Raw genomic sequence first — 56,119 nt, 5'->3', positions numbered from 1 at the left:
GGTGTACGAGGAGATGAACCGGGCGTTCGGGCCCGAGACCCGGTACGTCACCACGATCGGCCTCTCCCAGATCGCCGGCGCCCAGATGCTGCACGTCTACCGGCCGCGCCACTGGATCAACTGCGGCCAGGCCGGACCGCTCGGCTGGACCGTCCCGGCCGCGCTCGGCGTCGCCACGGCCGACCCGGAGGGCTCCGTCGTCGCGCTCTCCGGCGACTACGACTTCCAGTTCATGCTGGAGGAGCTGGCCGTCGGCGCGCAGCACCGCATCCCGTACGTCCACGTCCTGGTGAACAACTCCTACCTGGGGCTGATCCGCCAGGCGCAGCGCAACTTCGACATCGACTTCCAGGTCAACCTGGAGTTCGAGAACCTCAACTCGCCGGAGCTCGGCGTGTACGGCGTCGACCACGTCAAGGTCGTCGAGGGGCTGGGCTGCAAGGCGATCCGCGTCACCGAGCCGGACCGGCTGCTGCCCGCCTTCGAGGAGGCGAAGAAGCTGGCCGCCGAGTTCCGGGTCCCGGTGGTGGTCGAGGCGATCCTGGAACGCGTGACGAACATCGCGATGAGCGGCACGGACATCGCGTCCGTCAACGAGTTCGAGGACCTCGCGACGGAGCCGTCCCACGCGCCGACCGCGATCCGCCCGCTCGCGGTGTCCTGAGCACCCTCCGGCCGGCCGCGGCCCCCGCCCCCGGATCCCGGGCGGGGGCCGCGGCGTCCCCGGCAGGGGTCAGAGCACCTGCGCGAGGGGCTCCACGGTCTCCCAGTGCTTGAGGTACTCCACCGCCGCGTGGGGATCGCTGTTGGCGTTCTTCACCAGACGGGTGCGCTCCAGCACGTCGTCGGTGTCGGGGAACAGCGTCCTCAGCCGCAGGGTGGAGACGATGTAGTCGTCGCGGTCGGCGACGTTCACCCAGCGCTCGATGTGGTCCGGGGTGCGCAGCGGCCGGGGGCGCAGCCGTTCCCGGATGATCGAGCGCAGGCCCAGTGGCGAGCCGAAGGTGACGAGCAGGGGCAGCGGCCGGTCGAGCCTGTGCAGGGCCTCGTAGGCGACCACCGTGCCCAGCGAGTGCGCGACCACCGCCCTGGTGTCCGCCGTCACCCGGGACAGCACCGACTCGATCGCCCGTTCGCGTATCGACTCGTCGTCGAGATAGGCGGCCACCTGGCCCAGGTGGAAGACTCCGGTGCTGCTGAGCGCGGCGAATCCGGAGCGGGCGACCGGACCGAGCCGCCCCAGCATGGCGACGACCAGCCGGACCGGAGCGTACGGTCCCTGCTCGGGGCCGACCTCCGCGCGCAGCCCGGTCAGCTCACGGGCGGCCTCGGCGCTGTCCGCCGGGTCGGAGGCGTGCCGGTGGATGTTGTCCATGATGTTCTCGCCGACGGTCTCGCTGGTGAGCGCCATCTGTTCGGGGAACGGCACGTCCCAGTCGTCCTGCGGCACATAGGGGGCGAAGAGACCGCGGTAATGGGCCATGGCGACCGTCGTCGAGCCGTCCTCGATCCTGTCGGCCCGCTCCCGGTGGCCGTTGTCGCGCAGGGTGCGCGCCAGGGCACGCACCCAGTCCGCCCTCAGCTGCTCCTCGGTCTCGTCCTCGGGACCGATCCCGTGCACCATGACCAGCTCAGCCATGCCTCTCCCGCCGATTCCGCGCCCGGGTCGCCCGCGTGCGCACCGTCACTCCCTCGCCAGGACGAACGACGAACGACGATTCCCGCGAGTTCCTCAACTCGACGGCACGGGCATCTGGTTGATGATCGGACAGCTGTCGATAATGGGCGGGTGGCAGCTGAACGCAAGGCGTTGGTGATCGCTTCGCACTGGGAAGCGCGCGAGGAGAAACCCGGGAGCGGACTGGATCTGCTGGAGCCCTGCGCGACCGAGCTGGGGGACCTGTTGCTGGACCCCCTCCGCGGCGGATGCGCCCCGGCCTGGGGGAACGGCCTGCTGACCGACCCCGCGACGGTCGACGAGGTGACCGCCGCGCTCACCGAGGCGTTCGCCGGGGCCTCGGCCTGCGGGGGCTGTCTGGTGATCGGCTTCGTCGGGCACGGACACGCGGGCAGGGAGGGCGAGTTCCTCTTCCCGGTGCGCTCCACCCCCGCCACCCCCGGCCCGGAGACGGCCTTCCCACTGCCCCAGGAATTACGCAGACTGGCGCAACGCCACGGCGGCGTCCGGGAACTCCTCGTCATCGTCGACGCGTGCATGTCGGGCCACGCGGTGCTCACCGGGGCGAACGCCTGGTTCCCGGCCGCCATGCGCACGGGCCGGCGGGTCGAGATCCTCTCGTCGGCGGACGGCCGCCCGGCGTACGGCCTGCAGTTCTCGGTCGCCCTCAACAGGCTGATCGGACAGGGCGACATCCGGCTGGGCGGAAAGCTGCACACCGGCCCGGTGCGCCGGCTGGTGGGCCCGCAACTGGTGCGCCAGGACCCGCAGTCGGCCTCGTACGACGGCGGTGGAAGCACCTCCGCAGATCCGTACGGTGTCTGGATCGCCCACAACGTCGCGCACAACGCGGCCCTGAGCGTGCTGGCCGGCACGCGCCCCGCCAGGGAACTCGTCCCCGCGCTCCAGTACTTCCAGGCCCCCGACGAGCTGGCGCGGTTCACCGAATCGGTCCGCAGACACCGCGTCGTGGCCGTGCTCGGTGCCATGGGCACGGGCAAATCGACACTCGCCGCCGCGCTGTGCCGCGCCGAACTGCTCCCGGACCGGGAGGCCCCGGAGGTCTGCGCGCTCGTCCGCCTCTCGGACCCCGCCTGGACCTCCGGCCTCTCGATGACGCAGCTCTCCGGGCAGCTGCGCCGGTACCTGCCGGGATTCCCGGAGGCCGAGAAGACGTACCGGGCGCGGACGTCCGCGGACGACCAGGGCTCCCTGCGGACTGCCGAGTTCGGCGTCGCCGGGCCGCTCGGGCTGATGGAGCCGCGCGAACCCGTCCGCGTGATCGTGGACGGGCTCGACCAGGTCCATCCCACGAACCGGGCCGGTGTCCTGCGCGAACTGGCCGCGCTGAGCGAATCGGCACCGCCGTGGTTCGGCCTGGTGGTCACGAGCCGCGACGGTGTGCGGCTGCCGGACCACTGGCACCGCGAGCCGCTCCTGCCGACGGCGGGGGAACGGCAGCTCAGCGCGTACCTGGAGGCCCACAGCCACTCCGGGGAGACCCGGCGGGAGATCCTCCGCCAGGCGGCCGGGAACTGGGAGATCACTCGCCTGCTCGCGGACTTCGGCCCCCTGGCGCACGCCGGAAGCGTGTCGTACCAGGAGCTCTACGCGGGGGTGCTCCTCCCGGCCCGGGACGCGGCGCCGGAGGGACGGGAGGAATGGGTCGACGCCGTTCTCGCCGTCCTCGCGGCCTGCGGGCTCGGCGCCGAACTGCCCCGCGCCCTGCTGCTCCGGGCGGTCGGGGAGCTGGGCGGACCGGCCGACGAGGACGCGCTGCACCAGGTCCTGGACCTGCTGCCGGGCCTGATCGTACGGGCGCACCACCCCGAGGGGAGCGAACTCCTCGGCGTGCACCACCAGACCCTGGTCGAGTACCTGTGCGAGACGCTCGACGTGGTGCGCGGGCACCGTGCGCTGTGCCGGGCATTGGAGATCATGGCCCCCATGAACCAACACGCGCCCGACGATCCGCTGCACGCCTACGCGGAACAGGCCGAGCCGGAACACCTGTGGCAGGCCGCGATCCGCGAACCGGAACTGTACGAGCGGCTGCTCGCCGTCCTGGAACGGCGTGCCGCCGCCGAACCCACGGTCAACCGCGACCGCTGGGCCGCCTGGGCCCAGCGGCTGGCGGAGCGCCTCGGGGCCGGCACCCCCCTCGTGCTCCGCGCCCGGGGACGGGCCGCCTACTGGACGGGGAAGGCCGGTTCCTACCGGCGCTCCCGGGAGCTGTACCAGGAGCTGCTGGAGGACCAGTCGCGGGTCCTCGCGAAGGACGACCCGGACGTGCTGGAGACCCGGCACCGGATCGCGTACGCGACGGGCGAGACCGGTGACTTCACCGCGGCGGTGGAACTGCACCGGGCGGTGCTGGCCGACCAGACGCGCGTCCTGGGGCCGGACGACCGGCGCACCCTGGCCACCCGGCACCACATCGCGTACTGGACGGGCCGGGGCGGGGACATGGCGACGGGGCTGCGGCTGCACGAGGAGCTGCTGGAGGACCAGCGCCGGGCCTTCGGCGAACGGGACCAGGACGTCCTGGAGAGCCGCCACTACGTCGCGTACTGGCACGGTGCGCTCGGACGGCCGCTGCGGGCGCTCGCCCTCCACGACGCGTTGCTGCGGGACCGGCTGGAGGTGTTCGGCGAGGGCCACCCGCAGGTCGTCTTCAGCCGCATGAACATCTGCAAGTTCCTGGGAGAGGCGGGGCGACGGCAGGAGGCCCTCGACGCGTACCGGGACCTCCTGCCGGACGTGGAGCGCGTGCGCGGCGAGGACCACCCCAACACGCTGCTCGTACGGCTGAACATCGCCCGCTACACCTGGGAGCTGGGCGACCCGGAGACCTCGTGGACCCTGCACGAGGCCCTGATCGAGGACCAGCGGCGGGTCAACGGCGCGAACCATCCGACGGTGATGATCTCCCGCTACAACATGGCCATGCTGAAGGCCGAACTGGGCGACCCGGCCACCGCCCTGGCCGAGCTGGAGACCCTCCACGTGGACCGGCTCGCCCGCTACCGGAACCCCCGCCACGCCGAGGTGATCACGACGTCGTACGGCCGGGCCCTGGTCACCGCGCAGCTCGGGGACGTGCCGGCCGCCGTCGAGATGATGCGTGCGGTGCGGGCCGACCGCGGGAGCGTCCTGGGCGAGGAGCACCCGAGCACCCTCGCCGCACAGGAGGCGCTGGACGATCTGCTGAGCAGATGAGGGAAACGGCCCCGGACGGGGCACCCGGAACGCGGCCGGGGCGTGGAGCACGGGAACCGTCCCCGTGCTCCACGCCCCGGTCCGGGGAGTGACAGGGGCCGCGGCGGCGGCGAGCGGGCCGTGGACCCCCGCCCCCTTCAGGTCGGGGGACGAGGAGACGCCACGGCCTCCGCCACCGCACTGACGTCGCACGCCACCGCAGCCTCGTTCCTGCCCGTGCGGTGTGCCACCCCTCATCCGGGTACACGGCACGGGCAGGGTTCTCGGGGGAGGGGCCGGTGCCCCTCCCGGTACTACTCCTCGCGCAGGGCGCGGACGGCCTCCTCCACGCGCCTGCCGTAGTCGGCGTCGGCGGCGCGGAAGTGGGCGAGGTTCTTCTCGATCACGTCGTCGCGGGTCACCCGGGAGAGTCCGCCCGCGATGTTGGCGACCAGACGGCCCTTCTCGTCCTCGGACATGAGCCGGTACAGCTCGCCCGCCTGGAAGAAGTCGTCGTCCTTGGTGTGGGCGGGCGCCGCGTGGGTGCCGGTCCAGCCGTGGACCGCGAGCGGGGCGGAGAGCGCCGCGTCGGTCTGGGCGGGGCCCGCGTACGAGTTGGGCTCGTAGTTCTTGTCGTGGCGCGAACCGTTGCGGGTGGCGTGCAGCCCGTCGCGGCCGTAGTTGTCGACGACCGGGGTGCGCGGCGCGTTCACCGGGAGCTGGGTGTGGTTGACGCCGAGCCGGTAGCGGTGCGCGTCCGCGTAGGCGAACAGCCGGCCCTGGAGCATCTTGTCCGGGGAGGGGCCGATGCCGGGCACGAAGTTGTTGGGCGAGAACGCGGCCTGCTCGACCTCGGCGAAGACGTTGTCCGGGTTGCGGTCCAGCACCAGCCGGCCCACCCGCTGCAGCGGGTGGTCGGAGTGCGGCCACACCTTGGTCAGGTCGAACGGGTTGAAGCGGTAGTCCGCGGCCTCGGCGGCCGGCATGACCTGCACGTACAGCGTCCAGGACGGGTGCACCCCGCGCTCGATGGCCTGCAGCAGGTCGGTCTGGTGCGAGTTGGCGTCCCTGCCCGCGAGCTCGGCGGCCTGCTCGCTGGAGAGGGAGCGCACACCCTGGTTCGTCTTGAAGTGGTACTTGACGAAGAACGCCTCGCCCTCGGCGTTCGTCCACTGGTACGTGTGCGAGCCGTAGCCGTTCATGTGACGGTACGAGGCGGGGATGCCGCGGTCGCCCATCAGCCAGGTGACCTGGTGCGTCGCCTCGGGGGCGTGGGCCCAGAAGTCCCAGACGTTGTCCGGCTCCTGACGGCCCGTGAACGGGTCGCGCTTCTGCGAGTGGATGAAGTCGGGGAACTTGATCGGGTCCTTGATGAAGAACACCGGCGTGTTGTTGCCGACCAGGTCGTAATTGCCCTCGTCCGTGTAGAACTTGAGGGCGAAGCCGCGCGGGTCGCGCACGGCGTCCGCGCCGCCCAGCGAGTCGGCGACGGTCGAGAAGCGGATGAACGTCTCGGTGCGCCTGCCGACCTCGGAGAGGAAGTCGGCCCGGGTGAAGGCGGTGACGTCGTCGGTCACCTCGAAGTAGCCGTACGCGCCGGAACCGCGGGCGTGGACCACGCGCTCCGGGATGCGCTCCCGGTTGAAGCGGGCCAGCTTCTCCAGCAGGTGCTGGTCCTGGAGGAGGATCGGGCCACCGACACCGGCGGTGGCGGAGTTCTGGTTGTCGGCGACCGGGGCGCCTGACTCGGTCGTAAGCACACGCTGCGTCATGGTGTCGGGGCGACCTTCCGTACGGGAGCTGCTGAGTTGCTGAACTGCTGAACTGCGACGGCTCAGGGCTCCAGGAGCGTAAGTACGCTCCGAACCCGGCGTCAACAGTTTGTTGAACCTGGGTGCGAGGTGTTCCGGACGGCGCCGGCGCCTGGGCGCGACAGGACAGGTGTCGGCGCCGACGCCGTCCGGAAGTCAGGGGTGCCGGGGCGTTCCGCGCGGGCCGCGGGCCCCGCCGGTCAGACCTGGACGGGCTGCCCCGACAGGCGCTCGACCGCGCGCAGCAGCGCCGAGTGGTCCAGGCCGCCGTCGCCCTGCGCGCGCAGCGAGGCCACGAGCTGGGCGACCACGGCACCGACGGGCAGCGCGGCGCCGACGTTGCGGGCGGCGTCCGTGACGATGCCCATGTCCTTGTGGTGCAGGTCGATCCGGAAGCCCGGGGCGAAGTCCCGCTTCAGGAAGTTGTCCTTCTTGCGGGTCAGTACCGTCGAACCGGCCAGCCCGCCGTTGAGCACGTCCAGCGCGGCGGCGAGGTCGACGCCGGACTTCTCCAGGAAGACGACGGCCTCGGCGCACGCCTGGATGTTGACCGCGACGATCAGCTGGTTGGCGGCCTTCACCGTCTGGCCCGAGCCGTGCGGGCCGCACAGCACGATGGTCCTGCCGAGCGCCCGGAGGATCGGTCCGGCCTCGTCGAAGTCGGTCTGCTCGCCGCCGACCATGATCGACAGCACCGCCTCGATCGCGCCGGCCTCGCCGCCGGAGACCGGGGCGTCGAGCACCCGGATGCCCTTGTCCTTCGCGTTCCTCGCGAGGTCCACGGAGGTCTGCGGCGTGATCGACGACATGTCGATCAGCAGGGTGCCGGGCCGCGCGTTCTCCAGGATGCCGTCGGGGCCGTAGGCGATCGCCTCGACCTGCGGGGAGGCGGGCACCATCGTGATGACGACATCGGCGTCCCGGACCGCTTCGGCGACCGAGCCCGCCCCGGTGCCGCCGGCCGCGACCAGCCGGTCGACCTTCGCCTGCTCCAGGGTGTATCCGGTGACGTCGTACCCGGCCCCGATCAGGTTCTCGGACATGGGGGAGCCCATGATGCCGAGCCCGATCCACGCGACCTTGGGGAGATTGCTGCTCATGAGGGTGCCTTCCGATAAGCGTGTGTACGAGGGGGCGGCCGCCTTCAGCGGGCGGCCCGCGCGGTGGCCGGGAGCCACTCGAAGGCCTCGGCGCTCGGCCGGTCGCCCGGCTTGTACTCCAGGCCGACCCAGCCGTCGTAACCGGCCTTCGTCAGCTCGTCGAGGAGCTGTTCCAGCGGCAGCGATCCGGTGCCGGGCGCGCCGCGCCCCGGGTTGTCGGCGATCTGGACGTGACCGGTCTTCCCGGCGTACCGCGCGATGACCCGGCCGAGGTCCTCGCCGTTCATCGACAGGTGGTACAGGTCGAGGAGAAACTTCGCGTTCCCGAGGCCGGTCGCCGCGTTGACCCGGTCGACGACCTCGATTCCGGCCGGTGCGCTCACCAGGGGGTAGCGCGGGGACTCCGGGGCGTTGAGGGTCTCGATCAGGAGCACCGCCCCGATCCGGTCGGCCGCACGGGCGGCGGCGACCAGGTTCTCCAGGGCGAGTTCGTCCTGCGCGGCCGGGTCCACACCGTCGACCCGGTTGCCGTAGAGCGCGTTGAGCGCCCTGCAGCCGACCGAGGCGGCGAAGTCGGCCGCCACCTCGACGTTGGCGCGGAAGCGCTCCGACTCGGCGCCCGGTACGGAGAGTGCGCCCCGGTCGGGGCCGGGCAGCCGGCCGGCGTAGAAGTTCAGCCCCACCAGCTGGGTGCCGGCGTCGTCGAGCGCCTTCTTGAGGGCGTCGAGCTCGGCCTGCGGCGGAGTGGGGGTCTCGATCCAGGGCCACCACAGCTCGACCGCCGTGAAGCCGGCCGCGGCGGCGGCCGCGGGACGCTCCAGGAGCGGGAGCTCGGTGAAGAGGATCGAAAGGTTCACATCGAAGCGCTGGTCCGGGTAGCCCATGAGGGTTCGGCGCTCCTTCCGTATTGCGGAAGTTAGTTTCTACAAAACGGAAGATTGCCCGGCGGTGTGGAGGCTGTCAAGAGGGGGCCCGGAATTCGGGCCGGGCGCCTTCGTGAGGGTTGCGCGAGGCGGGACCGGAATCGCGCAGGTTGCCGGAGGGACCCGGGGCGGGACAGGGTGGCTGGTGCGTCCGACGCAGCCGACCCCGTGCGAGGTGTCCCGCATGAACCACGCCACCAGCCGACGCGCCGTCCTGGGAGCGCTGATCGGCGGCGCCGCCCTCTCGGTGGCCCCCGCCCCGCCCGGCCCGCCCCGGCGTCCGGGAGCCGCGCCGGATCCGGGGCGCGCCGCCGCCGCGCGCCCGCGCACCGCCCCGCGTCTGCTGCTCGGCACGTACACCTCCGCCGAGGGCGGCGGCACGGGCATCGGGACCGCGACCTGCGACCCCCGCACCGGGGCGATCTCCGCCGGCCCCGTGATCACGGGCGTGGTCGACCCCTCGTACCTGGCCCTGCACCCCTCGGGCGCCACCGTCTACGCGGTCGCCGAACAGGATCGGGGCCGGGTGGCGGCCGTGGCCCTCTCGCCCGACGGAGCCCACCGGGTGCTGGGGGCGCGCGACACGGGCGGGGCGGGGCCCGTCCACCTCTCCGTCCACCCCACCGGCAGATGGCTGCTCACCGCGAACTACACCTCGGGCAGCGTCGCGGTGCACCCCGTCCGGGCCGACGGCTCGCTGGGGGAGCGCACGGACCTGGTCGCCCACGACGCGCCACCGCCCGGCCCCGGCCGGGACGGGCCGCACGCCCACCAGATCGTCACCACCCCCGACGGCGGCCACGTCCTCGCCGTGGACCTCGGCAACGACACCGTGTACACCTACCGGCTGGACGAGAGGCACGGCACGCTCGCCCGGATCTCCCGTGCGACGCTGCGCCCCGGCGCCGGGCCCCGGCACCTCACGTTCCACCCCGGAGGCCGCTTCGCCTACCTGGCCTGCGAACTCGACAACACCGCCGTCGTCTGCGGCTACGACCCGGCCACCGGCACCCTGTCCCCGGGCGCCCCGCAGTCCACCGGTACCGGCGCCGGCACGAGCTTCCCCGCACAGTTCCTGGTCACCGCCGACGGCCGGTTCGCCTACCTCGCCAACCGGGGGCACAACAGCCTGACGCGCTACGCGATCGAGGACGGCGGAGCCGTGCTGCGGCTGCTCGACACCGTGCCGGTCGGCGGCGACTTTCCCCGGCACACCGCCCTCTCGCCCGACGGGAAACTGCTCTTCGCGGCCAACCAGAGGTCGAGCACCGTCACGGTCTTCCGGGTCGACGCCCGCACCGGTGGTCTGACCCGCGCCGGCGACGCCTTCGCGGCCCCGGTCGCCGTGTGCGTCCTGCCGTACGAAGGCAGGGCTCCGGGCCGGGGCTGAGCCGGCCGGACCACCGTCGCCCGGCCCCGGCGCGGGTCCGTTAGGGTCGGGCCCGAGTCGCGGGTTCCGCAGCGAAGCGGAGCACGCATGAGGGAGGCACAGTGCGCTTGAGAGTGGAGTTCACCACCGAGCCCTTCGATCTCGACGAGGCGCCCGCCCACGCGGTCGTGGCCCGCGAGGTCATCCAGACGGCCGACCTGGACGCGGTGGACGTCGGCCCCTTCGGCAACACGGCGGAGGGCGGCGCGGACGAGGTGCTCACCGCGGTGGACACGCTGCTGCGCAGAGCCCTGGCATCGGGTGCCACCCGGGTGTCGCTCCAGGTCAACGTGATCGGGGAGGACGCGAAGTGACCGAACCGGCGGACCACCCGCTCGTCACCGCGGTCAAGCCGCTCGTCGACGCCATGGGCGCGGAGCTGCTCGTACCGGAACAGGCCAGGGCCGACGACGTCGTGCTGGCCTGGGAGGGCGAGGACGTCATAGCCGTCCGGCTGCCCCAGCTCTCGGAATCGCTCGGCCACATCCTGGCCGCCATGGAGCGCCGGCACGGCAGACCGCTGGCCGAACTGGACCGCAGGACCAAACAGGAAGTGGTGCGGAACCTGGAGGCACGAGGTGCCTTCTCGGTGCGGCACGGGGTGGAGACCGTGGCGGGCGCGCTGGGGGTCAGCCGCTTCACCATTTACAACTACCTCAACAGGGAAAATGCCGCCAAAGCCGAGTAGTTGAGGCCGTAGCCGCTCGAAGGCGGTGCAAGGCCGTGCGGGGCCGTCGTCCGGATCTTCGGACGACGGCCTCTTGCGTTCGCATAATTTCAACAAAGTGTTGACGTGGTGTTGTGGAGGGCGTTAGCTATCCGCAGCCCGACCGACGCGGCGCGAAGAAACGCACAGCGAAAACAGCCACGGAGGCTCCCGTGACTTCGAGCTCCACGCCGGGCCTCGCCCGGTTCAACACCCTGGCGGACGACGAGGCCACCACCACGTTGCACGAGGTGTGCGCCAGCGCGGCATGGGGAAGAGCGATCCTCTCCCGACGCCCGTACACCACCCCGCAGGACCTGCTCTCCGCCAGTGACGCCGCCACGGCCGAGCTGACCCCGAAGGACCTGGCCGAAGCGATGGCCGGACACCCCCCGATAGGCCGCCCGAAGCCCGGGGACCCGACCTCCTCCCGCGAACAGCGGGGGATGGCCGGAGCCTCCGAGGAACTCAAGGCCGAGATGCTCGAACTGAACCTGGCCTACCAGGAGCGGTTCGGACACGTCTTCCTGATCTGCGCCACCGGGGCCACCGGGGAGCAGATGCGCGACGCGGTGAAGTCCCGGATCGGGAACTCGCCCGAGCAGGAGCGCGAGCAGGTGCGCACCGAACTGGGCAAGATCAATCGCATCCGCCTCACCCGTCTCGTCACGGAAGACACGTAACCCGGGACGCGTACCGGAAGAACGCCGGACACGTACCGCAGAACGCGCATCAGAAGGAGAGTGAAGGTCTTGAGCACCTCCGCCACCGCATCGGTGTCCACCCACATCCTGGACACCAGCATCGGCCGCCCCGCCGCAGCCGTCGCCGTCACGCTCGCCGCCCGCAGCGGCGCCGACGCACCGTGGGCGGCACTCGGCGGCTCCGCGACCGACGCGGACGGACGCTGCAAGGACCTGCCGGCACTGCCGGAGGGCACCACCCACGTACGGCTCGGCTTCGACACCGAGACGTACTTCGCCAGCAAGAAGCAAGCCGAGGCGCAGCAGGACGCCCCCCGCGTAAGGGACAGCGGTGTGTTCTTCCCGGAGGTGGCGATCACCTTCGCCGTCACTCCGGGCGAGCACTATCACGTACCGCTGCTGCTCAACCCGTTCGGCTACTCCGTTTACCGAGGGAGCTAGCACCGACATGACAGCCAATTCCCACCAGCCCCGCCCTGTGGTCCTCGGACAGAACCAGTACGGCAAGGCCGAGAACCGCGTCGTCAGGATCACGCGGGACGGCGACACCCACCACATCAAGGACCTGAACGTCTCCGTCGCCCTCTCCGGCGACATGGAGGACGTCCACTACTCCGGTTCCAACGCCCACGTCCTGCCGACCGACACCACCAAGAACACGGTGTACGCGTTCGCCAAGGAACACGGCATCGAATCGGCCGAGCAGTTCGGCATCCACCTCGCCCGCCACTTCGTGACCTCGCAGGAGCCGATCAGGACGGCCCGGATCCGGATCGAGGAGTACGCCTGGGAGCGCATCGCCACCTCCGACGCCAACTCGCAGTTCATCGGCGCCGACGAGGTCAAGCACTCCTTCGTCCGCAGGGGCCAGGAGACGCGCACCGCCCAGATCACCTTCGACGGCGAGAAGTGGCAGGTCGTCTCGGGGCTCAAGGACCTCGTGGTGATGAACTCCACGCACTCCGAGTTCTGGGGCTACGTCAAGGACGAGTACACGACGCTCAAGGAGGCGTACGACCGCATCCTCGCGACCGAGGTGTCCGCCAAGTGGCGGTACAACTGGACCAGCGACGACGCGCGGATGCCGAACTGGGAGAAGTCCTACGAGCAGACGCGCAAGCACATGCTCCAGGCCTTCGCCGAGACGTACTCCCTCTCCCTCCAGCAGACCCTGTACCAGATGGGTTCGCGCATCATCAACAGCCGCAGCGAGGTCGACGAGATCCGCTTCTCGCTGCCGAACAAGCACCACTTCCTGGTGGACCTGGAGCCGTTCGGGCTCAAGAACGACAACGAGGTCTACTTCGCGGCGGACCGCCCGTACGGCCTGATCGAGGCCACCGTGCTGCGGGACGGCATCGAGCCGCAGATCCCGGTCGACATGACCAACCTCTGACGCGGCGCCGAGCCGGTCCCCGTCCCGAGCGCACCGCCGGACGGGGACCGGCCGGACCGGAGGGAACCCCCATGGCACAGCCCCCACACGGGCCGGCAGAAGCAGACGGCCCCTGCCCCACCCCACCGGCGGCCCAGGTCCACCCGGTGGACGAAAAGCTCCGCCCCTCGCGGCTCGTCCCCGCCGCGCTCCAGCACATCGCCGCCATGTACGCGGGCGTCGTCACCCCTCCGCTCATCATCGGCCAGGCCGTCGGCCTCGACCAGGCGGGCATGACCCGGCTGATCGCGGCGAGCCTCCTGATCGCCGGATGCGCCACCGTCCTGCAGACCCTCGGCATCGGCGGCCTCGCCGGGAACCGGCTGCCGTTCGTCAACGCGGCCTCCTCCGCGGGCATCGCCCCGATGCTCGCCATCGCCGAGACCACCGCACCCGGCCACCAACTCCCCGCGATCTACGGGGCGGTCATGCTCGCCGGTGTCTTCTGCCTGGCCGTCGGACCCTTCTTCGGCCGGCTGCTCCGCTTCTTCCCGCCCCTGGTCACCGGCGTCGTCATCACCCTGATCGGCGTCACCCTGATGCCCGTCCCGGTCTCCTGGGCCCGGGGCGGCGACAAGGAGGCCGCCGACTTCGGCGACATGAAGCACCTCGCGCTGGCCGCCTTCACCCTCCTCGTCATCCTGCTCGTCCAGCGGTTCGGACGCGGCTTCCTCAAGCAGATCGCCCTGCTGGCGGGGCTGTTGACCGGCACCCTGGCCGCGGTCCCGTTCGGCCTCGCCGACTTCTCCGCGCTGAGCTCCGCACCGGTCGCCGCACTGCCCACCCCGTTCGCCTTCGGCACCCCCGAGTTCCACCCCGCCGCGATCCTCTCGCTCTGCATCGTCATGCTCGTCCTGATGACCGAGTCCAGCGCCGGAATGCTGGCCCTCGGCGAGATCTGCGACCGGCCCGCCGACGGCCGGACCATCACCCGCGGACTGCGCACCGACGGCATCGCCACCGTGCTGGGCCCGGTCTTCGGCGGCTTCCCGACGAGCGCCTTCGCCCAGAACGTCGGCGTGGTCTCCCTGACGAAGGTGCGCAGCCGCTACGTCGTCGCGGCCGCGGGCGGCGCACTGCTGGTCCTGGGCGCCTTCCCGGTGCTCGGCGCGGTCGTCTCCCTCGTGCCGATGCCCGTGCTCGGCGGCGCCGGCATCGTCCTGTTCGGCTCGATCGCGGTGAGCGGCATCCGCACCCTCGCCGAGGCCGGACTCGACGACAGCTCCAACATCGTCCTGGTCGCCGTGGCCCTCGGCGCGGGCATCATCCCGCTCGCCGCGCCCGGCTTCTACGCGGGATTCCCCGCCTGGGCACAGACCGTCCTGGGCTCCGGGATCAGCGCCGGAGCACTCGTCGCGGTCCTGCTCAACCTGTTCTTCCACCATCTCGGCACCCACGGCCGCCCGGCCGTGGCACTCAAATCCTCCTAGGGTCCTGCCGTGCCCGCACCCACGGAAAGAGAAGGAAGCAGCGCCATGGCAGCATCGCCGACCCCCGAGCACGTGGAACGCCTCGTCATCGAGAACTGCTCGATCGCGACCGTCGACGCCGACGACACCGAGTACGCCTCGGGCCACGTCGTCGTCGCCGGCAACCGCATCGAATCCGTCGGCGCGGGACGGGCCCCCCGGGGCCTGGAGAACGTCGTACGCCGCGTCGACGGCACCGGACACCTGGCCACCCCCGGCCTGGTCAACACGCACCACCACTTCTACCAGTGGATCACCCGCGGCCTGGCCACCGACCACAACCTGTTCGACTGGCTGGTCGCGCTGTACCCGACGTGGGCGCGCATCGACGAACCGATGGTCCGCGCCGCCGCGCAGGGCTCGCTCGCCATGATGGCCCGCGGCGGCGTCACCACCGCCATGGACCACCACTACGTCTACCCGCGCGGGTCCGGCGACCTGTCCGGCGCCATCATCAGGGCCGCCCGCGACATGGGCGTACGGTTCACCCTCGCCCGGGGCTCCATGGACCGCGGCGCGAAGGACGGCGGACTGCCGCCGGACTTCGCCGTCGAGACGCTCGACGGCGCGCTCGCCGCCACCGAGGCCACCATCGACGCGCACCACGACCCCTCCTTCGACGCGATGACCCAGGTCGCCGCCGCGCCCTGCTCCCCGTTCTCCATCTCCACCGAACTGCTGCGCCAGGGCGCCGAACTGGCCCGGCGCAAGGGGGTGCGGATGCACACCCACGGCTCGGAGACCGTGGAGGAGGAGAAGTTCTGCCACGAACTGTTCGGGATGGGGCCGACCGACTACTTCGAGTCCACCGGCTGGCTCGGCGACGACGTGTGGATGGCGCACTGCGTCCACATGAACGACTCCGACATCGCCGCGTTCGCCCGCACCGGAACCGGCGTCGCGCACTGCCCCTCGTCCAACGCCCGGCTCGCCGCGGGCATCGCCCGGGTCCCCGACATGCTCGCCGCCGGTGTCCCGGTCGGCCTCGGCGTCGACGGAACCGCCTCCAACGAGTCCGGCGAACTCCACACCGAACTCCGCAACGCCCTCCTCATCAACCGCCTCGGCGCCCACCGGGAGAAGGCCCTGAACGCCCGGCAGGCCCTGCGCCTGGGAACGTACGGCGGCGCCCAGGTGCTCGGCCGTGCCGACCAGATCGGCTCCCTGGAACCGGGCAAGCTCGCCGACCTGGTGCTCTGGAAGCTGGACACCCTCGCCCACGCCTCCATCGCCGACCCGGTGACCGCGCTCGTCCTCGGCGCCGCGGCCCCCGTCACCCTCTCCCTCGTCGACGGCAGGCCCGTCGTCGAGGACAACCACCTGATCACCGCGGACGAGGAAGCCATCGCCCGCGCCACCCGCGACGAGGCCCGCCGCCTCGCGCAGGTCGCCGCCGGGGCCTGACGCCCCGGACCCCCTGTACCGGCCGGTCGAGGGGGACGGCCCTCGACCGGCCGCCGCGGAGCCCGAAAGGGTTCCCGGCAACCGGTGCGGTGGAGCGTGCCCGCACGCGCCGCCGCACCGGGGACCCAAGCTGCCCGCACCAGCTGCACGTCACGTTCCACCTGCATCAACGCCCCACTTGCACCACCTCCCTGACACCCACGCCGCCCCAGGCGTGTAACCGACCGGAGGAACCGCCGTGGCAGCTAAGCCCAGGTTTCACAACGACGCAGTCGCAGCACCCGACATCGATCCCGACCCCAAGTCGTCCCCGGCGCACCGGAAACATCCGGTCGACGAGACGCTCCCCCCGCTGAAGATGTTCACCAGCGGCCTCCAGCACGTGGCCGCGATGTACGCGGGCGTGGTGGCCCCGCCGATGATCGTGGGGCCCGCCGTCGGCCTCACGGCCGAGGAGACCGCCTTCCTGATGGGGGCGAGCCTGTTCACCGCGGGCATCGCCACCCTGCTCCAGACCCTCGGCTTCTGGCGCATCGGCGCCCGGCTGCCGTTCGTCAACGGCGTCTCGTTCGCCGGGGTCACCCCGATGGTGGCGATCGGGAAGGACCGGGGGCACGACGGCATCGCCGTCATCTTCGGCGCGATCATCGTCGCCAGCTTGCTCGGCTTCCTGCTGGCCCCGTACTTCTGCAAGCTGGTCCGCTTCTTCCCGCCCGTCGTCACCGGCACCGTGATCACCCTGATCGGCGTGTCGTTGCTGCCGGTCGCCTTCAACTGGTCCCAGGGCGGCAACGCCAAGGCCGCGGACTACGGCTCCACGACCAACATCACCATGGCCGCCGTCACCCTGGTGATCGTGCTGGCCCTGCGGAAACTGCTGCGCGGCTTCCTCCAGCAGATCTCCATCCTGCTCGGCCTGGTCATCGGCACGCTGATCGCGATCCCGGTCGGCATCACCGACTTCGGCGCCCTGGGGAACGCCGACCCGATCGGCTTCCCCACCCCGTTCCACTTCGGGACGCCGCAGTTCGAGATCGCCGCGATCGTCTCCATGAGCATCGTGATGCTGGTCTGCATGACCGAGTCCACCGCCGACATGCTCGCGCTCGGCAGGATAGTCGACCGGCCGGCGGACGAACGGACCATCGAGGGCGGCCTGCGCGCCGACACGCTCGGCAGCGCCATCAGCCCGCTCTTCAACGGCTTCATGTGCAGTGCCTTCGCCCAGAACATCGGCCTCGTCGCGATGACCAAGGTGCGCAGCCGCTTCGTGGTGGCCGCCGGTGGCGGCATCCTGATCCTCCTCGGGCTGGTCCCGGCCGCCGCTTCGGTCATCGCGCTCGTCCCGCTGCCGGTCCTCGGCGGTGCGGGCATCGTGCTGTTCGGCTCGGTCGCCGCGAGCGGGATCCAGACCCTGGCGGCCGCCGCGCTGGAGAAGGGCGAGAACGCGCTGATCGTGGCCGCGGCCGTGGGCGTCGGCCTCATCCCGATCGCCGCGCCGGAGTTCTACCACGCGTTCCCCGAGGACCTGCTCGTCGTGCTCGACTCCGGGATCTCGACCGGCTGCGTGGTGGCGATCGTGCTCAACCTGGCCTTCAACCACCTCGGCGGGAAGCCGGAGCCGGAAGCGCCGGAGCAGGGCCGGGACCGGTCGGCGGCCCCGGTGGGCGCGCACTGACCGACCAGGCACGGCCCGGTACGGCGCTGTGGCGCGTACGGCGACCCCCGCGGGAGCTGCCGTACGCGCCACAGTCATGAGGTCCGGACGCGTCAGCCGATGTGGAAGCTGTCGCCGTACACCTTCCAGTCGAGCGGCGGGTCGAGGTTCAGGTTGCGCTTCTTCAGGAAGACCCGCTGGGCGGTGTCCACCCGGCTGGTGTCCTCGTGGGCCTCCTCCTGCTTCATCGCCCAGACCCGGGCGTCCAGGAAGGCGTTGAGGTACGTGACCTCGTCGCCGCCCCGGGACGGCGGCTTCGCCTTCGACAGGGCACGCTTGCGGATGGAGCCGAAACCGGTGCTGTCGCCGCCGTCGCCGTGCATGACGATGGCGTCGTAGTACGCGAACTGGCCGAGCGTGCCGATGCCGTCGGCCTTGCCCTGCTTGACGGCCGGGTTGAAGTACACCCGGTCCCGCTCGTCGTCCTGCGCCTTCCGGAACGCCGAGTCGGACGCGGCCTTCACCCAGTCCTTGGTGAAGTTGGGGTCCAGCCCCTGGTGCGAGGGGGTGCCGTTGACCTTCCGCAGCGCGGGGAGGTACTTGGCGAGGACGTTGTCGGGTTTGCGCTCGGTGTACAGCTCGACGAGGTCGAGCATGTCCCCGGTGCCGGAGCAGAAGCCGATGATGCCCGCGGTGTAGCCGCGGTCGTCGTCGATGTCCTCGATGTACTTGTACTGGGACTTCCAGTCCAGGGAGGAGTTCTCGGCGCTGGAGACCAACTGCATGGCGATCTCCTTCTTCGCCGGGTCGTCCAGACCGGTCGCGGCGGCCACGGTGGCGGCCGGCCGGGCCACCGCCGAGGGCTGCTGCGCCGCCTGATGCGTGGGGGCACCGGCGTGGGCCGCGACGGGGATCGCCATGAGGGAGAGCCCGAGCGCGACGACCGCGATGCGCACGGGACGGGCATTGCGACGTGCGGCGCGCTGATGGGGAGCGTGCACCAGTCCTCCAAAGGGAGTTCTTCGTTCCGTCGGTCTGTTAGGAAGCTTTCCTATCAGGGCGGAGTGAGGGTAGTACACCCCCTGGGCACGGGGAAGTTGAGAACTTCCCGAAACGTGGAACGGCCCCGCACCGCGCGGAGCGCGCGGTGCGGGGCCGGGGGCGCCCCCCGGGATCCGGGCCGAGGTACGCGGCTGGGGCACGGACCGGAGGGCGCCGGTCTCAGCAGTCGAGGTAGCCCGCGTAGATCCAGACGCCGGTGGGGCCGCCCCACAGGTCACCCATGACCCAGCTGCCGTCCTGACCGCGGGCGTTGAGCTTCTGACCTCGGTTCACCTGGCCCAGGACCGGGTAGCTGTTGCCGGGTCCGCCGCGGAAGTTCACCCCGTTGTCGTTGACGGTGCAGACCACTGCGGCCGCCTTCGCGGACTGGGCCGCGACGGGGCTCTGCACGGCCTGGGCGGCGGGGCTCAGGGCGAACCCGAGACCGGCCGCCAGGACCGTCGCGGCCAGCATCATCTTCTTCATCATGCGGTTCCCTCCTCCGTGTTCCGACCCGCGTCGGCACGAGCCGTTCGTCAGCCCCAACGCGGTCCAGGATCGTCCGGTCACGGGTCGAAGCCGCCGTTCGGGCAGCAGTGAAAGTGCAGGTCATGCGCCAGGCGCACCGGCGTGCGCAGGTGGCGGGCGGACGCTTCTGGCGCCTGCCCGCCGGGGGTTTGGGAGCGGGGAACCGGTGATCGCCGCCGCGCCGCGGTCGTTGCGAGGGGCAGGGGCAGGGGCAGGGGCAGGGGCAGGGGCAGGGGCAGGGGCAGGGGCAGGGGGACGGGGGCGGGGCGTTGTCAGTGTCGGGTGCCATGATCCGGTCCATGGATCTCGAACTGTTCTTCGCCGACGTCGACGCGCAGCCCTGGGCGGAGTTGCAGCACGCCTACGGGGCCGCCGCCGACATTCCCGGGCACCTGCGGGCGCTCGCGGGCGACGACAAGGACGCCGCGACCGAGGCGGTCTCCGAGCTGTACGGCGCCATCCTGCACCAGGGTTCGGTCTACGGGGCGACGGCCCGTGCCGTTCCGTACCTCGCGCGGCTCGCCGGGGCCGGACACCTCACGGAGGACCTCCTGACGCTGCTCGGCGGGATAGCGGAGGGCGGCGCGGACGACGGGGACACGGACGAGGCCGCCTGCCGGGCGGCCGTCGTGGACCAGTTGCCGCTGATCCTGGCGTCGGTCGACGCCGAGGAGCCGGGGCTCCGGTGCGTCGCGGTGTGGGCCGCCGCGATGACCAATGCGGCCGATCGGGTGCTGCCGGTGCTCCGGCGGCGCCGGGAGACGGAGACCCATCCGCGGGTGCGGGCCGAGCTGATCGGGGCCATGGCGCATCTGGACCCGGCGGGTACCGCCGCCGGGGTGACCGCGCTCATCGGTGCCCAGGAGCCGGGCGAGGTGCGCATCGCGGCCCTGCTGGCCTGCGTGGACGGCGGCCTGCCCTGGGGTCCCGAGCACCACGGGGCGATGCTGTCCCTCCTCCCCGCGGACAGGCTGGTCGTGGACCGCCTCGACCTGGAGCGGAACGAACCCCTGCGGTACGTCGTCGAGACGCTGCTGCTCCGCGACACCGACGCGGACCGGGACGCGGTGTACGCGCTGCTCGACGCCGCCCTGCGCAGCGAGGTCCCCGAGGCGCGCGCGGAGGCGGTGTGGGCGGCCGAGCAGGCGTGTCTGCTGTCGCGCAGCGCCCCGGAGCGGCTGGCCGGTGCGGTGCCGGCGCTGGCCGCCGATCCGGACGGTCTGCCCGCGGCGTATTCGCTGCTCCGGAAGCTGGGCCCGCACGCCGCTGCGGCCGCCCCGGAGCTGGCCCGTGCCGCAGGGGGCGAGGGCGATCCGGCGGACCGTGCCCTGGAGGCGCTCGTCCTCGTGGCCCCCGACCTGGCGGCGCCGCTCCTCGCCCGTGAGCTGGGACGACGCCCGCGGGCGCTGGGCGCGGCGGGTGGCTCCCCGTTCGGGGCGGTGGTCGGTGTCCGGCCCCTTCCGTGCGACGCCGCGCTGCTGGACGCGATCCGGACCCGGCTGGTCGCCGAGGACCTCGAAGGCAACGAGCCCTTCCACCTCCTGTCCCTGCTCGGCTCTTGGGGGAGCGGGGCGGCGGCCGCCCTGCCCGAGCTGCGGTCCGCGCTGCCGCGTTTCCCGGCCGCCGTGCCGAGGGCGCTGGTCGCGGTCTGCCCGCCGGAACACCGTGCGCGGACGGCGCGGCTGCTGACCGACGCCGCCGCTTCCGGGCCGGAGAACGGCCGGCTCGCCGCGGCGAAGGCGGTACGCGAACTGACGGGGGAGACCGGGCCGCTGAAGGAGGCAGTCACCGCCCAGCTCGTCGGCGACGGCGGTGACGTGCAGGCGGCTGCGGAACTCGCCGCCGAGCTGGGCCCGGAGGCGTCGGACCTGGCGCCGGCCCTGCGGTCCGCGCTCAGCGACCTCGAGAGCGGTCGCATCACCCCGCAGATGGACTGCGACATCGCGATCGTGTCGGCCCTGTGGCGGATCACGGGTGACGCCGCGCAGGCGGTGCCGGTGCTGGCCGGTGTGCTGGCGGAGACCGGGAGGATGTGGATGCGCTGGACGTTCCGCCGGGCCGCGCTGGCGGCCGTGTCCCTGGGCGGGGCGGCCCGGCCGCTGGTACCCGCGCTGGAAGGACTGCTGGGCGAACGGACGCACGTCCCGGCGGCGGTGCTCGCCCTGCACGCGATCGCCCCCGAATCCCTCGACGGACCACGCACGGCCGGTCTGCTCCTGGACTCGGCGGAGGCGGATGCCGACGCGGAACTCGCCCTGGAGGCCCTGGTCCTCCTCGGGCCCGCCGCCCTCACCGAGGACCATCGGCGCCGTCTGACGGCCCTGGCCGAACGGGACCTCCGGGTGCGGGCCTCGGGCGTGGAATCGGCGATCTGCCCGGCCGACGAGAAGCTGCGGGAGCAGGCCCGCGAGGCGGCGCGCAGCCTGGGCTGACCGCCCGGCGCACCGGGGCCGTCAGATGCTTCGGCCCACCGTGAGCCGCGACCCGGCCCGCACCGGGCCCCGTGGCGCGGTGCGGGCCGGTGCGGCGGGGGTCAGGTGCCCGGTTGCCAGTCCGGGCGACGGCCGCTCATGGCGACGGTCTGGTCGAGCAGGGGCGCGTCGGCCGGGACCGGGACCGGAGGGCCGAAGATGTCCGCCGGGCGGGGATCGTCGTCAGGGGTCAGCATGGCCAGCGAGACACGCAGACTCGCCTCGTCCGGCTCGTACTCCTGACCGGTCGCACGGGCCAGGTCCCAGCCGTGGATCACCAGTTCGTCCAGTGCGACCACCACCGCCACCTCGGCCGGCAGATCCACACCGCCCGCCCTGGTCGTCCCCTGCCGGGCATCGGGGGCGCGCCAGGCCGCCACCAGCTCGTCCAGCAACGCAGGCAGCGTTTCGCGCCAGCCCTCGGCGAGGACCGGCGGCGCGGCGGTCGGGGCGGTGTCGGTCGTCGGCCCGAGGTCCTTGCGCGCCGCGTCGCGGAAGGCCGTGCTCAGCCCGACCACATGGGCGAGCAGCTCGCGCACCGTGTAGTCGGGGCAGGGCGTCGGACCGGCCAGCTGCCGGTCGTCGATGCCGTCGAGCAGGGAGGCGATCTGTCGCGCGGCGGGCTCCAGATCGATCGTGGGGATCGTCTCGGTGTGCGTGTCCATACAGGGCAGACCTCTCCCGCGCCCCGAACCCGTCGCTCATCGCACGACGCGTCCACGGAGCACGATCCGGCTCGGACGGTTCAGCACGGCAGGGTCCTCGGTCGGGTCGGTGGCGTATGCGACGAGGTCGGCGGGCGCGCCGTCCACGAGGCCCGGCAGTCCGAGCCAGGACCGTGCCGTCCAGGACGCGGCACCGAGTGCCGCGTGGGCCGGCAGACCGGCCCGTACGAGCCATTCCAACTCGCCCGCGACCGTTCCGCAAGGGAAGGAGTCCGTCCCGGCCAGCACCGTCACACCGGCCTCGTGGGCCGCGCGCACATTGTCGAGCATGCCGTCCCAGCCGGCCAGCCAAAGATCGCGGCGCACGCTCGGCTCCCGGGCCCGCATCGGGCCCACTCCGGCGGCGAAGACGCTCAGCGTCGGCACGAGCGCCGTGCCCTGCGCGGCCATCCGGTCCAGCAGCGCCGGATCGAGATGCATGCCGTGCTCCAGGCTGTCGGCGCCCGCCAGTACGGCATTGCGGGTGCCCTCGGCGGTCTGGCAGTGCACCGCCACCTTGCCACCGGCCGCGTGGACCGCCGCCACCACCGAGGCCAACAACGGCAGCGGCACTGCGGGTTCGTCGGCGGCCCAGTCACCGACGACCTTGCACCACCCGGACGAGGCGGCCGCCTCCTCCACGGCGGCCCGCACCAACTCCGCCTCGCTCACGTCGCGTCCGAAGCCCGGGATGAACCGGCCGGGCGTGGCCAGCCACCGCCCCGCCGACGTCACACGCGGCAGCTCCGGGTCCTCGGCCACCCAGCGGGGCATCCGCCGCGCCGTGCCCGGGGTGCGCACCGCGAGCACCCCGGCGTCCCGGTGCTCCACCAACTGCCGCCGCAGCAACCCCTCGTCGAAGGGCACGCGAGGGTCCGTCGTGCCGGGGTGCGTGTGCACGTCGACGAGGCCGGGCAGCAGCCAGCCGCCGTCCACGACCACTTCCACGTCCCGGCCCGAGAGGCCGCCCGGCGGGTCGCCCGCGCGGAGCACCTCGCCGTCGATCCGGAAGGTGCGTTCCTCGCGCTCCGGCAGCACGATCCCTCGTATGCACAGCATCGGACGACCGTACGACACGACGCCGCCCCACCGGCGACGCACCATCGCCCGCCCCCGTGGGCCGCGCGGGCACACCGGCACATTGCGGAACGTTCCGATCCGTCCTCTTGTCGACGAGCCCCGCGCCATGCGATACAGGTCTGGACCATTGCTCCCGGATGGAAGGCGCAACCGTGCAACACCCCCGTGCAACCGCCGCGTTGGCCTGCTCCGCCGCCCTGCTCCTCGCCGCGCTCACCGCCTGCGACTCCGCCCCCGAGTCCGACACCGGCAAGCCGACGGTGCCGGGCCGGGTGACGGCACAGGCGAGCAGTGCCACCTCCGTGCACGTCATGTGGGAGCGGTCCTCGGACGACAGGGCGGTCACCGGCTACGAGGTCTACCGGGAGGGGAAGCGGGTGAAGTCGGTCCCGGCGGCCAAGCTGATGATCGACGTCGACGGGCTGACCGCGTCGACCGCCCACTCCTTCACCGTCCGGGCCCGCGACGCCGCCGGGAACCTCTCCGCGCCCAGCGCCGCCGTGCGCGTCACCACACCTGCTGCCGCCCCTGCCGACCGGGAGGCGCCGACCCGCCCGGTGAAGCTGCGCGGCACGGTGGACGGCAGCCGGTCGGTGAACCTCTCCTGGGGCGGCTCGACGGACGACGTCGGCGTCACTTCGTACGACATCTACCAGGAGGACTCCCGGATCCACAGCGTGCCCGGCGACCGAACCACCGCCCATCTGACCGGACTGCGCCCCGGCACCGTCTACACCTTCACCGTCCGGGCCCGCGACGCCGCCGACACCTCCTCGCCGGACAGCAACGCCGTCGACCTCACGACCGAGTCCGCCCCGGGCGCCCCGGCCGGTACCGCCCCCACCGACCTGCGGATCGGCAACCGGGTCGAGGGCAAGGGGTACGCCATCGAGCTGAACTGGAAACAGCCGGAGACCGGCGGCGAGATCCCCGCGTACCAGCTGTTCATGAACGGCCGGGCGACCACCACGATCGTGTGGGGCGGAGCCCCGCCCGAGGGCCGGGCGAGCTACCGGCTCACCGTGAGCGACCCGCGCGGCACCCGTTACTCGTTGAAGATCCGCGCGAAGCTGCCCGACGGGAAGTGGGGGGACTTCTCCGCCCAGCGCACGGTCGTCCTCGGCGAGTGAGGCGAGTGAGGCGAGTGAGGCGAGTGAGGTGAGTGGGGCGAGGGGGAGCGGGGCGAGTGGGGCGAGGGGTGCGGGCGGCCGACTTTACCCGCGATTGGTCTGTACCTATTGGCGAGTTGGTCCAGACCTCTTAGTTTCCCCCCCCGTGCTCCATGGCACCAAGGGATCCGGCTCCCTCTCAGGACCGCCTCACCGGTCCCTGCCCCAAGGGAGAACACCATGTTCGAGCACATGACCTCCAGACGGAGAACGGCGACCGCGCTCGCCGCCGTTCTCGGGCTGCTCCTCGCGCTGCTCTCGCTCCAGGCCGCCCCCGCGCACGCGGCGGGCAAGCCGACGGCGACCTTCACCTCGGCCGACAACGGCTCCTGGTGGAAGGGAACTTACGTCCTGCACAGCGACACCGAAACCGCCGTGACCGGGTGGGAGATCGAATTCGACCTGCCCGCCGGGGTCACGATCGACACCTCCTGCAACGGCACCGTCACCACCCGGGGCAGCCATGTCACCGCGGTCAACGCCCACTACAACGGCACGGTCGCCGCACACGGCACCAGCGAGCCGTACAGCTTCTGGTTCGTCGCCAAGGGGCCCGTCGCCGCGCCCACCGGCTGCCGGGTCAACGGCGACAAGTGCGACGGCTCCGCCGACGTGCCGCCGGGCGCGCCCGGCGGACTGAAGCAGACCGACGTCACCGCCCGCACCGCGTCGCTGTCCTGGACGGCGGCCGCGCCGGGCGACTTCCCCGTGGCGTCGTACGACGTCCTGGCCGGCGGGAAGGTGGTGGGGTCCGCCACCGCGGCCACCTCCACCACGGTCACCGGCCCGACCCCGGCCACCGCCTACGCGTTCGCCGTCCGGGCCAAGGACACCCGCGGCAACACCTCGGCCGAGAGCGCGCCGCTGGCCGTCACCACCGTCGGCCCGGCCACCGACACCTCCCCGCCCACCGCGCCCGGTTCGCTGCGCTCCACGGCCACCGACTCCTCGTCCGTCACCCTGGCCTGGACCGCGGCGACGGACGACCAGCGGGTCGCCGCGTACGACATCTACCGGGGCGGCCTGCTCGCCACCACGGTCTCCGGCGCGACGACCACCGCCACCATCGGCGGACTCTCGCCCTCGACCCCGTACACCTTCACCGTCAAGGCGCGGGACGCGGCGGACAACGCCTCCCCGGCCAGTGGGGCGCTCACGGTGAAGACCGACGACATCGTCGGCAAGGGCAACTACGCCAAGGTCGGCTACTTCGTCCAGTGGGGCATCTACGGCCGCTTCAGCGCCGACACCGCCATCAGGGCGTACACCGACGCGGGCGTCGAACCCCGCAAACTGACCCTGGGCGTGCCGTTCCACGGCCGGGGCCGGCAGAACGTCGCCGACGGCGGGGCCGCGGGCGAATGGCAGGGCGCGGGCGGCGCCGCTCCCGGCCAGTTCGCCGAGGAGGCCGGCAACCGCGGCTACGCCGACCTCATCGGTGCGTACCCGACGATGACGGTCCATCACGACGAACAGTCGATCTCCACGTACGGCTACACCGGCAACCAGTGGTGGTCCTTCGACGACACCTGGTCCCTCGGAAAGAAGACCGACTACGTGAAGTCCAAGGGGCTGCTCGGGGTGATGATCTGGGAGATGTCGGGCGACACGTCGCAGGGCACCCTGATGAACGCACTGGACACCGGTCTGAAGCGGGGCCTGTCCCGGCCGGAGCGGTAGCGGCGCCAGCGACAGCCGGTACCCGCCGGTTCGCGGAGTCCTGCCGGGTTCCGCGAACCGCGGTTGTGGGGCAAGGCGGGATCAGAGGCCCCCCGGCGCGCCCTCCGCCGAGGCCGGGCAGCGCTCCGTCAATGCCGCGGGTCCCTCCGGCCCCGTCGCCGGCCGCCCAGGTCTCCACCGCGGCCCGCACCGCGACCCCGACGGCCCCGGCCGTCAGCCGGATCTCCGGCGAGCCCGCCGCGTCCGGGAGTCCGGCGCGCGCCGCGAGCACCCCGGCCAGGGTGGTGTCCGCGTCGTTCCACCCCGACTGGAGGGCCGGGCTGTCCGTCGCCATCCTCGGCAGCGACCGCACCCACTCCAGGGACTCCGGGCCCTCCACGCCCGTGGGCACGCGCGGCCCCGGTGTCCCTGCGCCCCGGTGCCGGCCGCGCGCCGGCCGGGCGTACCGCTCCGCCCCCGGCGCTGTGCGGTGCCGGGGGCGGAGCGGTACGGGGCGGGCGGCGGGTCAGCCCAGCTGTTCGTACGCGGGCAGGGTCAGGAAGTCCGCGTAGTCCTGGTCCAGGGAGACCGTCAGCAGCAGGTCGTGGGCCTGCTGCCACTTGCCGGCGGCGAAGGCCTCGTCGCCGATCTCGGCGCGGATCGCGGCGAGTTCCTCGGCCGCGATCCTGCGCGCCAGGTCCGCCGTGGCGTGCTCGCCGTTCTCGAAGACCACGTCCGCGTTGATCCACTGCCAGATCTGCGAGCGGGAGATCTCCGCGGTGGCGGCGTCCTCCATCAGGTTGAAGATGGCGACCGCGCCCAGGCCGCGCAGCCAGGCCTCGATGTAGCGGATGCCGACCGCGACGGCGTTGCGCAGACCCTCGTAGGTGGGCCTGGCGTCCAGGCTGTCGACGGCGATCAGGTCCCCGGCGGCCACCGAGACGTCCTCGCGCAGGCGTTCCTTCTGGTTCGGCTTCTCGCCGAGGACCGCGTCGAAGGAGGCCATGGCGATCGGCACCAGGTCCGGGTGGGCGACCCAGGAGCCGTCGAAGCCGTCGTGGGCCTCGCGGTCCTTGTCGGCCTTGACCTTCTCGAAGGCGACCTTGTTGACCTCGGCGTCGCGGCGGGACGGGATGAAGGCCGCCATGCCGCCGATGGCGTGCGCGCCGCGCTTGTGGCAGGTACGGACGAGGAGTTCGGTGTACGCGCGCATGAACGGAGCGGTCATCGTCACCGCGTTGCGGTCCGGGAGGACGAACTTGGCGCCGCCGTCACGGAAGTTCTTGACGATGGAGAAGAGGTAGTCCCAACGGCCCGCGTTCAGCCCGGAGGCGTGGTCGCGCAGTTCGTAGAGGATCTCTTCCATCTCGTACGCGGCGGTGATCGTCTCGATGAGGACGGTCGCGCGGACCGTGCCCTGCGGGATGCCGACGTAGTCCTGGGCGAAGACGAAGATGTCGTTCCAGAGGCGGGCCTCCAGGTGGGACTCCGTCTTCGGGAGGTAGAAGTAGGGGCCCTTGCCGAGGTCGATGAGGCGCTGGGCGTTGTGGAAGAAGTAGAGGCCGAAGTCGACCAGCGCGCCCGGCACCGGGACGCCGTCCAGCTGGAGGTGGCGCTCGTTCAGGTGCCAGCCGCGCGGCCGGGTGACGACCGTGGCGAGCTCCTCGGCGGGCTTCAGGGCGTACGACTTGCCGGATCCCGGGTCCGTGAAGTCGATGTTGCGGGTGTAGGCGTCGATCAGATTGAGCTGGCCGAGGACGACGTTCTCCCACGTGGGGGCGGAGGCGTCCTCGAAGTCGGCGAGCCAGACCCTGGCGCCCGAGTTGAGGGCGTTGATGGTCATCTTGCGGTCGGTCGGACCGGTGATCTCCACCCGGCGGTCGTTCAGCGCGGCCGGGGCCGGCGCGACGCGCCAGGAGTCGTCCGCACGGATCGCCGCCGTCTCGGGCAGGAAGTCCAGCGTGGAGGTGCGGGCGATCTCGGCGCGGCGTTCGCCCCGGCGGGCGAGCAGTTCGTCACGACGGGGTGTGAACCGCCGGTGCAGCTCGGCCACGAACGCGAGGGCCGCTTCGGTCAGGACCTCGTCCTGCCTGGGCAGGGGCTCGGCATCGACGATGGCCAGCGGGGACGGCGCTGGTGCGGACATGAGCGGTCACTCCTTCAGCGGGCGGTGCGGGCGGCGCCCCACGGCCGCCGGGTCGCCGGGGACGGCACGGCGTGCCGGGACTCCGGGATACGGGTGGGGGCGCCGTCTGAGGTGCAGAGGGCTTCTGATCAGTGGATAGTAGTTTCCTCATGGTGGAAGTTCAATGGTTTGTTGATGTCGAGATTCTCCGGATCGACAGAAGCGGGGCGGTGCCGGCGCGGGATGCCGTCGCGTTCACTCCAGGTGCCCGAGGTCCTCCGCCGTGTCGATGTCGTACGCCTGAGCCACATCGGAACACTCGACGAGCGTGATCGCATCGCGGTGCGCCCGCAGATAGGGGCGCGCCCCCTGATCGCCCACCGCGCCCGCGGCGATCTCCGCCCACAGACCGGCCCCGAACAGCACCGGATGGCCGCGCTCCCCGTCGTACGAGGCCGCCGCCACGCCCGTCCGGGAGCGGTACGCCGAACGCACCCGGGCCACCGCCTGCGCGCCGATGCCCGGCTGGTCCACCAGGAGGACGAGGGCCGCGTCGGCCCCCGTGCCGGCGAGCGCCCCGAGCCCCGCCCGCAGCGAGGAACCCATGCCCTGCGCCCATTCGGGGTTGACGGTCACGACGCAGCCGGAGAGGTCGGCGCGGGCCCGCACCTCGTCGGCGGCGGCGCCCAGCACCACGTGGACGGGGCCGCAGCCGCCGTCCCGCAGTACCCGCACCGCGTGCTCGACCAGGAGGCGCCCGCGGTGCTGGAGCAGCGCCTTGGGCCGTCCGCCGAGCCGCCGTCCGCCGCCCGCGGCGAGCAGCAGTCCGGCGACCACGGGGGTCCGTTCGGTGGCCTGTGTGGTCCGAGTCATGCGGACTGAATACCCCATCGCTTCCCGGCCGCGCACCCTTCGCTGAAGCAAGCGGCAGGGGGTGCGGGCGGGAACGCCGTCCACCGGGCGACACGCACATCACCCTTACGGGACCCCCTGAATTCTGTCCGCGGAGTGGCGCTCGACACCTTTCATGGCGTTAACTTGCGCGCACGCCCGGTTACTTGGTCGCGGTGCGCGAACCGGTCGGAACACTGGCACAAGGTTGTGCGAGGGGGAGTGCTTTGTTGCGAAGCGTGGGACAGACGCGGGTGACCAGCAGCGGCGAGGACCCGAGGGTGACGGAGTTGCGCACGGCGGTCTCGCGGCTCCGCCGCGAACTGGCCGGGCACCCCTCGGAATTCCCGGACCGGGGCATTGCCGAGGACGAACTGGCCGCGCTCGACGCGATGGCACTCGGCGGGGTGCCGGAGATCCCGCGCCTGCGCCGCTCGCTGCTGCTGATCGCGGGGGCGATCGGCTCGATGAGCGCCCTGGCCTCCGCGCTCAGGGACGTACGGGTCGCCGTCGACCTCTTCGGGGAACCGCCGCGCGGCTGACCGGTACGAACGGCGCCGACCGGCAGGGGGAGCGGGTCAGCGGCGGATCAGCCGACGTGCCGTCGCCGCCGCGACCGCCGAGGTGCGGGAGTCCACGCCCAGTTTGGCGTAGATGTGCACCAGGTGGGACTTCACCGTCGCCTGGCTGAGGAACAGCCTCTTGCTGATCTGGAGGTTCGACAGCCCCTCGCCGACCAGCTGGAGGACCTCCAGCTCGCGTTTGGTCAGCGCCTGGGCGGGGGTCCGCATGCGGTCCATCAAGCGGTGGGCGACGGAGGGCGCGAGCGCCGACCTGCCGGCCGCCGCCGTGCGCACCGCCGCCGCCAGCTCCTCCGGCGGGGCGTCCTTCAGCAGATAGCCCGCCGCCCCCGCCTCGACCGCGGCCAGGATGTCGGCGTCCGAGTCGTACGTGGTGAGGATCAGGACACGGGGGGCGTCCGGCTCCGCCGTGATGGCCGCGGTGGCCTGCGAGCCGTGCATGCCCGCCCCGAACTGCAGGTCCATGAGGACGACGTCGATCCCGCCGGCCGCCGCGAGTGCGACGGCCCGCTCGGCGGTGGCCGCCTCGGCGACCACCCGGAACCCGGGTTCGGAGTCGAGCACGGCCCGCAGCCCCGCCCGTACCACCGGGTGGTCGTCGGCGAGCAGCAGCCGGACGGGATCGGGCGTGGGCGAGGTCATGCGGCGTCCTGTCCTGGTCGGCCGTCGGGAAGCGGAAGGGGAAGGGTGAGGGCGACGGCGGTGCCCTGACCGGGCGCCGACTCGACGCTGAGCGTGCCGCCCAGCGAACGGGCCCGCGCGCGCATCGCGGGCAGCCCGAAGCCGCCGGTGCCGGCGTCCGCGGCGGCCGGCCCGTCGCCGGGGGTGAAGCCGCGGCCGTCGTCGACGACGTCCAGCGACACCGAGGTGTCCATGAAGCTGAGGGTGATCTCCGCCCGCCGGGCCGCGGCGTGCCGCACCGTGTTGGCGAGCGCCGACTGCGCGGTGCGCAGCAGCGCCACCTCGTACGGGGTCGGCAGCTCCACCGGGGTGCCGCTCACCGCGAACTGCACCGTGAGACCGGGCGCCGTCGTGCGGGCCGAGAGCCGTTCCAGGGCCGCCGCCAGCGAGCCGTTCTCCAGGTCGGGCGGGGAGAGGGCGCGTACGAAGCGGCGGGCCTCGGCGAGATTGTCCTGGGCGGCCTCGCGGGCCCGGCGCACGTGCGCGGCGGCGGGGGCGTCGTCGGGCAGGGTGCGTTCGGCGGCCCGCAGCAGCAGCTGGATGCTGGACAGACCCTGCGCCAGGGTGTCGTGGATCTCGCGCGCCAGCCGTTCGCGTTCGGCGAGGACGCCCGCGGTGTGTTCCGCCTCGGCCAGTTCCGCCCGGGTGGACACCAGCTCCTCGATGAGTTCCCGGCGCCGTTCGCTCTCCCGGAACAGCGCCTCGTACCCGAGGACCGTCGCGACCGCGACCGCCGCGCCGAGCAGCGGACCGATGAAGGCACCCGGTGTGACGGGCCCGCCGTGCAGTGTGAAACCGGCGACGGCCGCGAGCGCGGTGACGGCGACGACCGGCAGGGACCAGCGCGTCGGCAGCAGGTGCAGTTGCAGGAAGTACAGCGGGAAGGCCACCCACAGCGCGTCGGGCGACAGGCCGAGCAGCACCAGCCACCCGGCGCCCAGCACCGCCAGCCACAGGGCGGCCGCCCGGGTGTGCGGCTGCACGGCGGGGGCGAGCGCGCCCGCCGCGTACACCGCGGTCATCAGCACGCAGACCACGATGGCAGCGGCGGCGTGCGGCATGCCGTCGCCGACGGCCCGTACCGCCGCCAGGGCGAGCAGCCCGACCAGCAGCGCGTGCAGACAGAGCCGCAGCGCGGTGGCGACCGGGGGATGGGTGCGGGAATCCATGATTCGTCCAGCGTAGACAAGGAGTGCCCGACGCCGGTCAATCGAAAGTTTGATGTCGGGCCCCACCGGTGGGCGATGTGCCCGAGGGCTCCGGAGGCCGAGGCTGGGAGCATGTTCGTCGCATGGAGAGATCTCCGGTTCGCCAAGGGCCGGTTCGCGCTCATGGGCACGGTCGTGGTGCTGATCACGCTGCTCGTGGGCCTGTTGTCCGGTCTCACGGCCGGTCTTGCCCGGGAGAACACCTCGGCCGTCACGGGACTGGACGCCGACCACCTGGCGTTCGCCGCCCCGCCCGACGGCCGGTCGGTGTCCTTCACCGATTCCGTCGTCGCGGAGAGCGCCTGGCGGAGCTGGGCGGCGCGGCCCGGGGTGCGCGACGCGCAGCCGCTCGGCATCCGCACCCTGAACGCCGTCGCCGACGCCGAGGACGGGGGGCGCACGGCCGCGGTGTCGGCGTTCGGCGTGGAACCCGACGGGGGCCTCGCGCCCACCGGCGGCGCGCGGGTCGACAGGGGCGAGGTGGTGCTGTCCGAGGGGGCCGCCGCCGACCTGGACGCCGCGCCCGGCGACCGGCTGAAGCTCGGTGGCACCGAGGTCACCGTCGCATCGGTCGCGGGGGACGCCTCGTACAGTCACACACCGGTCGTGTGGACCTCGCTCGACGACTGGCAGCGCTTCGGGGGCGACGGCGCGGGCGGGCAGCGGCACGCCACGGTGATCGCGCTGACCACCGACGACGGCGCCGACCTCGCGGCGGGCGACGAGGCCGCCCGCACCAGCACCCTCGCTCTGGCGGACTCCCTCACCGCGATCGGCTCCTACCAGGCGGAGAACGGCTCGCTCCAGCTCATGCGCGGCTTCCTCTTCGCCATCTCCGCCCTCGTCATCGGCGCCTTCTTCACCGTCTGGACGATCCAGCGCAGCGGCGACGTCGCCGTGCTCAAGGCGCTCGGCGCCTCCACCCCGTACCTGCTGCGCGACGCGCTCGGGCAGGCGGTCGTGATGCTCGCCGCCGGTACGGGCGTGGGCACCGCGCTCGCCTCCGGCATCGGCGCGCTGATCGGCGGCGGGACGGTGCCGTTCGTCCTCGACGCGACGACCGTGCTGGTCCCGGCCGCCGTCATGATCGTCCTCGGCGCGCTCGGGGCGGCCCTGTCCATCCGGCGGATCACCGCCGTCGACCCGCTCACCGCACTCGGGAGTGCCCGATGACCCTCACCCTCGCCGACGTCACCCTCACCTACCCCGACGGCGACGACCGGCTCACCGCCCTCGACCGGGTCTCGCTGGAGGTGCCCGCGGGCACGCTCACCGCGGTCGTCGGACCGTCCGGCTCCGGCAAGTCCAGCCTGCTCGCCGTGGCCGCGACCCTGGTCACGCCGGACACCGGCCGGGTCGTCGTCGACGGGACGGAGACCGGGGAGCTGAGCCGGGCGGAGAAGGCGGAGCTGCGCCGCGAGCGCATCGGCATCGTCTTCCAGCAGCCCAATCTGCTGCCCTCCCTCACCGCGGTCGAACAGCTCCAGGTCATGACCCATCTGTCGGGCGGAGCGGCCCGCGGGGCCCGCGGCCGGGCACTGGAGCTGCTGGACGCGGTCGGCCTCGCGGACCGGGCGGGCCGCAGGCCGCACCAGCTGTCGGGCGGTCAGCGCCAGCGGATCAACATCGCGCGGGCCCTGATGAACGAGCCGGCGGTGCTGCTCGTGGACGAGCCGACCAGCGCGCTCGACCACGAGCGGGGCGCGGCGGTGCTGGACCTGCTGGTCACCCTGACCCGGGAGCGGTCGACGGCGACGGTGATGGTCACGCACGACCGGGCCCATCTGCACCGGACGGACCACACGGTCACGATGGACGACGGCCGCCTGACGGTGCCCGAACGGGTCTGAGGAACTCCGGGGAACGAAGGACGGGCGGGCGCCCGTGCCGTACGAACGAGCGGTGCCGCCCGTCCCGTACGGGACGGCCCCGCCCGTTCCGTGTCAGCCGGTGGAGCCGCTGCTCGCCAGTGCGTCGGAGAGTTCCTTCGCGGCCTGCTGGAGGATCGGCACGATCCGCTCCGTCGCCGCCTCCGTCACCCGGCCCGCCGGACCGGAGATCGAGATGGCGGCCGAGGTGGGGGAGTCGGGGACGGAGACCGCCAGGCAGCGGACCCCGATCTCCTGCTCGTTGTCGTCCACCGCGTAGCCGAGCCTGCGGACCTGCTCCAGCGCTTCGAGGAAGCCGTCCGGGGTGGTGATCGTCTTCTCGGTGGCGGCGGGCATCCCGGTACGGGCGAGCAGGGCCCGCACCTCCTCCGGCGGCGTGTTCGCCAGCAGTGCCTTGCCGACCCCGGTGGAGTGGGGCAGGACGCGACGGCCCACCTCGGTGAACATGCGCATCGAGTGCTTGGACGGAACCTGCGCCACGTACACGATCTCGTCGCCGTCGAGCAGCGCCATGTTCGCGGTCTCGCCGGTCTCCTCGACCAGCCGCGCGAGGTACGGACGGGCCCAGGTGCCGAGCAGCCGGGACGCGGACTCGCCGAGCCGGATCAGGCGCGGGCCGAGCGCGTAGCGCCGGTTGGGCTGCTGGCGCACGTATCCGCAGAGCACCAGCGTCCGCATCAGACGGTGGATGGTCGGCAGCGGAAGGCCGCTGCTCGCGGAGAGCTCGCTCAGACCGACCTCGCCCCCGGCGTCGGCCATCCGCTCCAGCAGATCGAAGGCACGCTCAAGGGACTGCACACCACCGCCGGAAGCGGCGGGCTTGGAGTCGGGTGTGCTGGCGTGGGACGGCGGCACGTCAACGGTCCTTTCGAGGCGGAAGAGCGGGTGCCCCGCCCGGCGAGGCACCCAGCAGCCTACCGGGCGGTTCCCGATCGGCCCACTGCCCCGGGCGGGGCGTCCTGGCCGGTCAGAGCCCGTTTGTCCCGGTGTCGGCGGCAGGCGGAGCAGTTCTGCGGAGTCACGCTGGTCCCATGGTACGTTCCACTCTTCGAAATTATCCTTCTACTTTGTGGAAATATCCAAGTCCGGGTGCGGGCGGCCCGCCGGGGGGCCGGGCGAGGGGGCCGGGGTCTTGACGGGGCATGGTCCCGAGTGAAGACTCCTTCAACAGTTCGTTGAATCTGCCGGTGGCGGAGGCCGCGGCGGAGAGTCGAAGTGAGGAGCACGGGTGTCCGGTGCGGACGTGAATCTGGTACTGCGCTCGACGCGGGTCGTCACCCCGGACGGGACGCGGGCCGCGACGGTCACCGTCGCCGACGGGCGGATCGACGCCGTCCTGCCGTACGACGCCGAGGTGCCGGCCGGCGCCCGGCTGGAGGACTTCGGCGAGGACGTCCTGCTGCCCGGCCTCGTCGACACGCACGTCCATGTGAACGACCCCGGCCGCACCGAGTGGGAGGGCTTCCACACCGCCACCCGCGCGGCGGCGGCGGGCGGCATCACCACCCTGCTCGACATGCCGCTCAACTCCCTCCCGCCGACCACCACCGTCGAGCACCTGCGCACCAAGCAGCGGGTGGCCGCCCCCAAGGCGCACGTCGACACCGGCTTCTGGGGCGGCGCGGTCCCGTCCAACATCAAGGACCTGCGCCCGCTGCACGAGGCCGGGGTGTTCGGCTTCAAGTGCTTCCTCTCGCCCTCCGGCGTCGACGAGTTCCCGGAGCTCGACCAGGAGCAGCTGGCCCGTTCCATGGCCGAGATCGCCGGCTTCGGCGGGCTGCTGATCGTGCACGCCGAGGACCCCCACCATCTGGCCTCCGCCCCGCAGCGCAGCGGCCCCGCGTACGCCGACTTCCTCGCCTCCCGGCCGCGCGACGCCGAGAACACCGCGATCGAGGGCCTGATCGCGCACGCCAGGCGGCTGAACGCCCGCGTCCACGTCCTGCACCTCTCCTCCGGCGACGCACTGCCGATGATCGCCGCCGCCAGGCGCGAAGGCGTACGGATCACGGTGGAGTCCTGCCCGCACTTCCTCACCCTCACCGCCGAGGAGGTCCCCGACGGCGCGACGGAGTTCAAGTGCTGCCCGCCGATCCGGGAGGCCGCCAACCAGGACGTGCTGTGGGAGGGGCTCGCCGACGGGACGATCGACTGCATCGTCTCCGACCACTCGCCGTGCACCACCGACCTGAAGACGCCGGACTTCGCCTCCGCCTGGGGCGGGATCTCCTCCCTCCAGCTGGGACTGCCCGCCATCTGGACCGAGGCCCGCAGGCGCGGCCACTCGCTCGACGACGTCGCCCGCTGGATGTCAGCCGCCCCCGCCGGGCTCGCCGGACTGACCCGCAAGGGCGCCATCGAGGCGGGCCGCGACGCCGACTTCGCGGTGCTCGCCCCCGACGACACGTTCACCGTCGACCCCGCCGAACTCTTCCATCGCAACCAGGTCACCGCGTACGCGGGCCGGACCCTGTACGGCGTCGTGCGGTCCACCTGGCTGCGCGGGACGCGGATCGCGGCCGACGGCACCGTCGCCGGGCCCACCGGCCACCTCCTCGAAAGGAACCACTGACCATGACGGCGACAGCCCGCTTCACCGGTGACGCGAACCCGTACGGCGGCGGCGATCCGTACGCCGACTACCGCACCGACGACTTCCCCTTCACCGGCCTCGTCGACCTCGCCGACCGGCGGCTCGGCGCCGGGGTGATCGCGGCCAACGACGAGTTCTTCGCCGAGCGGGAGAACCTGCTGAAGCCGGAGCCCGCCGAGTTCGACCCCGAGCGCTTCGGCCACAAGGGCAAGGTCATGGACGGCTGGGAGACCCGCCGCCGGCGCGGCGTGAGCGCCGACCGGCCGCACCCGGCGGACGAGGACCACGACTGGGCGCTGGTACGGCTCGGCACGCCCGGAGTCGTGCGCGGCATCGTCGTCGACACCGCCCACTTCCGCGGCAACTACCCGCAGGCGGTCTCCGTCGAGGCGGCCTGTGTCCCCGGCTCCCCGTCACCGGAGGAACTCCTCGCGCCCGGCGTCGAATGGACCACGATCGTGCCCCGCACGGCCGTCGGCGGGCACGCGGCCAACGGCTTCGTCGTCGACGACGGGCGACGCGTCACCCACCTGCGGGTCAACCAGCACCCCGACGGCGGGATAGCCCGCCTGCGGGTGTACGGCGAGGTCGTCCCCGACCCGGCGTGGCTGGCCGCCCTCGGCACCTTCGACCTGGTCGCCCTGGAGAACGGCGGCACGGTGGAGGACGCCTCCGACCGCTTCTACTCCCCGGCGACCAACACCGTCCAGCCGGGCAGGTCCCGCAAGATGGACGACGGCTGGGAGACCCGCCGCCGACGCGACCGGGGCCACGACTGGATCCGCTACCGGCTCGTCGAACAGGCCCTGATCGGTGCCGTCGAGATCGACACCGCGTATCTGAAGGGCAACTCGGCGGGATGGGCGAGCCTCTTCGCCCGCGACGGCGAGAGCGGCGAATGGACCGAGATGCTGCCCCGGACCCGGCTGCAGCCCGACACCAACCACCGCTTCGTCCTGCCGGAGGCGGTCTGCGCCACGCACGTACGCATCGACATCTTCCCGGACGGCGGAATCTCCCGGCTGCGGCTGTTCGGCACGCCGACCGAGGAGGGCGCCGCACGGCTGGCCGCCCGTCACCGCGAACTGGGCGGCTGAGAGTCCGCACGGTGGCCGCCCGCCCGGCGGCCACCGTGCGGACTCCGAGGACCGGCCGGGGGACGCGGCGGGGCGGACGGGCGGCGGGTGCGGCCCGGGGCCGCCGGGCGGTGACCCCGGCCGCTCCTCGAACGACCCCGGCCGCTTCCCGGACGACCCCGATCACTTCCCCGACGACCCCGGCCGCTCCTTGAACGGCCCGGTCACTCCTTGAGCCGGTCGGCCGCCACCATCACCGCGAACCCCGCCACGACCATCACGATGTGGACGAAGGTCGTGTACGGGCCGATGAAGTCCAGCCGCCGCACCACTGCCCAGAAGCGGAACCAGCCGATCCATTCGTTCAGGAGTCCGGCGACGCCCAGGGCACAGACGACGAAGCCGACCGTCTCGCAGAGTTTCTTCATGGGAAGAGCCTCGTGGGGGCGGCCCCGCCCCCGCGTCGGCCACCGGGCTGCGGCGGGTGGCCGAAGGTCTCGTCTTTCGCGACTTTGGTCGCCCGCCGTGCCCGGTCGGCCGGAACACCCGCCCGACCTGGGTAGTTTTGCCGTATGACGCGTACGGAGTACCGCTGGCTGCTGCCCTCCGCGATGGCCGATCCCGAACTGCCGGGGGACCGGGGCGGCCGTTCACGCCGCACCGTGCGGGACTGGTGCGTCGACCTGACCGCCTTCCTCTGTGCGGCCCTGGTCGGCATGCTCGCGGCGGCGACGATCGACGCCGACCGCACCACCCCCGACCTCGTCGTCTTCGTCGACTGCCTGATCGGGGCCGCCGCCTGCTGCGCCCTGTGGGTGCGGCGGAGGTGGCCGATCGGCGTCGCGGTGGCCCTGGTCCTGGTCTCCGCCGTCGAGCCGGTCGCCACTGGGGCCCTGCTCGTCGCCATGTTCAGCGTGGCGGTGCACCGTCCGTTCCGGCCCGTGGCGGCCATCGGGGCGCTCTCCGTGGCCGTCGCCCCCGTGCAGCCGTATCTGCGCCCGGACCCGCAGACCTCGTTCGTCGAGGCCGTGGTCATCGGCACGCTGCTGTCACTGCTGCTGCTCAGCCTGGGCATGGTCGTACGGTCCAGACGCCAGCTCGTCCTCAGCCTGCGCGAACGGGCCCACCGGGCCGAGACGGAGGCGGAGCTCCGCGCCGAACAGGCGCAACGGCTGGCCCGTGAGGCCATCGCCCGGGAGATGCACGACGTCCTCGCCCACCGGCTGACCCTCCTCAGCGTCCACGCCGGCGCCCTCGAATTCCGCCCCGACGCCCCGAAGGCCGAGGTGGCGCGGGCCGCCGGGGTCATCCGGGACAGCGCGCACGAGGCGCTCCAGGACCTCCGCGAGATCATCGGGGTGCTGCGCAGCCCCGGCGAGAGCGACGGCGACCGGCCGCAGCCCACCCTCGCCACCCTGGACTCGCTGATCGCCGAGTCCCGGCTGGCCGGCATGAAGGTCACCCTCGACAACCGCCTCGCCGATCCCGCCGCGGCCCCCGCCGCCACCGGCCGCACCGTCTACCGCATCGCCCAGGAGGCCCTGACCAACGCCCGCAAGCACGCACCCGGCGCCGAGGTCACCGTCACGGTCACCGGCGGTCCGGGCGAAGGACTCACCGTCGAGGTGCGCAACCCGGCACCCACCGAACCCTTCGCCCGGGTGCCCGGCTCCGGACAGGGGCTCATCGGCCTCACGGAACGCGCCACGCTGGCCGGGGGCCGCCTGGACCACGGCCCCGAACCGGACGGCGGCTTCGGCCTCCGGGCCTCGCTGCCGTGGCCTTCGTGAGCGCGCGGCGGACCGCCCCCGCCGCCGTCGTGGGCGTGGAACGGATCGCCGTCGCCCTCGTGGGCGCGGTGCCGGGCACAACGGCCCCCGGCACGGCCGGTGTCCGGGCCCGGTTACGGTGGTTGTCATGACCACCCAGCCCCTCAAGGGCCACCCGGCATGCCCCGTCCGGCTCCTCGTCGTCGACGACGACCCGCTCGTACGGGCCGGGCTCGCCCTCATGCTCGGCGGCGCGGACGACATCGACATCGTGGGGGAGGCGGCCGACGGCGCCGAGGTCGCGGGCCTGGTCGAACGGCTCCGCCCCGACGTGGTGCTGATGGACATCCGGATGCCGGTCGTGGACGGGCTGACCGCGACCGAGGCCCTGCGCGCCCGCCCCGACGCACCGGAGGTCATCGTCCTGACGACCTTCCACGCCGACGAACAGGTGCTGCGCGCCATTCGCGCCGGAGCCGCCGGATTCGTCCTGAAGGACACCCCTCCGGCGCAGATCGTCGACTCGGTGCGGCGGGTGGCGGCCGGCGACCCGGTGCTGTCACCCGCGGTGACGCGTCAGCTGATGGCCCGCGCCGCCGGGACGGGGCCCCGCGGCGGCCGGGACGACCGGGCGGCCCGTACCGACCGGGCCCGCCGGCGGATCGCCGACCTCGGCGAACGGGAGCGCGAGGTCGCGATCGCCGTCGCACGCGGCCGTTCCAACGCCGAGATCGCCGCGGCGCTCCATCTCAGCGTGGCGACCGTGAAGACACAGGTGTCCCGGATCCTGACCAGGTTCGACTTCAACAACCGTGTCCAGATCGCGCTGTTGGTGCACGACTCGGGCCTGCTGGACGACGAGGCCGCGGAAACCGGCGACGTAGGCTGAACCGGTCGATCCGAAGCGATCGGGGCGGTCGGTCCGGACGTCGGACCGGACGGCCGGGCCGATCAGACCGGGAGGGACGGTCCCATGTCCGAAGCCAGTGGCCCCACCGCCGACGCCGATGCCGGTGTCGATGTCGATCTGCGCGGAGTGAAGGACTTCACGGCGAACCCGTATCCGTACTACGAGAAGCTGCGCGCCGCAGGCCCCGTGCACACCGTCCGCACCGACGAGTTCGAGCGGATCTGGCTCGTGGTGGGGTACGACGAGGCCCGCGCGGTCCTGGCCGACCAGCGGTTCGCCAAGGACTGGCGGGGGCTGCCGGGCGCACCCACCGAGACCGACCCGATCTTCCTCAACATGCTGGAGCTGGACGCACCCCACCACACCCGGCTGCGCAAGCTCGTCGCCCGGGAGTTCACCGCCCGCCGGGTCGAGGCACTGCGCCCCCGGGTCCAGCAGATCACCGACGAACTCCTCGACGCGATGGTGCCAGCCGGGCGCGCCGACCTCGTCGACGCACTGGCCTTCCCGCTGCCGATGACCGTCATCTGCGAGCTGATCGGCGTCCCCGACCTGGACCGCAACGCCTTCCGCCGGCTGTCGAACGGCGTCGTCACCCCGGCCACGCCGGAGCAGGAGCAGGAAGCGGTGCGCGCCATGAACGCGTACCTCGGCGAACTCATCGGGAACAAGCGGCGCTCACCCGGCGACGACCTGATGAGCGCGCTGGTCGGGGCGCGCGACGAGGAGGGGGACGGGCTGTCGCCCGACGAACTCGTGGGGATGGCCTTCCTGTTGCTCGTCGCCGGTCACGAGACCACGGTCAACCTGATCGCCAACGGGGTACGGGCCCTGCTCGACCACCCCGACCAGCTCGCGGCCCTGCGCGCCGATCCGGGCCTGATCGACGGGGCGGTCGAGGAGATGCTGCGCTACGACGGACCGGTGGAGACCGCCACGTTCCGCTGTCCCCGCGAGCCGGTCGAGATCGGGCGGCGGGTCGTTCCGGCGGGCGCGACGGTGCTGGTGTCCCTGGCGGGCGCCGACCGCGACCCCGCCCGCTACCCGGCACCGGACACCTTCGACATCCGCCGCGACACCCGGGGGCACCTGGCCTTCGGGCACGGGGTGCACTTCTGCCTGGGAGCGCCGCTGGCCAGGATGGAGGGCCGGATCGCGATCCGTACCCTGCTGGAGCGCTGCCCCTCCCTCGAACGGGACACGGCGGCAGGGGAGTTCGACTGGCTTCCCGGCCTGCTGATCCGCGGGCGGCGGGGACTTCCGGTCCGCTGGTGAGGCGAGAAACCGGCTGGGCGAGAAACCTGATGAGACGAGAAACCTGGTGAGGTAGGAAAGGTTGTCATGACCGGACTCGATCTGCCCATGGCCCAGAAGGTTCTCGACAGCCAGCCGTTCAGCGGCCTCGTCGGGGCACGGATCACCGCCTTCGGGGGCGGTGCGGCCACCCTCGAAGTGGACATCCGCCAAGAACTCCAGCAGCAGAACGGTTTTCTGCACGGCGGGGTCCTGGCCTACGCCGCCGACAACTCGATCACCTTCGCCGCCGGTACGACGCTCGGCCCGGCCGTGCTGACGGGCGGCTTCTCCATCCAGTACGTCCGGCCCGCCACCGGACGCACGCTCGTCGCCAGGGCCGAGGTCGTGCACACCGGCCGCCGTCAGGCCGTGGTCCGCTGCGAACTGTCCGCCGTGAGGGAGGACGGGACGGAGGCGCTCTGCGCGGTCGCGCAGGGAACCGTGCTGTCGGCCGGCGCCCAGCCCTCCTGAGACCGGGCGCGGGGCACCGGCCGGGACCGGGCGGTCCCGTCACGGCCCGACTCCGCTCCGGCCGGCCGCGGCGGGTCCGGGCCGGGGCCTACGCGAGGGGCGGTGTCCCGCCCGCCGGACCACCGGACGACCCGTCGGCGGCCTTCGCGACCTCCGCGACCGCCACGGGGCGCCGCTCCCGGCGGGACACCTCGCACGCCTCCGCGACCAGCAGCGCGTACCACGCCTCCCGGCCGTCGCACGGATTGGGCAGCTCGCCCCGCACCACCCGTACGAACGCGTCCAACTCGGCCTCGTACGCCGGGGCGAACCGCTCCAGGAAGCCGGGCCAGGGACGGGCGGGCGCGGCGGGGCCCCGCGGCTCGGCGGAGGTGACCGGCGTGCGGTCGTCCAGGCCGACCGTGATCTGGTCCAGCTCGCCCGCCAGTTCCATCCGTACGTCGTAACCGGCGCCGTTGCAGCGGGTGGCCGTCGCCGTGGCCAGGGTGCCGTCGTCGAGGGTCAGCAGCGCCGCCGCCGTGTCGACGTCACCCGCCGCCCGGAACATGCCGGGCCCGGCGTCCGACCCGGTGGCGTACACCTCGGTCACCTCGCGGCCCGTCACCCACCGCAGCATGTCGAAGTCGTGGACCAGGCAGTCCCGGAACAGCCCCCCGGAGAGCGGCAGATACGCGGCGGGCGGCGGTGCCGGGTCCATCGTCGTCGCCCGCACGGTGTGCAGCCTGCCGAGCGTCCCGGCCCGCACGGCGGCGCGGGCCGCCACGTAACCGGCGTCGAACCTGCGCATGAAGCCCAGCTGGAGCACACTGCCGGCGTCGTCGACCTCCCGCAGCGCGCCCAGCGTCCCCGGCAGGTCCAGCGCGATCGGCTTCTCGCAGAACGCCGGGAGCCCCGCACGCGCGGCCCGGCCGATCAGCTCCGCGTGGGCCGCGGTGGCCGACGCGATCACCACGGCGTCCACCCCGGCGCCGAACACCTCGGCCGCGCTCCCGACGGCCGACGCGCCGACGTGCCGGGCGACCCCGGCCGCCCGGCCCCCGTCGGTGTCCGTCACCACCAGGGCGTCCACCTCGGGGTGGCGGGCCAGCACACCCGCGTGGAAGGAACCGATCCGGCCGGTGCCGATGAGTCCGATACGCATGGACCCAACGTGCCGCCCACCGGCAGCCCTGTCAACCATATGTCCTTACAATGGGTGAATTGTTCGGCCGTCATGCCGTCCGGGCAGCTCAACGCCCTTACTGCCGGGCGCCGTTGACGTCCCGTGCGACCGCCGCTAGAAATCGTCCAGCCGCACTCCGGCGGCCGTGGAGCGAAGGCGGACCCCACCATGCGCACCTCCCGCAAGACAGCAGCCCTGATCACCGTCACGGCCCTCGGCATCGGCCTCGCCGTCTCCGGATGCAGCGGCTCCGGCGGCAAGGACGCCGAGGAGGGACCCGCGGCGGCAAGCGGCGGCGGAAAGGCGGCCGGCACCCCCCGGACGAAGATCGCGATGGTCACGCACTCGGGGGAGGGCGACACCTTCTGGGACATCGTGCAGAGCGGCGCGAAGCAGGCGGCGGCCAAGGACAACGTCGAGTTCCTCTACTCGGCGAACAAGGAGGGCAGGGAACAGGCCCAGCTCGTCCAGGCCGCCATCGACCAGAAGGTCGACGGCATCGTCGTCACCCTCGCCAAACCGGAAGCGCTCAGGACGGTCGTCACCAAGGCGGTGAAGGCCGGCATACCCGTGGTGACCATCAACGCGGGCGCACGGTTCTCCGAGGAGTTCGGCGCCCTCGGGCACATCGGCCAGGACGAGGCCGTCGCCGGCGAGGCGGTCGGCGAGGAGCTCGCCGCGCGCGGGCACGAGCGGGCCCTCTGCGTCATCCACGAGCAGGGCAACGTATCGCTGGAGGAACGCTGCGCCGGGGTGCGGAAGACCTTCGGGGGCCACGTCGAGAACCTGAACGTCGAGGGCACCAACATGCCGGCCGCCACCTCGTCGATCGAGGCGAAGCTCCAGGCCGACAAGGACATCGACGCGGTCGTCACCCTCGGCGCCCCCTTCGCCGCCGCCTCCGTCAAGGCCAAGGACGGCTCCGGCAGCAGGGCCGAGATCGACACCTTCGACCTGAACGCCGAGGTCGTCGGACGGCTGAAGGCCGGAGAGGTCGGCTTCGCCGTCGACCAGCAGCCCTACCTCCAGGGCTACCTCGCCATCGACGAACTGTGGCTGAACCGGACCAACGGCAACGTCGTCGGCGGCGGAAAACCGGTGCTCACCGGCCCGGCGATCGTCACCGCCGACGACGTGCCGCAGCTGGAGAAGTACACCGCGCGCGGTACCCGGTGAACCCTCCGCGTCCCGCCGCACCCGCCCCGTCCCGACACCCGCGCCCCGCCCCTGCCGGGCCGCGCCGCGGACGGCTCGGGGATACTTGGCCAGCCGGTCGGGGCGCGAATCACGCCCGGCCACTCCAGGCGGTACAGCGAGCAGCACAAGAAGGGCACGGCGTCGTGGCAAGGGTTCGGACAGGGGTACGTGCGATGGGCGCCGTGCTTGCGGCGGTGCTCGGGGCCTCCCTCGTGGGATGCAGCAGCACCGGCGGCAAGCGGGCGGAGGAACGCGCGGCCCGCGCCGCCGCCGAGGGCCGGGCCGCGGTGGACACCCCCCGCTGGACCTTCGCCATGGTCACCCACTCGGGCGACGGAGACACCTTCTGGGACATCGTCCAGCGCGGCGCCGAGCAGGCGGCCGTCAAGGACAACATCAAGTTCCTGTACTCGCACAACGACGAGGCGCAGCAGCAGGCCCAGCTCGTGCAGGCCGCCATCGACCAGAAGGTCGACGGGCTGATCGTCACCCTCGCCAAGCCCGACGCGATGAAGGCCGTCGTCACCAAGGCGGTGAAGGCCGGAATCCCGGTGATCACGGTGAACTCGGGCTCCGTCGAGTCCAAGCGGTTCGGGGCGCTCACCCACATCGGCCAGGACGAGACCGTCGCGGGCGAGGCCGTCGGCGAAGAGCTCAACGCGCGCGGCCGCAAGAAGGCCCTGTGCATCCTGCACGAGCAGGGCAACGTCGGCCACGAGCAGCGCTGCGCCGGAGCGAAGAAGACCTTCGACGGACAGCTGCAGAACCTGTACGTGGAGGGCACCAACATGCCCGACGTCCAGGCGTCCATCGAGGCCAAGCTCCAGGCCGACAAGAGCATCGACGCGGTCGTCACCCTCGGCGCGCCCTTCGCGGACGCCGCAGTCAAGGCCAAGAAGACCGCGGGCAGCAGGGCCGAGATCGACACCTTCGACCTGAACGCCAAGGTCGCCACGGCCCTCCAGGACAAGAGCCTCGGCTTCGCCGTCGACCAGCAGCCCTACCTCCAGGGGTACGAGGCGGTCGACCTGCTCTGGCTCAACCGCTACAACGGCAACGTGCTCGGCGGCGGACGCCCGGTCCTCACCGGACCGCAGATCATCACCGCGAAGGACGCCGCCGAACTGGCCCAGTACACGAAGCGGGGGACCCGATGAGCGTGATCGCCGGACCGTCCGCCCCGGCGGGGAAGGACGAGCGGCTGCTGCACACCTCGCCGCTGCGCAGGCTCCTCGGCCGCCCCGAGCTCGGCTCGGTGGTCGGCGCCGCGGCCGTCTTCGTCTTCTTCTCGATCGTCGCCGACAGCTTCCTGCGCGCCTCCAGCCTCGGCACGGTGCTGTACGCGGCCTCGACGATCGGGATCATGGCCGCACCGGTGGCGCTGCTGATGATCGGCGGCGAGTTCGACCTCTCCGCCGGGGTGCTGGTCACCAGCTCCGCACTGATCTCGTCGATGTTCAGCTACCAAATGACGGCCAACGTCTGGGTCGGCGTCCTGGTGTCGCTGCTGGTCACCCTGGCCTTCGGCGCGTTCAACGGCTTCATGCTGACCCGTACGAAACTGCCGAGCTTCATCATCACGCTCGGCACGTTCCTGATGCTGACCGGCCTCAACCTGGGGTTCACCAAGCTGATCAGCGGCACCGTCTCGACGAAGGCCATCGGCGACATGGAGGGCTTCGACTCGGCCCGCCGGGTGTTCGCCTCGCAGTGGACCGTCGGCGGCGTCGAGCTCAAGGTCACCATCCTGTGGTGGGCCGTCCTCGTCGCGATCGCCACCTGGATCCTGCTCCGCACCCGCTTCGGCAACTGGATCTTCGCGGTCGGCGGCGAGGCCGACGCGGCCCGCGCGGTCGGCGTCCCGGTGATCCGCACCAAGATCGGGCTCTACCTCGGCGTCGCCTTCGCCGCCTGGGTCTCCGGCCAGCACCTGCTGTTCTCGTACGACGTCGTCCAGTCCGGCGAGGGCGTCGGCAACGAACTGATCTACATCATCGCGGCCGTCATCGGCGGCTGTCTGATCACCGGCGGCTACGGCTCCGCGATCGGCTCCGCGGTCGGTGCCTTCATCTTCGGCATGACCAGCAAGGGCATCGTGTACGCGGAGTGGAACCCGGACTGGTTCAAGTTCTTCCTCGGAGCCATGCTGCTCCTGGCCACCCTGCTCAACGCATGGGTACGCAAGCGCGCGGAGGCGACGAAATGACGGCCCCCCAGGCACCGGCCGGCCGGGAGACGCCCCACCGGGCGCTCGTCGAGCTGGACCGGGTCAGCAAGTACTACGGCAACATCAGGGCGCTCGACGACGTCTCGCTGGAGGTCCACGCGGGGGAGATCTCCTGCGTGCTCGGCGACAACGGCGCCGGCAAGTCCACCCTGATCAAGATCATCGCGGGGCTGCACCGGCACGACGCGGGCACCTTCCTCGTCGACGGCGAGGAGACCACCCTCGTCAACCCGCGCGACGCCCTGGACCGGGGCATCGCCACGGTCTACCAGGACCTGGCCGTCGTCCCCCTCATGCCGGTCTGGCGCAACTTCTTCCTCGGCTCCGAGCCGACCACGGGCTCGGGCCCCTTCAAACGCCTCGACGTGCGGCTGATGCGCGAGACGACCCGCGCCGAGCTGCTGCGCATGGGCATCGACCTGCGCGACGTCGACCAGCCGATCGGCACCCTGTCCGGCGGCGAGCGCCAGTGCGTCGCCATCGCGCGGGCCGTGCACTTCGGCGCCAAGGTGCTGGTGCTGGACGAGCCCACCGCCGCGCTCGGCGTCAAGCAGTCCGGGGTCGTGCTCAAGTACGTCGCGGCCGCTCGCGACGCCGGTCTCGGAGTGGTCCTCATCACGCACAACCCTCACCACGCGTATCTGGTCGGTGACCGGTTCGTCCTGCTCAAGCGGGGCGCCATGGCCGGCAGCCACACCAAGGAGAGCGTCACGCTGGACGAACTGACCCGCCAGATGGCGGGCGGCAGCGAGCTGGAGGAGCTCAGCCACGAGCTGGAACGGGCCACCGCGCCGGCCCGGCCGGACGCCGACGGCCCCGCGTAGCCCCCGGCCGGCCCCGGCCCCGTACGCACCGGCCCGCCCGCCCCGCCTCCCGGGCAGTGGCAGAATCGACCCGACGGGCGCAGTCCGCCGCCGGGGGCACCACTCCCGGCTCCCCGACCCCGCAGGGACGATGAGCACGTACCGCGACTTCACACACCGCGGCTCCGCCCGCGCCACCGTCCTGCGAACCGTGGGCACCAGGGAGCGACGCTCCCACCTCACGGCGCCCCGGGTCCCCACGGTCGGCATCGACATCGGCGGCACGAAGGTGATGGCGGGCGTCGTCGACGCCGACGGCAACATCCTGGAGCAGCTGCGCACCGAGACGCCGGACAAGTCCAAGAGCCCCAAGGTCGTCGAGGACACCATCGTCGAGCTGGTCCTGGACCTCTCCGACCGGCACGACGTGCACGCCGTCGGCATCGGGGCGGCCGGCTGGGTCGACGCGGACCGCTCCAGGGTGCTGTTCGCCCCGCACCTCGCCTGGCGCGACGAACCGCTGCGCGACGCCCTCGCCTCCCGGCTCGTCGTCCCCGTCATGGTCGACAACGACGCCAACACCGCCGCCTGGGCGGAATGGCGCTTCGGCGCGGGCCGCGGCGAGGACCACCTCGTCATGATCACGCTCGGCACCGGCATCGGCGGCGCGATCCTGGAGGACGGCCAGGTCAAGCGCGGCAAGTACGGGGTCGCCGGTGAGTTCGGCCACATGCAGGTGGTGCCCGGCGGACACCGCTGCCCCTGCGGGAACCGCGGCTGCTGGGAGCAGTACAGCTCCGGCAACGCGCTGGTCCGCGAGGCCAGGGAACTGGCCGCGGCCGACTCCCCGGTGGCGCACGGCATCATCGAGCGGGTCAAGGGCAACATCCCCGACATCACCGGCCCCCTCATCACCGAACTGGCCCGTGAGGGCGATGCGATGTGCGTCGAACTCCTCCAGGACATCGGCCAGTGGCTCGGCGTCGGCATCGCCAACCTGGCCGCCGCGCTCGACCCCTCCTGCTTCGTCATCGGCGGTGGCGTCAGCGCCGCCGACGACCTGCTCATCGGCCCCGCCCGGGACGCCTTCAAACGCCATCTCACCGGCCGCGGCTACCGCCCCGAGGCCCGGATCGCGAAGGCCCAGCTCGGCCCGGAGGCGGGTATGGTCGGCGCCGCGGATCTGGCCCGGCTGGTGGCCCGCAGGTTCCGCCGCACCAACCGCCGCCGCGTCGAACGGTACGAGCGGTACGCCCAGATCTACGACCAGGCCGCGAGCACCATCCGCAATACGCGAAACACCCGCACCTCCTAGGGACCCGCAGACACATGACCGCAGCCGAGCACCCCGTCCTGCCGCGCCAGTCCTCGCCGCCCGACGACGAACGGCCGCCCCAGGACCGGCGCCGGACGATCCGCCGCCGTCTGATCACGGCGACGATCATCGTGCTGCTCATCGGCATCCCGGCGGGCTACCTGCTGATCTCCGCGGGCCAGAGCCGCCGCTCCGGCCAGAACAAGGAGGCCGAGGCGGCCGCCCAGGGGCTCCGGGAGGGCTGGCCGTCCCGGATGCAGCGCCGGATCTTCGAACTCCCCATGCCCGGCAACTCCCTGGACGTGCAGTACTACGAGACCAACAACTGGAAGGCCAGCCGGCTGTACGTGGAGTTCCGCACCACGTCCGCCGGACTGGACCGGTTCCTCGGCCGGCTCGGCAGCGGGCGGGGCGAACTGCGGCCCGGCGAGGTGACCATCGACGCCCGCGACCGGAAGGTCTCGGGCTGGACCTTCGACCCCGGGACCGACTGGGCGGGCACCACGCACACCAACAAGGACCCGCGGCCCACCCAGGACATCATGGTGAACATGACCGACCCGATGAACCCGGTCGTCTACGTCGTGTCCGCGGCCAGGCCCTGACGGAAAGGGCGACGCTCCGAACGGAGAACCGAGGACCCGCCCCACCCCGGCCCGACGGCCCTCAGCGGGCGCCCGGGGCGGGACCGAGCGCCGGGGAGACGAGGTCGAAGGCATCGTCCAGGAGGGCCACCGGGTCCAGGGCCGTGTCGCTCTCGCTCCAGCGCCGCAGGACCACGTGGAAGGCGCCCAGGGCCGTCCCGGCGGCCAGGCGCGGGTAGAGGTCGCTCCCGACGTCGCGGCCGACCCGGCGGGCGAGCTCCTCGGCGAGTTCGTCACGCCATCGGTCCTGCCGCTCCAGGAACCGGGCGAGCAGCGCGGGGGTGCGCAGGATCAGCCGCACCACGCGCAGGGCCCGCTCCGAGTGGGCGGCGCACGTGGTCACCGGAACCCGCACGGCGTGCCGCAGCGCCTCGGCCGGCGGCTCCTCGGCGGGCCGGTCCGCCAGCGCGGCCCGCATGTCCGCCCCCATGTCGGCCAGGAACTGGACGACGACGTCCTCCTTGGACGCGAAGTAGCGGAAGAACGTCCGCTTGGAGACGCCCGCAGTCGCCACGATCTCGTCGACGGTGACGGCGTCGAAGCCCTTGAGGGCCAGCAACTGCAGGGCCGCCTCGGTCAGTTCGTCCGAGACGAGCCGACGTTTGCGCTCGGCCAGGCTCAGATCGGATCGCGTACTCACCCTCGCATGGTACATGTCGTGCCGCGTGTGGCACTCGGTATCGCCTTGACACCGAGTGCCATCATGGTCAGTCTGTGCCGCATGAAACAGGAACGCTGGAACGCCGGGCTGATCCCCGACCAGACCGGCCGGGTGTTCGTCGTCACCGGGGCCGGAAGCGGACTGGGGCTCGCGACCGGTCACGCACTCGCCCGGCGGGGAGCACGGGTGGTCCTCGCGGTGCGGGACACGGAGAAGGGCCGACGGGCCGCCGCCACGATCACCGCCGGCACCCCCCACGCCCGGTTGGAGGTGCGCCACGTCGACCTGGCCGACCTCGGATCGGTGCGCGCCTTCGCCGACGCGCTGCGCGCGGATCACCCGCGCGTCGACGTGCTGGTCAACAACGCCGGGATCATGGCACCGCCCCGCACCCTGAGCCCGCAGGGCCACGAGCTGCAGTTCGCCACCAACCATCTGGGCCACTTCGCGCTCACCGGCCTGCTGCTCGACCTGCTGGCCGAGGGCGTCGATCCCCGGGTGGTCACCGTGAGTTCGCCCAACCACCGGCAGGGCCGGATCGCCTTCGACGACGTGGACGGGGAGCGCGCGTACTCCCCGATGGGCCACTACAACCAGTCCAAGCTGGCCAACGCCGTCTTCGGACACCAGCTGCACCTGCGCCTGACCGGGGCCGACAGCCCGGTACGGAGCGTGCTCGCCCACCCGGGGTACACCGCCACCGGGCTCCAGAAGGGCACGCCGGTCGGCACGGTGCGACTGCTGTACGGCCGTCTGCTGTCCCCGCTGGCCCAGAAGCCGACCGACGGCGCGCTCTCCCAGCTGTACGCGGCGACCGAACCGGGCGTGCGCGGCGGTGAGTTCATCGGACCCGGCGGCGCGGGCGAACTGCGCGGGGCGCTGACGCGGGTGACCCTCGCACCCCGCGCGAAGGACGCCGCCACCGGGCGCCGGCTGTGGGAGCTGTCGGAGCGGCTGACCGGAGTGCGCTTCCCGTTCCCGACGGCCGGGTGAGCACCGCACGGGCACAACCGCGGCACGCCGCAGGGCACTTCGTCCGGCCCCGGCCGCCGACCGCCGAACCGCCCAGGGCCGATCGGCCCTAGTGGTGACGGGCCGCCGATGGGTTCACTGCGGTGCATCGCATGCTGCGGGAGGGAAACATGGTGATCGCGGTCGTCGGGCACAAGGATCTCGGCAGCCGGACCCTGGAACTGGTGGAAGCCGAACTGAGAGCGCGGCTGGACCGGTTGGCGGAGGGTGCCGCCGCCCTGGTGCGGGCCGGGGCGGGGCTGCCGCTGGTGTTCGGGCGGGCCGCCCGGGAGGCGGGCCGGAAGCTGACGGTGCTGCTGCCGGCCCAGGGCGCGGTGCCCGCCCCACTGCCCGAGCCGGACCGCTCGGCCGCGGGCGAACTGCTGGTCCTGGCCGAGCACGTACGACTGCTGGCCTTCGACCCGGCCGACCGGGACGCGTGTGTCGGCGCCGACGAACGGCTGGTGGAGACCTGCCGGACCGTGCTCGCGGTGTGGGACGGATCGCCCTCGGACGGCCGGGACGCCACCGCGCATCTGGTCGCCTTCGCGCGTGCGCGGGGCATCGGCGTGGAGGTCGTCTGGCCGGACGGTTCGGTACGGGGGCGGGGATGAAGGCGTCGGAAAGCGCCGTGCAGGATTTCGAGGCCGACGAGCGGGTCCGCGCGGCCGGGACCGTGGCCGGTCACGACCAGGAGTGCGCCGGAGCGCGACGGGGATTCGGCTGGCTGCTGATCGTCACCGCCGCGCTCGGACTGCTCGGCTCGTTCGTCATCACGGTCGACAAGTTCGAACTCCTCGTCGACCCCGGCTTCGTACCCGCCTGCTCGCTCAGCCCCGTGGTCTCCTGCACCAGCGTGATGACCAGCGACCAGGCCTCGGTGTTCGGCTTCCCCAACCCGCTCATCGGACTGGTCGGCTTCGCGGTGGTGCTGGGCACCGGCGCGGGACTGCTCGCCGGTGCCCGCTACCGGCGCTGGTACTGGCTGGGACTGAACCTCGGCACCCTGTTCGGCGTCGGCTTCTGCATGTGGCTGATGACCCAGGCCCTGTACGAGATCGGCGCCCTGTGCCTGTGGTGCATGCTCGTGTGGGCGGTCACGATCTTCATGTTCTGGCACACCACGGTGCACAACCTGCGCCAGGGGCTGCTGCCCGCACCGCGCGCCCTGGTCGCGGCGGTGCTGGAGTTCCCGCTCGTGGTGCCGGTGACCTGGTGCCTGGCCGTCGTCATGCTGATAGCAGTCCGGTTCTGGCCGTACTGGCGGACATTCCTGTGACCACGCCCATGCCGGGGGTGTCGAGATGAATGTGCGCGTCCGGGATTCCGGCGGCGGTCAGCCGGGCCACGACGTCCTGCGCGGAGCCGCTCGCGGCGGCCTCGGGGGACAGGGCCACGAAGGCGTGCTGCCGGGCGAGGGCCCGCGACCCGGCGTCCCCGAAGCGGGCGCCCGCCGTGTCGGCCGCGACGACGGTCAGCCAGGGCCGGGTGCGCCGGAACGCCTCCAGGCACGCCGCGTCGTACATCTCCTCGCCCGCCGTCTCTCCCGGACCGGCGTGCCCCAGCAGCAGCCGTACCCGGTGCACACCGGACCGGTCCGCGTCGATCCGCTGGAGCAGCGCCTTCATCGGAGCCCAGCCCGTACCGGAGGCGAGCAGCAGAAGGTCCGCGGACAGCAGGTGGTCCGGCAGGGTCAGCGCACCGCGCGGGGCGCTGAGACGGACGGTGCCGCCCGCCCGCGTACCGTGCACCAGCGCGTCGCTCACCCCGCCGGCGCCCCGGGCCCGTACGTGGAACTCCAGTTCACCGTCCGAGTGCGGCGCGCGGGCCAGGTAGTAGGGCCGCCAGGCCTGTTCGAGCAGCGGCGACTCCAGGGACGCGTACTGCCCGGCCTCGAAGGCATAGGGCTGATGGGGGCGGATCCGCAGCACCGCGAGACCGGGGGCGCGGAGTTCGTGCGAGGTCACCGTCGCCTCCCAGCTGGGCGGCTCGGCGATCGCCTCGTCCGCGCCCCTGACCATCGCCGAGACGGCCAGCCGCAGCATCCGCAGCCAGGCGTCCTCCAGCGCATGGGTCCACCGCGCTCCGGCGCGCACGCGCAGCGCCTCGATCAGCGCCGCCTCGAAAGCCTCGAACTGCGCCGGACGGACCCCGAGTTTGCGGTGGTCGCGCCCCAACTGGCAGAGGGCGTCGATCATTTCGTCCGTGCGGTGCAGATTGCCGATCAGGTAGTGGAAGACCGACGCGAGATGGGCCTGCTGGAACGCCATCGACTCGGGGAACAGGGACCGGAGGTACGGGTGTCGCTCGAACAGAATCCGGTACAGCTCGGCGATCAGCTCCTCCATCGGGGCCACCAGGGGCAGCGCATCGCTGATCAGCAGCTGGTCGGCCGTGCCGTCGTAGGGCCGCGGGGCCTCGGCGCTCCACACACCGGCACGGCTGTCGGACGGGGCCAGGATGCGTCGCCGCAGCCGCATGGCGTCATGCCGTGCGAGCAGTGCGTGGTAGTCCTCGCTCGGGGTGTTCATGGACCGGTAGCTCCTCGGGGCAGCGCAGTGGGGGTGGCCGGAAAGGGAGATGTCCGCGGCGCCCGGACGATCTTGGCGGCGTCAGTATGGCACCGGGCCCCACCCGCTGACCGGCCCCCGGCCATAGGGTCTTTCGGCCCTGTTCGGACACGGTTCACCGTGCTGCAACCCCCCGGCAGAAGCGGCCCCGTGGCCGGGCACATACTGTTCCCGGCCCTCTCCCCGAACCGATCGAGCCTGATGTGAGTGAGTTGGCGAACATCCCACCGAACACGACCCCGCCGGGCACGGACGTGCCGGGCACGACCCCGCCGCGGCCCGCGGCCCCCGTACGCGTCTTCATCCTCGACGACCACGAGGTCGTACGGCGCGGCGTACGCGATCTGCTGGAGGCCGAGGGCGACATCGAGGTGGTCGGCGAGGCGTCCGACGCCCGGGAGGCGCTGGTCCGCGTACCGGCCACCAGGCCGCAGGTCGCCGTGCTGGACGTACGCCTCGGCGACGACCGGGGCGGTGACCACGCCGGGATCGAGGTGTGCCGGGAACTGCGCGCCCTGATGCCCGAACTCGCCTGCCTGATGCTGACGTCGTTCGACGACGACGAGGCGCTGTTCGACGCCATCATGGCGGGGGCCGCGGGCTATGTGCTCAAGCAGATCAACGGCGCCGATCTGATCACCGCCGTACGCAGGGTCGCCTCGGGCAGCTCGATGCTCGACCCGCGGACGACCGCCCGGGTGATGGAACGGCTGCGGGGCACCGAACAGCGTCCCGCCGCGGCGTCCGAGGCATCGGAACTGGACGGACTCACGCCCCGGGAGCGGCAGATCCTGGACCTCATCGGCGAGGGCCTCACCAACCGGGAGATCGCGGAGCGCCTCTTCCTGGCCGAGAAGACCGTCAAGAACCGCATCTCGTCGATCCTCGCCAAACTGGGCGTGGGCCGCCGGATCCAGGCCGCGATGATCGTCGGCCGGGTCAAGGACCGCAGGGGCTGACGAGTACCCGCGGCTCAGTCGTGGAGCGGCGCGCGCCAGACGATCCGGGTGCCGCCGTCCACCGGCCGTTCGACGGCCAGCGAGCCGCCGCACAGCTCCGCCCGCGTACGCATGTTGGCCAGCCCGCCGGGGCGCCCGGCCGTCGGACCCGCCCCGGCGGCGGCCACGACGCCGGCCGGGATCCCGGTGCCGTTGTCGGTGACGGTCAGGGTCACCACCTCGTCGGCCGACAGCTCGATGCCGATCCGGGTGGCACGGGCGTGGCGGGAGGCGTTGGACACCGCCTCGGCGGCCACCGCCACCAGATGCTCGGCCAGTTCGTCCGGCACCGTGGTGTCCACCGGTCCGTCGATCTGCAGGGAGGGCTGGAAACCCAGGGCGTGCGCCGCCGTACGGGCGGTCTCCGCCATCCGGTGCCGCAGTCCGCCGCGGCCCGCCCGCTCCGCGGTCCGCAGATCGAAGATGGTGGACCGGATGATCCGGATCGTGGTGTCCAGATCGTCCACCGCCCGGCTGACCCGCTCGGCCGCGTCCGGCCGGTCCGCGATGGCGCGCGTGGTGCTCTGGAGCGTCATCCCGGTCGCGAAGAGACGCTGGATCGCCAGGTCGTGCAGGTCGCGGGCGATCCGGTCCCGGTCGTGCATGACGGCGAGCTCCTCGGACTCGGCCCGCCTGCGGGCCAGTTCCAGGGCGATGGCCGCCTGGTCGGCGAAGCCCGAGACGAGCGCGATCTCGGTGTCGTCGAACGGCGGACGGTCCACCGGCCGCCCCAGCCGCAGCGCCCCGCTCGCCCCCGTGTCGACCCGCAACGGCACCGTCACCACCGGACCCAGCCCGTCCTCGGCGCCGCCGCCGAACGGATGGGCCCGGGGGTCGGTCCGCACATCGGCGCAGTGCACCGGAGTTCCGGTACGGGCCGCGAGCCCGGCCAGCGATCCCCGTGCCGGGACGGACAGCCCCGTGACGCGCTCGGCGTCCTTGCCGTGGGCGACGGCGACGGTCAGCCGCGCCCCGTCCCCGGCCGCCTCCGCGGCCCCGGACGGGACGGCGGGCGGCGTCGGCAGCAGGATCGCGGCCCGGTCGGCCCCCGCCACCTCCATCGCCCGCTCGGCGATCAGATGCAGCACCTCGTCGGCGTCCGTCCCCGAGAGCAGGGTGCGGGTGATCTCGCCCAGCGCCTCCAGCCGCCGCTCCCGGCGCCGGCTCTCGTCGTACATGCGGGCGTTGTCGATGGCGACCCCGGCCGCGATCGACAAGGTGGTCAGCACCGCCTCGTCGTCGGCGTCGAAGCCCGCCCCGCCCCGCTTCTCGGTGAGGTAGAGATTGCCGAACACCTCGTCCCGGACCCGCACCGGCACCCCGAGGAAGGTGCGCATCGGCGGATGGCGGGGCGGGAACCCGAAGCTGCGCGGATGGCTGCTGAGATCGGTGAGCCGCAGCGGTTCCGGACGGTGGATCAGCTCCCCGAGGATGCCGCGCCCGCACGGCGTCTGCCCGATCTCGGCGGCCAGCTGCTCCGATATGCCGACCGGCAGGAACTCCAGCAGCTTCTGCCCGTCCCCGACGATGCCGAGTGCCCCGTACTCCGCGTCGGTCAGGGTCACCGCGGCCTCCACGATGCCGCGCAGCACCTCGGGCAGTTCCAGGCCCCGCCCCAGACTCATCACGGCGTCCAGCAGGCTGCTCATCCGGTCCGGCCGGCTCGGCTGCGGCCAGGCAGCCGGAGCGGGACAGCGGGCTCCGTGCGGGGCGGGGGAGGCGGAGGCCGGGGAAGGGGCTTCGCAGGGGGAACCGGGCACCGTGGGTGCTGTCTCTGTCATCGGGGTGCCGCTCTCAGGGTCCGTGTGCCGTATGCCGGGAAATCGCTCACCGGATCACCGCGGGCTGGGACCGGTCCACGGACGGTCAGCCTAC

At 72.5% G+C, this 56,119-nt stretch carries 51 protein-coding genes and 1 pseudogene (1 of these 52 running past the window's edge); 33 read left to right on the top strand and 19 right to left on the bottom strand.

Going from position 1 to position 56,119, the window contains the following annotated elements:
- On the top strand, positions 1 to 664 hold the end of the coding sequence (gene gcl / locus ACWCXX_RS17630) for a glyoxylate carboligase (RefSeq protein WP_451128092.1). It extends 1,112 nt beyond the left edge of the window; only the last 664 of its 1,776 coding nucleotides appear in the window; its start codon lies off the left edge, out of view; it ends in the stop codon at positions 662 to 664.
- A gap of 69 nt (positions 665 to 733) precedes the next feature.
- Here gcl and ACWCXX_RS17625 read toward each other — a convergent pair whose 3' ends face one another.
- On the bottom strand, positions 734 to 1,639 hold the full coding sequence (locus ACWCXX_RS17625; RefSeq protein ID WP_451128090.1) for a hypothetical protein: 906 nt from the start codon (positions 1,637 to 1,639) through the stop codon (positions 734 to 736).
- A 150-nt stretch (positions 1,640 to 1,789) separates the two neighbouring features.
- Here ACWCXX_RS17625 and ACWCXX_RS17620 point away from each other — a divergent pair, with 150 nt between their 5' ends.
- Entirely contained in the window at positions 1,790 to 4,897 is a 3,108-nt protein-coding gene (locus ACWCXX_RS17620; RefSeq protein ID WP_451128088.1) for a tetratricopeptide repeat protein, read from the top strand.
- A gap of 293 nt (positions 4,898 to 5,190) precedes the next feature.
- On the opposite strand, the gene ACWCXX_RS17615 is transcribed toward ACWCXX_RS17620, so the two are convergent.
- From ACWCXX_RS17615 to ACWCXX_RS17605, 3 genes are all read right to left on the bottom strand, one after another.
- Positions 5,191 to 6,648: a catalase gene (locus ACWCXX_RS17615; RefSeq protein WP_451128086.1), complete on the bottom strand. Its 1,458-nt coding sequence runs from the start codon at positions 6,646 to 6,648 to the stop codon at positions 5,191 to 5,193.
- Positions 6,649 to 6,887: 239 nt separating this feature from the next.
- A complete protein-coding gene (locus ACWCXX_RS17610) occupies positions 6,888 to 7,787 on the bottom strand; it encodes a 2-hydroxy-3-oxopropionate reductase (protein WP_451128084.1) in 900 nt (299 codons plus the stop codon).
- Between the two features lie 44 nt (positions 7,788 to 7,831).
- On the bottom strand, positions 7,832 to 8,671 hold the full coding sequence (locus tag ACWCXX_RS17605) for a TIM barrel protein (RefSeq protein ID WP_451128082.1): 840 nt from the start codon (positions 8,669 to 8,671) through the stop codon (positions 7,832 to 7,834).
- Positions 8,672 to 8,894: 223 nt separating this feature from the next.
- Here ACWCXX_RS17605 and ACWCXX_RS17600 point away from each other — a divergent pair, with 223 nt between their 5' ends.
- The 9 genes from ACWCXX_RS17600 to ACWCXX_RS17560 all read left to right on the top strand — a co-directional run bounded on the left by ACWCXX_RS17600 (position 8,895) and on the right by ACWCXX_RS17560 (position 17,535).
- Positions 8,895 to 10,100, top strand: a complete 1,206-nt coding sequence (locus ACWCXX_RS17600; RefSeq protein WP_451128080.1) for a lactonase family protein — start codon at positions 8,895 to 8,897, stop codon at positions 10,098 to 10,100.
- Positions 10,101 to 10,201: 101 nt separating this feature from the next.
- Entirely contained in the window at positions 10,202 to 10,453 is a 252-nt protein-coding gene (locus tag ACWCXX_RS17595; protein WP_388985342.1) for a hypothetical protein, read from the top strand.
- Positions 10,450 to 10,827, top strand: a complete 378-nt coding sequence (locus tag ACWCXX_RS17590) for a helix-turn-helix domain-containing protein (RefSeq protein ID WP_451128078.1) — start codon at positions 10,450 to 10,452, stop codon at positions 10,825 to 10,827. The genes ACWCXX_RS17595 and ACWCXX_RS17590 overlap by 4 nt, the downstream gene beginning before the upstream one ends.
- 191 nt (positions 10,828 to 11,018) lie before the next feature.
- Complete coding sequence (gene uraD / locus ACWCXX_RS17585; RefSeq protein ID WP_451128076.1) at positions 11,019 to 11,528, top strand: 2-oxo-4-hydroxy-4-carboxy-5-ureidoimidazoline decarboxylase; 510 nt, start codon at positions 11,019 to 11,021, stop codon at positions 11,526 to 11,528.
- A gap of 69 nt (positions 11,529 to 11,597) precedes the next feature.
- Positions 11,598 to 11,990 (top strand): hydroxyisourate hydrolase, encoded by a 393-nt coding sequence (gene uraH / locus ACWCXX_RS17580; protein WP_451128074.1) that lies wholly within the window; start codon positions 11,598 to 11,600, stop codon positions 11,988 to 11,990.
- Between the two features lie 7 nt (positions 11,991 to 11,997).
- Complete coding sequence (gene pucL, locus ACWCXX_RS17575) at positions 11,998 to 12,945, top strand: factor-independent urate hydroxylase (protein ID WP_451128072.1); 948 nt, start codon at positions 11,998 to 12,000, stop codon at positions 12,943 to 12,945.
- Between the two features lie 71 nt (positions 12,946 to 13,016).
- Positions 13,017 to 14,414 carry a nucleobase:cation symporter-2 family protein gene (locus ACWCXX_RS17570; protein ID WP_451128070.1) on the top strand — a complete coding sequence of 466 codons (1,398 nt, stop codon included), beginning with the start codon at positions 13,017 to 13,019 and terminating at the stop codon, positions 14,412 to 14,414.
- Positions 14,415 to 14,459: 45 nt separating this feature from the next.
- Positions 14,460 to 15,857, top strand: a complete 1,398-nt coding sequence (locus tag ACWCXX_RS17565) for an 8-oxoguanine deaminase (protein ID WP_451128068.1) — start codon at positions 14,460 to 14,462, stop codon at positions 15,855 to 15,857.
- A 238-nt stretch (positions 15,858 to 16,095) separates the two neighbouring features.
- Positions 16,096 to 17,535 carry a nucleobase:cation symporter-2 family protein gene (locus ACWCXX_RS17560; protein WP_451128066.1) on the top strand — a complete coding sequence of 480 codons (1,440 nt, stop codon included), beginning with the start codon at positions 16,096 to 16,098 and terminating at the stop codon, positions 17,533 to 17,535.
- 92 nt (positions 17,536 to 17,627) lie between these two features.
- On the opposite strand, the gene ACWCXX_RS17555 is transcribed toward ACWCXX_RS17560, so the two are convergent.
- A complete protein-coding gene (locus ACWCXX_RS17555; RefSeq protein WP_451128064.1) occupies positions 17,628 to 18,515 on the bottom strand; it encodes a chitosanase in 888 nt (295 codons plus the stop codon).
- A 220-nt stretch (positions 18,516 to 18,735) separates the two neighbouring features.
- Positions 18,736 to 19,044 (bottom strand): SH3 domain-containing protein, encoded by a 309-nt coding sequence (locus ACWCXX_RS17550; protein WP_451128062.1) that lies wholly within the window; start codon positions 19,042 to 19,044, stop codon positions 18,736 to 18,738.
- 338 nt (positions 19,045 to 19,382) lie between these two features.
- Between ACWCXX_RS17550 and ACWCXX_RS17545 the strand changes: the two genes are divergently transcribed.
- Positions 19,383 to 21,515 carry a hypothetical protein gene (locus ACWCXX_RS17545; protein WP_451128060.1) on the top strand — a complete coding sequence of 711 codons (2,133 nt, stop codon included), beginning with the start codon at positions 19,383 to 19,385 and terminating at the stop codon, positions 21,513 to 21,515.
- A gap of 101 nt (positions 21,516 to 21,616) precedes the next feature.
- Here the strand turns inward: ACWCXX_RS17545 and ACWCXX_RS17540 are convergent, their stop codons facing one another.
- A complete protein-coding gene (locus ACWCXX_RS17540) occupies positions 21,617 to 22,219 on the bottom strand; it encodes a TIGR03086 family metal-binding protein (protein WP_451128058.1) in 603 nt (200 codons plus the stop codon).
- A 36-nt stretch (positions 22,220 to 22,255) separates the two neighbouring features.
- A complete protein-coding gene (locus tag ACWCXX_RS17535) occupies positions 22,256 to 23,317 on the bottom strand; it encodes an amidohydrolase family protein (protein WP_451128056.1) in 1,062 nt (353 codons plus the stop codon).
- 158 nt (positions 23,318 to 23,475) lie between these two features.
- Here ACWCXX_RS17535 and ACWCXX_RS17530 point away from each other — a divergent pair, with 158 nt between their 5' ends.
- Positions 23,476 to 24,468, top strand: coding sequence for a fibronectin type III domain-containing protein (locus tag ACWCXX_RS17530; RefSeq protein WP_451128054.1), 993 nt, complete (start codon positions 23,476 to 23,478; stop codon positions 24,466 to 24,468).
- Between the two features lie 219 nt (positions 24,469 to 24,687).
- Complete coding sequence (locus ACWCXX_RS17525) at positions 24,688 to 26,187, top strand: glycosyl hydrolase family 18 protein (protein ID WP_451128052.1); 1,500 nt, start codon at positions 24,688 to 24,690, stop codon at positions 26,185 to 26,187.
- 121 nt (positions 26,188 to 26,308) lie between these two features.
- Here the strand turns inward: ACWCXX_RS17525 and ACWCXX_RS17520 are convergent.
- The 3 genes and pseudogenes from ACWCXX_RS17520 to ACWCXX_RS17510 all read right to left on the bottom strand — a co-directional run.
- Positions 26,309 to 26,566 (bottom strand): annotated as a pseudogene (locus ACWCXX_RS17520) (acyl-CoA-like ligand-binding transcription factor); the annotation flags it as partial.
- Between the two features lie 126 nt (positions 26,567 to 26,692).
- Complete coding sequence (gene aceB / locus ACWCXX_RS17515) at positions 26,693 to 28,312, bottom strand: malate synthase A (protein ID WP_451128050.1); 1,620 nt, start codon at positions 28,310 to 28,312, stop codon at positions 26,693 to 26,695.
- Between the two features lie 234 nt (positions 28,313 to 28,546).
- Positions 28,547 to 29,164, bottom strand: a complete 618-nt coding sequence (locus tag ACWCXX_RS17510) for a nucleotidyltransferase family protein (RefSeq protein WP_451128048.1) — start codon at positions 29,162 to 29,164, stop codon at positions 28,547 to 28,549.
- Between the two features lie 257 nt (positions 29,165 to 29,421).
- Here ACWCXX_RS17510 and ACWCXX_RS17505 point away from each other — a divergent pair, with 257 nt between their 5' ends.
- Entirely contained in the window at positions 29,422 to 29,724 is a 303-nt protein-coding gene (locus ACWCXX_RS17505; RefSeq protein WP_451128046.1) for a DUF5955 family protein, read from the top strand.
- Between the two features lie 36 nt (positions 29,725 to 29,760).
- On the opposite strand, the gene ACWCXX_RS17500 is transcribed toward ACWCXX_RS17505, so the two are convergent.
- A complete protein-coding gene (locus ACWCXX_RS17500; RefSeq protein WP_451128044.1) occupies positions 29,761 to 30,405 on the bottom strand; it encodes a response regulator in 645 nt (214 codons plus the stop codon).
- Entirely contained in the window at positions 30,402 to 31,613 is a 1,212-nt protein-coding gene (locus tag ACWCXX_RS17495) for a sensor histidine kinase (RefSeq protein WP_451128042.1), read from the bottom strand. The genes ACWCXX_RS17500 and ACWCXX_RS17495 overlap by 4 nt, the downstream gene beginning before the upstream one ends.
- Positions 31,614 to 31,724: 111 nt before the next feature.
- On the opposite strand from ACWCXX_RS17495, the gene ACWCXX_RS17490 reads away from it, so the two are divergent.
- Both ACWCXX_RS17490 and ACWCXX_RS17485 read left to right on the top strand, forming a co-directional pair.
- Positions 31,725 to 32,825 (top strand): ABC transporter permease, encoded by a 1,101-nt coding sequence (locus ACWCXX_RS17490; RefSeq protein WP_451128040.1) that lies wholly within the window; start codon positions 31,725 to 31,727, stop codon positions 32,823 to 32,825.
- Complete coding sequence (locus tag ACWCXX_RS17485) at positions 32,822 to 33,502, top strand: ABC transporter ATP-binding protein (RefSeq protein ID WP_451128038.1); 681 nt, start codon at positions 32,822 to 32,824, stop codon at positions 33,500 to 33,502. The genes ACWCXX_RS17490 and ACWCXX_RS17485 overlap by 4 nt, the downstream gene beginning before the upstream one ends.
- A gap of 93 nt (positions 33,503 to 33,595) precedes the next feature.
- Here the strand turns inward: ACWCXX_RS17485 and ACWCXX_RS17480 are convergent, their stop codons facing one another.
- The gene (locus ACWCXX_RS17480; RefSeq protein ID WP_451128036.1) at positions 33,596 to 34,396 is read right to left on the bottom strand and encodes an IclR family transcriptional regulator; all 801 of its coding nucleotides are present in this window, start codon (positions 34,394 to 34,396) and stop codon (positions 33,596 to 33,598) included.
- Positions 34,397 to 34,769: 373 nt separating this feature from the next.
- Here ACWCXX_RS17480 and allB point away from each other — a divergent pair, with 373 nt between their 5' ends.
- A complete protein-coding gene (gene allB, locus ACWCXX_RS17475) occupies positions 34,770 to 36,113 on the top strand; it encodes an allantoinase AllB (protein WP_451128034.1) in 1,344 nt (447 codons plus the stop codon).
- A 2-nt stretch (positions 36,114 to 36,115) separates the two neighbouring features.
- Positions 36,116 to 37,231, top strand: a complete 1,116-nt coding sequence (gene alc / locus ACWCXX_RS17470) for an allantoicase (RefSeq protein ID WP_451128032.1) — start codon at positions 36,116 to 36,118, stop codon at positions 37,229 to 37,231.
- Positions 37,232 to 37,434: 203 nt separating this feature from the next.
- On the opposite strand, the gene ACWCXX_RS17465 is transcribed toward alc, so the two are convergent.
- A complete protein-coding gene (locus tag ACWCXX_RS17465; protein WP_451128030.1) occupies positions 37,435 to 37,638 on the bottom strand; it encodes a hypothetical protein in 204 nt (67 codons plus the stop codon).
- Between the two features lie 144 nt (positions 37,639 to 37,782).
- On the opposite strand from ACWCXX_RS17465, the gene ACWCXX_RS17460 reads away from it, so the two are divergent.
- From ACWCXX_RS17460 to ACWCXX_RS17445, 4 genes are all read left to right on the top strand, one after another.
- Positions 37,783 to 39,000, top strand: coding sequence for a sensor histidine kinase (locus ACWCXX_RS17460; RefSeq protein WP_451128028.1), 1,218 nt, complete (start codon positions 37,783 to 37,785; stop codon positions 38,998 to 39,000).
- A gap of 127 nt (positions 39,001 to 39,127) precedes the next feature.
- Positions 39,128 to 39,868 (top strand): response regulator transcription factor, encoded by a 741-nt coding sequence (locus tag ACWCXX_RS17455; protein ID WP_451128026.1) that lies wholly within the window; start codon positions 39,128 to 39,130, stop codon positions 39,866 to 39,868.
- 84 nt (positions 39,869 to 39,952) lie between these two features.
- Positions 39,953 to 41,164, top strand: a complete 1,212-nt coding sequence (locus tag ACWCXX_RS17450; RefSeq protein ID WP_451128024.1) for a cytochrome P450 family protein — start codon at positions 39,953 to 39,955, stop codon at positions 41,162 to 41,164.
- A gap of 66 nt (positions 41,165 to 41,230) precedes the next feature.
- Positions 41,231 to 41,656 carry a PaaI family thioesterase gene (locus tag ACWCXX_RS17445; RefSeq protein WP_451128022.1) on the top strand — a complete coding sequence of 142 codons (426 nt, stop codon included), beginning with the start codon at positions 41,231 to 41,233 and terminating at the stop codon, positions 41,654 to 41,656.
- A gap of 88 nt (positions 41,657 to 41,744) precedes the next feature.
- Here the strand turns inward: ACWCXX_RS17445 and ACWCXX_RS17440 are convergent, their stop codons facing one another.
- Positions 41,745 to 42,797 carry a Gfo/Idh/MocA family protein gene (locus ACWCXX_RS17440; protein ID WP_451128020.1) on the bottom strand — a complete coding sequence of 351 codons (1,053 nt, stop codon included), beginning with the start codon at positions 42,795 to 42,797 and terminating at the stop codon, positions 41,745 to 41,747.
- A gap of 189 nt (positions 42,798 to 42,986) precedes the next feature.
- Here ACWCXX_RS17440 and ACWCXX_RS17435 point away from each other — a divergent pair, with 189 nt between their 5' ends.
- The 6 genes from ACWCXX_RS17435 (at position 42,987) to ACWCXX_RS17410 (ending at position 48,965) form a co-directional block, all read left to right on the top strand.
- Positions 42,987 to 43,994 (top strand): sugar ABC transporter substrate-binding protein, encoded by a 1,008-nt coding sequence (locus ACWCXX_RS17435; protein WP_451128018.1) that lies wholly within the window; start codon positions 42,987 to 42,989, stop codon positions 43,992 to 43,994.
- Positions 43,995 to 44,158: 164 nt separating this feature from the next.
- Positions 44,159 to 45,172: a sugar ABC transporter substrate-binding protein gene (locus ACWCXX_RS17430; protein ID WP_451128016.1), complete on the top strand. Its 1,014-nt coding sequence runs from the start codon at positions 44,159 to 44,161 to the stop codon at positions 45,170 to 45,172.
- Positions 45,169 to 46,221 (top strand): ABC transporter permease, encoded by a 1,053-nt coding sequence (locus ACWCXX_RS17425; protein ID WP_451128014.1) that lies wholly within the window; start codon positions 45,169 to 45,171, stop codon positions 46,219 to 46,221. The genes ACWCXX_RS17430 and ACWCXX_RS17425 overlap by 4 nt, the downstream gene beginning before the upstream one ends.
- A complete protein-coding gene (locus tag ACWCXX_RS17420; protein ID WP_451128012.1) occupies positions 46,218 to 47,066 on the top strand; it encodes an ATP-binding cassette domain-containing protein in 849 nt (282 codons plus the stop codon). Before ACWCXX_RS17425 ends, ACWCXX_RS17420 begins: the two co-directional genes overlap by 4 nt.
- A 130-nt stretch (positions 47,067 to 47,196) precedes the next feature.
- A complete protein-coding gene (locus tag ACWCXX_RS17415; protein ID WP_451128010.1) occupies positions 47,197 to 48,360 on the top strand; it encodes an ROK family glucokinase in 1,164 nt (387 codons plus the stop codon).
- A 14-nt stretch (positions 48,361 to 48,374) separates the two neighbouring features.
- On the top strand, positions 48,375 to 48,965 hold the full coding sequence (locus tag ACWCXX_RS17410) for a hypothetical protein (protein ID WP_451128008.1): 591 nt from the start codon (positions 48,375 to 48,377) through the stop codon (positions 48,963 to 48,965).
- Positions 48,966 to 49,026: 61 nt separating this feature from the next.
- Here ACWCXX_RS17410 and ACWCXX_RS17405 read toward each other — a convergent pair whose 3' ends face one another.
- Complete coding sequence (locus ACWCXX_RS17405) at positions 49,027 to 49,659, bottom strand: acyl-CoA-like ligand-binding transcription factor (RefSeq protein WP_451128006.1); 633 nt, start codon at positions 49,657 to 49,659, stop codon at positions 49,027 to 49,029.
- A gap of 66 nt (positions 49,660 to 49,725) precedes the next feature.
- Between ACWCXX_RS17405 and ACWCXX_RS17400 the strand changes: the two genes are divergently transcribed.
- The 3 genes from ACWCXX_RS17400 (at position 49,726) to ACWCXX_RS17390 (ending at position 51,955) form a co-directional block, all read left to right on the top strand.
- Complete coding sequence (locus ACWCXX_RS17400) at positions 49,726 to 50,658, top strand: oxidoreductase (RefSeq protein WP_451128004.1); 933 nt, start codon at positions 49,726 to 49,728, stop codon at positions 50,656 to 50,658.
- Between the two features lie 152 nt (positions 50,659 to 50,810).
- Complete coding sequence (locus ACWCXX_RS17395; RefSeq protein ID WP_451128186.1) at positions 50,811 to 51,290, top strand: hypothetical protein; 480 nt, start codon at positions 50,811 to 50,813, stop codon at positions 51,288 to 51,290.
- A complete protein-coding gene (locus ACWCXX_RS17390) occupies positions 51,287 to 51,955 on the top strand; it encodes a vitamin K epoxide reductase family protein (RefSeq protein WP_451128002.1) in 669 nt (222 codons plus the stop codon). The genes ACWCXX_RS17395 and ACWCXX_RS17390 overlap by 4 nt, the downstream gene beginning before the upstream one ends.
- Here the strand turns inward: ACWCXX_RS17390 and ACWCXX_RS17385 are convergent.
- On the bottom strand, positions 51,906 to 53,207 hold the full coding sequence (locus ACWCXX_RS17385) for a globin domain-containing protein (protein WP_451128001.1): 1,302 nt from the start codon (positions 53,205 to 53,207) through the stop codon (positions 51,906 to 51,908). The two genes, ACWCXX_RS17390 and ACWCXX_RS17385, sit on opposite strands and share 50 nt — an antisense overlap.
- A gap of 293 nt (positions 53,208 to 53,500) precedes the next feature.
- On the opposite strand from ACWCXX_RS17385, the gene ACWCXX_RS17380 reads away from it, so the two are divergent.
- On the top strand, positions 53,501 to 54,205 hold the full coding sequence (locus tag ACWCXX_RS17380) for a response regulator transcription factor (protein WP_451128184.1): 705 nt from the start codon (positions 53,501 to 53,503) through the stop codon (positions 54,203 to 54,205).
- Positions 54,206 to 54,219: 14 nt separating this feature from the next.
- Here ACWCXX_RS17380 and ACWCXX_RS17375 read toward each other — a convergent pair whose 3' ends face one another.
- A complete protein-coding gene (locus tag ACWCXX_RS17375; RefSeq protein ID WP_451127999.1) occupies positions 54,220 to 55,893 on the bottom strand; it encodes a sensor histidine kinase in 1,674 nt (557 codons plus the stop codon).
- Positions 55,894 to 56,119: the final 226 nt, after the last annotated feature.

Source organism: Streptomyces sp. NPDC001732 (genome assembly GCF_053596315.1).
Note: the sequence above shows the minus strand (reverse complement) of the source record. Positions and strands in the feature narration are given on the sequence as shown.

What these genes read in the sequence shown, in the direction of transcription:
- ACWCXX_RS17625 (WP_451128090.1), bottom strand. Translation starts at nt 1,639, where the DNA reads ATGGCTGAGCTGGTCATGGTGCACGGGATCGGTCCCGAGGACGAGACC.
- ACWCXX_RS17615 (WP_451128086.1), bottom strand. Translation starts at nt 6,648, where the DNA reads ATGACGCAGCGTGTGCTTACGACCGAGTCAGGCGCCCCGGTCGCCGAC.
- ACWCXX_RS17610 (WP_451128084.1), bottom strand. Translation starts at nt 7,787, where the DNA reads ATGAGCAGCAATCTCCCCAAGGTCGCGTGGATCGGGCTCGGCATCATG.
- ACWCXX_RS17605 (WP_451128082.1), bottom strand. Translation starts at nt 8,671, where the DNA reads ATGGGCTACCCGGACCAGCGCTTCGATGTGAACCTTTCGATCCTCTTC.
- ACWCXX_RS17600 (WP_451128080.1), top strand. Translation starts at nt 8,895, where the DNA reads ATGAACCACGCCACCAGCCGACGCGCCGTCCTGGGAGCGCTGATCGGC.
- pucL (WP_451128072.1), top strand. Translation starts at nt 11,998, where the DNA reads ATGACAGCCAATTCCCACCAGCCCCGCCCTGTGGTCCTCGGACAGAAC.
- ACWCXX_RS17570 (WP_451128070.1), top strand. Translation starts at nt 13,017, where the DNA reads ATGGCACAGCCCCCACACGGGCCGGCAGAAGCAGACGGCCCCTGCCCC.
- ACWCXX_RS17565 (WP_451128068.1), top strand. Translation starts at nt 14,460, where the DNA reads ATGGCAGCATCGCCGACCCCCGAGCACGTGGAACGCCTCGTCATCGAG.
- ACWCXX_RS17550 (WP_451128062.1), bottom strand. Translation starts at nt 19,044, where the DNA reads ATGATGAAGAAGATGATGCTGGCCGCGACGGTCCTGGCGGCCGGTCTC.
- ACWCXX_RS17545 (WP_451128060.1), top strand. Translation starts at nt 19,383, where the DNA reads ATGGATCTCGAACTGTTCTTCGCCGACGTCGACGCGCAGCCCTGGGCG.
- ACWCXX_RS17540 (WP_451128058.1), bottom strand. Translation starts at nt 22,219, where the DNA reads ATGGACACGCACACCGAGACGATCCCCACGATCGATCTGGAGCCCGCC.
- ACWCXX_RS17535 (WP_451128056.1), bottom strand. Translation starts at nt 23,317, where the DNA reads ATGCTGTGCATACGAGGGATCGTGCTGCCGGAGCGCGAGGAACGCACC.
- ACWCXX_RS17530 (WP_451128054.1), top strand. Translation starts at nt 23,476, where the DNA reads ATGGAAGGCGCAACCGTGCAACACCCCCGTGCAACCGCCGCGTTGGCC.
- ACWCXX_RS17525 (WP_451128052.1), top strand. Translation starts at nt 24,688, where the DNA reads ATGTTCGAGCACATGACCTCCAGACGGAGAACGGCGACCGCGCTCGCC.
- aceB (WP_451128050.1), bottom strand. Translation starts at nt 28,312, where the DNA reads ATGTCCGCACCAGCGCCGTCCCCGCTGGCCATCGTCGATGCCGAGCCC.
- ACWCXX_RS17510 (WP_451128048.1), bottom strand. Translation starts at nt 29,164, where the DNA reads ATGACTCGGACCACACAGGCCACCGAACGGACCCCCGTGGTCGCCGGA.
- ACWCXX_RS17500 (WP_451128044.1), bottom strand. Translation starts at nt 30,405, where the DNA reads ATGACCTCGCCCACGCCCGATCCCGTCCGGCTGCTGCTCGCCGACGAC.
- ACWCXX_RS17495 (WP_451128042.1), bottom strand. Translation starts at nt 31,613, where the DNA reads ATGGATTCCCGCACCCATCCCCCGGTCGCCACCGCGCTGCGGCTCTGT.
- ACWCXX_RS17490 (WP_451128040.1), top strand. Translation starts at nt 31,725, where the DNA reads ATGTTCGTCGCATGGAGAGATCTCCGGTTCGCCAAGGGCCGGTTCGCG.
- ACWCXX_RS17485 (WP_451128038.1), top strand. Translation starts at nt 32,822, where the DNA reads ATGACCCTCACCCTCGCCGACGTCACCCTCACCTACCCCGACGGCGAC.
- alc (WP_451128032.1), top strand. Translation starts at nt 36,116, where the DNA reads ATGACGGCGACAGCCCGCTTCACCGGTGACGCGAACCCGTACGGCGGC.
- ACWCXX_RS17465 (WP_451128030.1), bottom strand. Translation starts at nt 37,638, where the DNA reads ATGAAGAAACTCTGCGAGACGGTCGGCTTCGTCGTCTGTGCCCTGGGC.
- ACWCXX_RS17460 (WP_451128028.1), top strand. Translation starts at nt 37,783, where the DNA reads ATGACGCGTACGGAGTACCGCTGGCTGCTGCCCTCCGCGATGGCCGAT.
- ACWCXX_RS17455 (WP_451128026.1), top strand. Translation starts at nt 39,128, where the DNA reads ATGACCACCCAGCCCCTCAAGGGCCACCCGGCATGCCCCGTCCGGCTC.
- ACWCXX_RS17450 (WP_451128024.1), top strand. Translation starts at nt 39,953, where the DNA reads ATGTCCGAAGCCAGTGGCCCCACCGCCGACGCCGATGCCGGTGTCGAT.
- ACWCXX_RS17445 (WP_451128022.1), top strand. Translation starts at nt 41,231, where the DNA reads ATGACCGGACTCGATCTGCCCATGGCCCAGAAGGTTCTCGACAGCCAG.
- ACWCXX_RS17440 (WP_451128020.1), bottom strand. Translation starts at nt 42,797, where the DNA reads ATGCGTATCGGACTCATCGGCACCGGCCGGATCGGTTCCTTCCACGCG.
- ACWCXX_RS17435 (WP_451128018.1), top strand. Translation starts at nt 42,987, where the DNA reads ATGCGCACCTCCCGCAAGACAGCAGCCCTGATCACCGTCACGGCCCTC.
- ACWCXX_RS17425 (WP_451128014.1), top strand. Translation starts at nt 45,169, where the DNA reads ATGAGCGTGATCGCCGGACCGTCCGCCCCGGCGGGGAAGGACGAGCGG.
- ACWCXX_RS17420 (WP_451128012.1), top strand. Translation starts at nt 46,218, where the DNA reads ATGACGGCCCCCCAGGCACCGGCCGGCCGGGAGACGCCCCACCGGGCG.
- ACWCXX_RS17415 (WP_451128010.1), top strand. Translation starts at nt 47,197, where the DNA reads ATGAGCACGTACCGCGACTTCACACACCGCGGCTCCGCCCGCGCCACC.
- ACWCXX_RS17410 (WP_451128008.1), top strand. Translation starts at nt 48,375, where the DNA reads ATGACCGCAGCCGAGCACCCCGTCCTGCCGCGCCAGTCCTCGCCGCCC.
- ACWCXX_RS17405 (WP_451128006.1), bottom strand. Translation starts at nt 49,659, where the DNA reads ATGTACCATGCGAGGGTGAGTACGCGATCCGATCTGAGCCTGGCCGAG.
- ACWCXX_RS17400 (WP_451128004.1), top strand. Translation starts at nt 49,726, where the DNA reads ATGAAACAGGAACGCTGGAACGCCGGGCTGATCCCCGACCAGACCGGC.
- ACWCXX_RS17390 (WP_451128002.1), top strand. Translation starts at nt 51,287, where the DNA reads ATGAAGGCGTCGGAAAGCGCCGTGCAGGATTTCGAGGCCGACGAGCGG.
- ACWCXX_RS17385 (WP_451128001.1), bottom strand. Translation starts at nt 53,207, where the DNA reads ATGAACACCCCGAGCGAGGACTACCACGCACTGCTCGCACGGCATGAC.
- ACWCXX_RS17375 (WP_451127999.1), bottom strand. Translation starts at nt 55,893, where the DNA reads ATGAGCAGCCTGCTGGACGCCGTGATGAGTCTGGGGCGGGGCCTGGAA.